Genomic DNA, 57,671 nt, shown 5'->3' with positions numbered 1-57,671 from the left:
TGGATGCGAAATTGCGGGTAGCAATGCGTATCGAGATCAAACGAATTCAGCGTCAATTAGGAATTACCACCGTTTTTGTTACTCACGATCAGGAAGAGTGTTTCTCAATTTCTGACAAGGTAGCAATTATGAATGGCGGAGTCATCGAGCAATACGATACACCAGAAAACATTTATCGTTTGCCAAAAACACAATTTGTCGCACATTTCATCGGATTTGAAAACTTTTTTGAAGTAACGAAGAATACGGATGGCACTTACACAACTGTGGATGGATCAGTCGTTTCCAGTACGTTGCCCCATGGTACTGCGGAAAAAGCTACGGCGACAATTCGTCCAGAGGATATTGAAATTACAGCTGATGGCCCGATTAAAGGGAAAGTCAACGTGCGTACCTTCTTAGGCAAGAGCCATCAATACGAAGTAGAGTCATCATTAGGCAAGCTGCTGGTAAACGGCAGCGACCAACAAGTGTTTCAAACAGGGGACAGCATTTCATTGAGTTTCCCTGCTGAAAAATTAGTGATTTTAGAAAAATAAAAGGAGCTAACAGGATGAAGAAGAAATTTTTATTGGGCATGGTGGCAGTAACAAGTTTGGCTTTGGCAGCGTGCGGCAACAGTGCGGCCAACAATGGTGGAGGCAGTACTGGAAGTTCAGATGACAACAGCGCAAGTACCGGCAGCAAATCATTAGTTGTTTCAACTTTTGGTTTAAGTGAAGATATCGTGAAGAAAGATATCATGGATCCATTCTCAAAAGCAAATGACGCAAAGGTTACTTTGGAAGTCGGCAACAGTGCAGATCGTTTTACTAAATTGAAAAACAATCCTAACTCAGGCGTTGACGTGATTGAATTGGCACAAAACAATTCAACTGAAGGTAATCAAGATGATATGTTTTTAGAAATTACTGAAGCAGATGTTCCTAATTTGGCTAATTTAACAGATGGTGCCAAAGAAGTATTCGAAAGCGGCGCTGGCGTACCAATCGCGGTAAACAGTATCGGTATCGTTTATGACAAAGAAAAAGTCGGAAAAGAAATCACTAGCTGGGACGATCTTTGGAGTGAAGATTTGAAAGGTAAAATCTCTGTTCCTGACATCACTGTAACTGCAGGTCCGTTGATGCTTTACGTAGCAAGCGATCATGCCGGCAAGGACATTGCCTCTGATAATGGCGAAGCAGCTTTCGAAGCAATGGAAGAATTGAAACCAAATGTCGTGAAAACTTATTCTAAATCATCTGACTTGGCAAACATGTTCCAATCAGGTGAAATCGAAGTAGCCGTAGTAGCTGACTTTGCAGTAGACATTATCAAAGGCGCGGCTGAAAATGTTGAATACGTGGTTCCAGAATCTGGTACTTACGCAAACTACAATACAGTGAACGTTCCAAAAGAAACTAAAAACAAAGACTTGGCCTTAGCCTTCGTGAACCACCGTATCAGCGAAGAATCACAAAAAGCTAAAGCTCTATCATTAAACGAAGGTCCAACTAACAAAGATGTTGAGTTGACTGAAGAAGAAGCAGAAAACAAAACGTACGGTGCAATTGCTGACCGTGCCGAAGCTGTTGACTTCAAGATGATCAACGAAAATCTTCCAACTTGGATCGACCAATGGAACCGGACAATGAATAACTAAATATTCCGAAAAAACAGTTGTGCAGCTTGCAACTGTTTTTTTCTTGGCCTAGTTGCACAAATTCGCTTTGGCAAGCTGGAAGCGTTTTGCTAAAATGAAAGATAATGAAGGGGTTAGGGAAGGAGTGCGGAGATTGATGAAAGACGAGATTCTAACATTTTCAGACAGAGCAGCTTTTCGAACTTGGTTAACTGAAAATGGCACCAAGAGTGAGGGTGTTTGGCTGCTATTCGGTAAAAAAGGTGGACCCAGAACACTTTCAGCCAATGATGCTTTGGAAGAGGCGTTATGCTATGGCTGGATCGATGGACAGATGAAGAAGCTGGATGAACATTCTTACAAGAAATATTTTGCCAGCCGCCGTGCCAAGAGCAATTGGTCGGAGAAGAACAAAAAACTGGTAGAAAAATTGGAGCAGCAAGGAATTATGACCGACTTTGGTCGAAGCAAGATTAAGGAAGCTAAAGAGAATGGTCAGTGGGACAAACCGAAAGCCCCAACTATTACTGAAGAAGATATTGCTATGGTTTCGGCTTTACTGAAAGGAACTGAACCAGCATTTACTAACTTTGAGGCCATGTCGCTTTCCGTGAGAAAAACTTATACGCGAGCCTATCTGGATGCCAAGACCGATGCTGGTCGAGAAAAAAGGCTGGCATGGATGATTGAACGACTGAATCAAAACTTAAAACCAATGTAGAAAAATAGTTTGAAAATGTAGACTTAGTTGAAAAGATAGAGGCTAACTTTTCAATTAAGTCTTTTTGGCTAAATGCTGATAAAAGGCCAAGTTCTCTTTGGCAAGCCTGTTTTGGTTTGTTAAAATGAAGGATAGAAAACGAAGGATTAGAGGTATCAATCATGCAAGTAGATAAGATCATAAAAAATGCACAGGTGTTTCAAACACCGACACGAAGTTTTGTTAAACAGAACGTCGCAATTAAAGGAGACAAGTTTTATTACATCAGCTCTGAGGAGTTGAAGCAGCTTTCTAGTGAGACGATTATTGATGCAGAAAATCAGTATATGATTCCGGGACTGCTGGATATTCATATGCACATTGAAAGCTCCATGACTACACCAACTATTTTTTCAGAGTCCGTTTTACGTTATGGTGTGACGACAGTTGTGGCGGATGCTCATGAGATGGCGAATGTATTTGGTCTTGAAGGCTTGAAGCATTTTATGGCCGCGAAGACTAAACTGGATATTTTTCATGCGATTCCTTCTTCCGTTCCATCCACTACGCCGGAATTGGAAACAACGGGTGGCGTGATCGGTTTGCCGGAGGTTAAGGAATTACTGCAAGATCCGCGGGTGATTTGCTTAGGAGAAGCCATGAACTTTAAAGGCATTGCTTATGAGCCGGATTCATTGATTGCGGAAATTATTGCTTTGTGCAAAAAAGAGCGGCCAACTATGCCGCTGGAAGGGCATATTCCGAAGATTTATGATCAGGAATTAGCGGATTTCTTGTATAGCGGAATCACGTCGGACCATACCCATCAATTTCCTGAGCATTTATTGGATAAAATCCAAGCAGGCTTGTTTATTCAGTTTCAAAATAAATCGATTACGCCGGAAAATATGGCAGTGATTAACGAGCATCAATTGTACGATTTTGCCTGCATTATTACCGATGATGTGATGGCTGATGATTTGCTGGAAGGTCATTTGAATGAAAATCTGAAAAAGGCTGTGGCTAATGGGTTGCCGATGGAACAGGCAATATACATGACGACCTACACACCAGCCCGGCGTATGAGCTTGAACGATCGCGGCATGATCGCACCAGGGCGCGTAGCAGATTTCATTTTACTAGATGATTTGGCAGATTTTACGATTGCGTCTGTCTATAAATCAGGAGAAAAAGTGTTCCAAAAGGGCGACAGCTTCCATCATCCGGAAGTTGTAGAAGCATTTCCATCAGACTATCAAAAGAGTGTCCGCTGTCGTTCGTTAACGAAGGAAGATCTTCAGCTGAAGGTTCAAACCGAGAAAGAACAGGTTCGCTGCAACGTCATTCAAAAGCAAGTGGTTGGCACCTTTACTCAACCGATTGTTAAGGAAATTCCGGTAGTAAACGGCGTTCTTGATTTGGATGCGGCGGATTGCAGTTTGTTATTAGTAATGGAGCGTTATGGTATTAATGGAAACGTGGCTTATGCGTTGATGGATCAGCCAATTAAGGCTAAAGGAGCGATTGCTACGACATGGGCCCACGATCACCATAATTTAATGGTGATGGGGAATGATGAAGCATCGATTTTAGCTGCGCAACATATGCTGTTGGAAATGCAGGGTGGCTATGTTGTTGTAGAAGACGGTGAGGTAACGGCGACTTGTCCGCTGCCGATTGGTGGTATTTTATCGCAAGCACCTGTCATCGAATTAGGCAATGATCTGAAAAAAGTTCGGGCAGCGATGCAAGCTTTAGGCTATGAAAACATGAACGAAATTATGTCTTTCTCTACCTTATCATTGCCGGTTTCACCCGCGATTAAAGTGACCGATAAAGGCATGATGGATACGAAAAATCAAACTTTTTATCCGTTGGTTTTCCCAGAGGATGGAGTTCTGTTAAATGAAGCAGCTGATTAAAAATGTCCATATCCTGACGATGGATTCCGATTGGATAGAGTATAAGGATGGTTATCTTTTAATAGAAGAAAACCGCATCAGTCAGATGGGTGAGATGTCCGATTCATTGCCTTCAGCCGACAAAATTATCGACGGCAAGCAGGGGATTTTGCTTCCGGGAATGATAAATACTCATACCCATACTGGCATGATTCCTTTTCGCTCGTTGGGCGATGATGTGCCAGATCGTTTGAGGCGCTTTCTGTTTCCGTTAGAGCAGGTAATGACGCCTGAGTTAGTACGAGCTTCAGCCGAGTATGCGATGGCGGAGATGCTGCTGAGCGGAGTAACAGCTTTTTGCGATATGTATTATTTTGAAGATGAAGTGGCACAGGCTGCGGAAGCGATGAAGGTTCGTGCTTTGTTAGGGGAAACAATTATCGATATGGCTACCTGTGATGCCGAAAATGCAGCGGAAGCTTTAGCTTACTGTGAGAGCTTCATTCAAAAGTGGCAGAATCACGAAATGATTACCCCAGTGATCGCACCGCATGCACCAAACACTAATGATCAAAAGACGTTGGAAGCCATTGTTGCTTTAAGCCGCAAATACGATGCACCGATTACCATGCACGTTTCGGAAATGACTTACGAGATGGAAGAGTTTGCTGAGCAATATAATCAAACCCCGGTAGCGTTCTTGGAGGAATTGGGTTACTTTGATCAAGAATTCATTATGGCTCATTGTATTTTTATGACGGAAGAAGATATGCAGCTGACACAAAAATATCGGGACAACGTGCGGATTGCTCACTGTATTGGAGCAAATACCAAATCGGCAAAAGGTGTAGCGCCGGTTCGCGGGATGCTGGAACATCAATTGACTGTGGGTCTTGGCACGGACGGACCCAGCAGCGGCAACACATTGGATTTGTTTACCCAGATGCGGATGTTCGCGAACTTCCATAAAACACACTTGGCGGATCGCGGTGCTTTTCCGGCGCGGGAAATTGTTCGTTTGGCGACAGTTGGCGGTGCCAAAACCTTAGGGTTGTTTGATCAAGTTGGTTCATTGGAGATTGGCAAAAAAGCTGATATTATAATAGTAGAAACTAACTCAGCGAACATGTTCCCAATTTTTGATCCTTATTCGGCATTGGTTTATTCTGCCAATGCCAGCAATATTTCAGATGTTTGGGTGAATGGGCAACAGCTAGTAAAGGAAAAGCAATTAGTGCAGGCCGATGTTCAACAAATCAGAGAGACACTTTATCAGCAGATGGATCGCTTCGTTGTGGAAGCTAAACGCAGAGCAGCCGAAATTTAAATGAGGAGGATTATATGGTGGAGCATAAGATTTTTAGTATGAGTGTAGCCAGTGTTTATCCGCATTATGTCACGAAGGCAGAGAAAAAGCAGCGCACACAAGCTGAAGTGGATGAAATTTTCCGCTGGCTGACTGGTTATGGTCAAGAAGATTTAGAAGATCAGTTGGCAAAAAAGGTCGATTTCAGAACATTTTTTGCTGAAGCCCCAGCCATGAATCCTAATCGAAAATTGATTAAAGGTGTCATCTGCGGTGTGCGGGTGGAAGAAATTGAAGAGCCGCTGATGCAGGAAATCCGTTACTTGGATAAGCTGATTGACGAATTGGCTAAGGGAAAGAAAATGGAGAAGATTTTGCGGAAGTAATAGATATAGAAGCGATCCTGTTGAGTTAGGATCGTTTTTTTCGCTATACAGGTTAACTAATTTTGATTAAAAGCCAGGCAATGCCAAATATCGCCACGCATTCAATAATGAATTCTAGCCAGCTATCTTCTTTTTTTAGGAAGGTACCACCGAACTGGTTTTCTTTAGGCAGCATATCTCTTAAAAAAATATTACTCAATAATAAGCCAAAAGTAACGATGTAAAAACCTAGTCCCCACTTAGGTGTAGAAAGCAGGAAGTATAGATACGCAATCAGCAGAGAATCTCCCACAAGTTTAATTCGTCGTATTTCTTTTAGTGTCATTGTCTCCCCACACTCCTTGTTCATTTATTCACTTTTAGTATAGCAGTGTTGCAAAATTAAAAAAAGATCTTCATATATAGCAAAATCTCAAAACTGATATAATTAGAGTATAAAGAAGGTGAGAAAGATGGTTGATGAAACACGTACTAGTGGTGGATTGGATGCAGCAACGCTGAAGTTATTGGCAATTGTAGGTATGACCTTGGATCATATTGCGATTGTCTTTGCTCCACAGCTTTCGTTAGGAGTAAGAACACTTTTTTATGCTTGCGGGGGAATAACATTTCCCATCATGGCGTATTTATTAGTTGAAGGATACAAGCATACGTCGAATGTGAAACGCTATGGGTTGCGGCTGCTGGTATTTGCAATTATTTCTTATGTGCCTTTTGCTTGGGCGATGGGTACTTTCGTATTTAATGTTTTGTTTACACTGCTTTTAGGACTAATTACACTGTATCTATATGATCATATGAATAATCGCATCTTGTTCTGGTTTGTCTTTGTAGGCTTAACCCTATTTTCTGTAGTTATGGATTGGGGTTTAGTGGGTGTGCCGATGGTCTTAATGTATTACATTGTCAGAGGAAACTGGGCTCGCTATATTGTGCCGTTATTGCCGTCGGTCATCTTAATGACGCTGATGTTCTTGGTTTCTGGTGGAGAGCTGACTGTTGCGATTGTGCATTCATTGCCGCAATTGGCGTTTGCCTATGTTGGTGGAGGTCTGAGCGCAATTTTGTTAAAAAATTACAACGGGCTGCGGGGGCGTTCGATGAAGTATCTATTTTATGGCTACTACCCCGCTCATCTGTTAATATTGGCTATAATTCGCGATTTTATTTTATAAGGTGTGTAAAAGCTGTCAGCGATTGGCAGTTTTTTTGTAAGAATTCATGTCTGTCAGGACGATTTCTTATTCATTAAGAAAAGGTCTGAAAATGTAAAGGATTTCTTCTTTTGTGGTTGACATATGAATATGTGATCATATATAATAAGTTATGAGGAAGTATTCATATGTTGATAGGAAGAAGGGACGAACCATGGAAAAGACTTATCGGTTGGATGGCTTGGATTGTGCCCATTGTGCGGCGAAGATTGAGCATGCAGTACAGGGAATCAATGGAGTAAAACGGGCAAATGTCGATTTTATGACTACTAAGATGATTATTGAAGCGCCGGAAAAAGAAATGCCCCGGATTTGCGACGAAGCTGAGAAGGCTGTGCATCAATTTGAGCCGGAGGTTGCGTTGAAGGATCTAACAGCACCTAAAGAAGAAGAGAACCAGACTGGAAAAATTATTCAGATTCTTGTAGCGCTTATTGCTACAGTAGCTTTAGTACTGCTTGATCCAGCAATGCCTTGGAAATTTGCAGCTTACTTAGCCGTGTATCTATGGATTGGCTGGGATGTGTTGAAAACAGCGGCGACTAACATCTTAAAGGGTCAGGTTTTTGATGAGAACTTTTTGATGTCAGTGGCGACGATCGGTGCGTTAGCGATCGGTGAATATCCCGAAGCTGTCGGCGTCATGCTCTTTTACCAAGTGGGGGAATTCTTCCAGGATTATGCAGTGAATCGTTCAAGAAAATCTATCAGTGCCTTGTTGGAAATCCGTCCCGATTATGCCAACCAGCTGATTGATGGAAAAGTGGAAAAAGTTGCACCAGAACAAGTCAGAGTCGGAGATACCATCGTGGTGAATCCTGGCGAACGAGTTCCTTTAGATGGTGAAATTATCGATGGACAATCTTTTGTGGACACATCGGCTCTTACCGGAGAATCCGTTCCTAGAAAAGTAGTGGCTGGCGAAGAAATCTTAAGCGGCTTTGTGAACCAAAGCGGCCGCTTGACGGTGAAAACTACTACTACTTTTGGCCAATCCACAGTAAACAAAATTTTAGACTTAGTGGAAAATGCCAGCAGCAAAAAAGCACCAGCTGAGAACTTTATTACCAGCTTTGCTCGTTACTACACACCGATCGTAGTTGGACTGGCTGTATTGTTGGCAGTAGTACCGCCGATGGTATTAAACGAGCCTTTCCAAATGTGGATCTATCGGGCGTTGACCTTCTTAGTTATTTCATGTCCATGTGCGTTAGTGATTTCAGTACCATTGAGCTTCTTTGGTGGTATCGGTGGAGCAAGTAAGGCTGGCATTTTGATCAAAGGCAGTAATTACATTGAACGCTTAGCAACAATTGAAACAGTCGTTTTTGATAAAACCGGAACGCTGACTAAAGGTGTTTTTGCTATTCAAAAAATGGAAACAACCATGGATCAGGAGAAATTTCTGCAGGGTGTGGCTAGTGTTGAACAAAATTCCAGCCATCCAATTGCGCAATCGATTTTAAAAGCTAATCAAGCGCCTTTGTTGCCAGTGTCTTCGTTGGAAGAACGGGCTGGCTATGGAATCGATGCGATAGTGGATGGTCAACAATGTTTAGTGGGAAATGCTAAGCTGCTGAATCAAGCTGGTGTGGCATTTGAACCAGTCAATGAAATCGGCACTGTGATTTATGTGGCGATCGATCAACAATACGTGGGTTACTTACTGATTGCTGACGAGTTGAAAGCAGGCGTATCAGAAACAATGGCTGAGTTGAAGCAAGCTGGCATCAAACAAACAGTGATGCTAACCGGTGATAATCGGAATATCGCTGAAGCGATTGGCAGCGAAATTGGAATCGATAAAGTTTACAGCGAATTGTTACCTGCTGATAAAGTAGAGCAGTTAGAAAAACTATTGGATCAAAAAGTGGCCTTCGTAGGTGACGGCATGAACGATGCACCAGTTCTTGCAAGAGCTGATTTAGGAATTGCTATGGGTGGTTTAGGCAGTGATGCTGCGATTGAGGCGGCGGATGTCGTGATTATGGATGATCAGCCAGCGAAAATTCCGACGGCGATCAAAATTGCCCGCAAAACGATGCGAATTGTTAAACAAAATATCGTGTTCGCCATCGGTATTAAAGTATTTGTCCTGCTGCTAGGTGCGTTAGGTATTGCTTCAATGGGCGCTGCTGTCTTTGCTGATGTAGGTGTGACAGTACTAGCTGTATTGAATGCGATGCGGTGTTTGAAATAGAGAATTAAATAATTAGAGGACTAGACAGTCAAACGAGGCTAAATTCGTTTGGCTGTCTTTTTTCTGCAAAAAAGTTCGGAAAAGTGCGGGGTTATTGCTTGACCTTTTCCAATTACAACTGTAAACTGTATTTGTAATTACAAATGTAATCGGAAAGGAGGAGCGAGATGTCTGTTACGTTAGAACCAGTAAAGATCAGTGATTCCGAGTGGGAAATCATGCGCGTTGTTTGGACGCTGCAAGCTGCCACTGCACAGGAAATTGTGGACGTATTAAGTGAAAGCAAGGACTGGAAGCCGGCTACCATCAAAACGCTGCTGGGACGTTTAGTAAAAAAAGAAGCTTTACGTACGGAGCAGGAAGGTAAGAAATACATTTATCATCCCAATGTTAGCGAAGCCGAAACGGTACAAAGTGCGACTGAAAATTTGTTTTCTCATATTTGTGCCAAACGAATTGGACATACGATTGGCGAGCTGATTGAGCAAGCGGACTTAACGAACGAGGATATTGCTTTTATTCAACAGCAGTTAGCCGAGAAACAACCCGTAGCGACTATCGAATGCAACTGTATCCCTGGTCAGTGCGAATGCAAGCACCACGCCAGCTAAGGATATAAATAAAACATACAAAAATGGAGGAATGGATACTATGAAACAAAAATTTGCAATCAACGGAATGAGCTGTAATCACTGCGTAGCAACAGTCGAAAAGGCGGTTAATGAATTACCAGGGATTCAAAAGGTAAAAGTTAATCTGAAGAAAAATGAAGGCGTCGTGAAATTCGACGAAGCACAAGTGGATGCTAAACAAATCGCGGAAAAAGTTACCGCTGCAGGTTTTGATACTGAGGTGGTTTAATTGTCAGAAGCGACGGTTGAAACTTATGTAATCACAGGCATGACCTGTGCGAATTGCTCGGCTCGGGTGGAAAAAGAGCTGAAGGAAACACCTGGTGTGGTGGAAGCTACCGTAAATTTGGCGACTGAAAAGGCCACGGTTCAGTTTGGCGACAGCTTAACCTCAGAAGCGATTATCCAACGTGTGGAAAACATCGGCTACGGCGCCATCATTTTTGATGACGAGCACAAGCAAAAAATCGCCGAAGAAAAAGCTAATTATCTGAAAAAGATGAAGCGGGACTTGATTGTCAGTGCTGTGCTGACAGCTCCCTTGATGATCGCTATGGTTGCGATGCTGTTAGGCAGTCATGCTGGCTGGGTGCATTTCTTCCATCTTCCTTGGGTGCAGCTGCTATTAGTCACACCCGTTCAATTTGGGGTTGGGTGGCGCTTTTACCAAGGAGCTTACCATGCGTTAAAAACAAAAGCTCCTAACATGGATGTATTAGTTGCGATGGGTACATCGGCGGCGTACGCCTTGAGTGTTTACAACGGCTTTTTCAATCCAAATAATTCCGATCTTTATTTTGAAAGCAGCGGGATGATTATCACCTTGATCTTATTAGGGAAGTATTTGGAGCAAAAAGCGAAAACCAAAACCAGCGAAGCAATCAAGCAGCTGATGGCCTTGCAGGCAAAAACGGCAGCTGTTTTGCGGGATGGTCAGGAAGTGACGATTCCGATTGAAGACGTGCTGGTAGACGATATTGTATTAGTGCGTCCAGGTGAACAAATTCCAGTGGATGGCCTAATTATTTCCGGTCAGACCACGATTGATGAAAGTATGCTGACAGGGGAAAGTTTGCCGATTGATAAAAAAGTTGAGGATTCGGTTTTCGGCGGAACTATGAACACTACCGGGACTATTCAATTAAAAGCGACTCAGGTAGGCAGTATGACAGTGCTTTCCCGTATTATTCGTATGGTAGAGGAAGCCCAAGGACAAAAGGCACCGATTCAGCAAATTGCCGATCGGATCTCTAAGGTCTTTGTGCCGACTGTTTTAGGAGTGGCATTGCTGACGTTAATCGCAACTGGGTTACTAACAGGTGATTGGCAGCAGGCGATTGTTCACAGCGTTTCAGTATTAGTGATTGCCTGTCCTTGTGCTCTAGGTCTAGCGACTCCAACTGCTATTATGGTGGGAACAGGTTTAGGGGCTAAACACGGAATCTTAATCAAAGGCGGCGGTGCGCTGGAAAAAATCGCCCATTTGACGACGATTATTTTGGATAAAACTGGGACGATCACTGAAGGAAAACCAGTTGTTACTGAATTTGAAAGCAAGACGCCAGAAGCCTTAGCAATTTTAACCAGCTTGGAAAACCAATCAGAGCATCCACTGGCTAAAGCGATCGTAGCCTATGGCAAGCAAGAAACCAACCTTTTACCCGTCAGCGAGTTCGAAAGTTTGACAGGTTTGGGAATAGTTGGTGAAATAAATAGTGAAGAGTATTTTGTCGGTTCAAAACGAGGAATTACCGCCCGCGGATTTTCATTGGCGGAGTGGGAAAAGATGCTGGATTTAGAAGCAGAAGGCAAAACAGTCATGTTCTTAGCTGACAGCCAACAGGTCTTAGCCGGAATTGCGGTAAGTGACCAAATCAAAGCTTCCTCTAAGCAGGCAATTCAAGAATTGAAGAATCACGGTATCAAAGTCAAGATGGTTACCGGCGACAATCAACGAGCAGCTGGTTTTATTGGTCAGCAGGTTGGTTTGACCCCTGAAGAAATCGTCGCAGAAGTTCTGCCGGAAAATAAAGCAGAAGTGGTCCAAGAACTTCATCAAACCAATGAATTAGTTGGTATGGTAGGTGATGGAATCAACGATGCTCCCGCACTGGCATTGGCCGATATCGGCATTGCTATGGGCAGCGGTACGGATATTGCTATGGAAACAGCTGATGTGACCTTGATGAATAGTGATTTGTCTTCTATTAATCAAAGCATTCAATTATCTAAGCTGACGTTGAAAAAGATTAAACAAAATCTTTTCTGGGCGTTTTTATATAATGTAATTGGTATCCCTTTTGCAGCATTAGGATTTTTGAATCCGATTATTGCCGGGGCGGCCATGGCCTTTAGTTCGGTCAGTGTTTTGATTAATTCCTTGAGTTTGAACCGGAAGAAAATTTAAAGCTGGAGGGATTTGCAATGAAACAAGAGTCAGAGGAACAACAAATGCACCATGAACATCATGAGCATCATGAAATGAACCATTCAATGGAGGACATGGATCATATGGATCACATGCATATGGACCATGGCGATCACGGCGATATGGGAGGGATGGATCATTCGATGCACATGGGGAATTTCAAGCAGAAGTTCTGGATTTCTCTTGTTTTAGCGATCCCGATTATTTTGTTGTCGCCGATGATGGGCATTAATTTGCCCTTCCAATTCACCTTCCCAGGTTCGGATTGGGTAGTCCTGATTTTAGCGACGATTTTATTTTTCTACGGTGGGCAACCCTTCTTTTCAGGTGCTAAAAGTGAATTGAAGGACAAGAGCCCAGCCATGATGACACTGATTACAATGGGGATTGGCGTGGCCTATATTTACAGCTTATATTCCTTTGTGATCAACCGCGTCAATCCTGAGGCTCATGTAATGGATTTTTTCTGGGAGTTAGCTACCTTAATTGTCATCATGCTGCTTGGTCATTGGATCGAAATGAATGCAGTGTCTAATGCCAGCAGTGCTTTGCAGAAATTGGCAGAGCTATTGCCGGATGAAGTAAACTTGCTGCAGACAGATGGCAGCACCAAAGAAGTTAAGCTGCAAGAAGTTAAAACCGGCGATCACCTGTTGGTACGAGCAGGCGATAAGATGCCAACAGATGGAAACATCATTAAAGGCTCCACTACTGTTGATGAATCAGCAGTAACTGGTGAATCCAAAGGTGTCAGCAAAAATGTCGGCGATAAGGTCATCGGTGGATCGGTCAACGGTAATGGCACAGTTGAAGTAGAAGTGACGGGTACTGGTGAAGACGGCTATTTAGCGAAAGTTATGAAAATGGTACGTCAGGCTCAAAGTGAGAAATCCAAACTGGAATCTTTATCAGATAAAGTTGCGAAATGGCTCTTTTATGTAGCATTAGCCGCTGGGATTATTAGTTTTGTCGTTTGGTTAATCGTAGCCGATTTACCTGAAGCCTTAAATCGGATGGTGACGGTCTTCATTATCGCCTGTCCCCATGCGTTGGGTTTGGCTATTCCATTGGTGATTGCTCGTTCGACTTCTTTAGCTGCCCGCAATGGTTTGCTGTTGAAAAATCGTCAAGCTTTGGAACAAGCCAATGAAATGGACTATATTTTCTTGGATAAAACCGGTACTTTGACCAAAGGTGAATTCACCGTTACAGGTGTAGAAGTACTAGATGCTTCATTAGATAAAGAAACAGCCTTGAAATACATTGGCGCCCTAGAAGCGCAAACCAACCACCCGTTGGCAATCGGTGTGATGAATTATTTGAAGAAAGAACGTATTACGCCGGCCCAAGCCAACGATGTAAAAGCCATTAACGGGGTGGGTGTTGAAGGAACGGTTGAGGATAAAAAGGTTCTTTTAGCCAACCAAAAGGAAATTGAAAGACGTGGCTTAAGTATTGATGAAAATCAATTAACCCGTTATCAACAACAAGGCAACACGATTTCTTTCCTATTAATAAACGATCAATTGGCGGCCTTCTTTGCGATGGGAGATACCATTAAAGATGATGCCAAAAGCTTTATTGCTGATTTGAAGGCCAAAAATATTCAACCTGTGATGCTGACTGGGGACAATAAAGAAGCGGCGAAGGCTGTGGCAAATTACCTGGGTATGGATGAATTCTACGGCGAATTATTACCGGATGACAAAGAAAAAATCATCAAATCTTATCTGGAAAAAGGTAAGAAGGTCATGATGGTGGGGGATGGAATCAACGATGCTCCATCATTAGCACGCGCTACGATAGGAATGGCAATCGGTGCTGGAACTGATATAGCGATCGATTCAGCCGATGTGGTTCTGACCAACGACAATTTAGGAGATATTTTAAAATTTATTCAATTGGCTAAGAAGACCCGCAGTAAAATGATTCAAAACTTATGGTGGGGAGCCGGCTACAATATTGTGGCTATCCCATTAGCAGCAGGTATTTTGGCTCCGGTTGGGATCATATTAAGCCCAGCAGTAGGTGCGGTTTTGATGTCATTGAGTACCGTAATTGTTGCAATAAATGCTTTATTATTAGACGTCTGAAATTTTTCAGACGTTTTATTTTTTTTGTTTATAAAATTTAAAGTAAGTTCAATCGAGGGACCCTCTTATTTATGCTATGGTTATTTCAAGAGGTGAAAACATGTTTTGGAGAAGCATAACTGAAAAACAGACTAGCCTTTATTTAGGTATTATCGCTTTGTTGAAAAAACGCGCGTATTCACTAGAGGAGCTGGCCAGTGAAGTAGGCATCAATGAAAAAACGATGCGTAGACATTTGAAAAAACTCGGGAAAAAATACCAGTTGGACATCGAGGTGAAAAAACAGTTAGCTGTATGGAAGAATCCGAAAGAATACCGGATTTGTTATCAGCAGATTCTTCAGGACAGCGATCAATTTACTGTTTTCTGCAAGGCTTTGTGGCAAGAGCCATTTGGTAATAATTTTTACATTGTTAAGCAGCTTAATCGATCCTTAGTTCCTTTTAATTTATGTCTTCATACTAGAGAGCAGCTGATTACAGGTTCGACGGCATTACTGGTGCTGCTGCAGGTGAGATATATTCAAGAGTTTATGGAAGGATATACGAAGGAGAAGTTCATGAACTATTGGCAGCAGTTGAAGCTTCCTCCTGATATACAAATAGAAGCAGAAAAGTGGTTGGAAATCATACCGGATCGCTCAGCGCTGACCGAGTTTATTATCAAATGGCAACTTCCCCCTCGACTTGGCTGTATAGTGTATTTCGAATACCATATGATAGACAAGGATCGGCGAAGGCTATTTTATGAAAAGCATAAAAAGCAAACAACTGAATTTTATATTACTGCTGGTCGAATTACGGCTATTTTGATGGACTCGTTGAAATTAGAACCGCAATCTGCTGAAGTACTAAGGGAACGTTTTTTTTATCTGTTTTTAGATTTATGGTTGGGTGTTCCAGCGGCTTATTTCGGCAATAAACGATCTCACGTGAGAAACTTTGAGGAGTTGCTTTTGGCCTGTAGGAGAATTAAAGTGGAGATACCGTCTTTATGTAATTGTCCAGTTGAGGAATTGGCTTCAGCTTTGTATTCTGTTTTAAAAAGAGTGTATCCGTTTTCTGTTGCGAAACCGACTTTTTCTTTAGGTCTCAAAATTGATGGTTCTTATGAAGAAGTCAATCAGCTTTGTTACCAGCTGAATCAAACGATTAAATTAAGTCATCCGGTGGCCTTTTTCCCTGCAATGGATGAAAATCAGACTAATTTTGATCTAATGATTGTCGAAGGAACGCCACCTATTGTCGAACCGGAGAAGAGAACGATCTATATTGAAGACTTTGCCTTTGAAGACTTGATTGACTTAGCTGCTTATTATTTTATAAGTTAAAACAGTGAGACTGTCTTTACAAATCCCTAATATGCTATAATTGATAGAACGAGGCTGAAGGGAAGAGAGACATGGAATTGAAGAAGTTAGATGTTCCCACATCTTCCATCACGGAAGTAAAGAAATCACCGATGGACGTTTTTGCGCAGGCGCGTAAAGCTGGAACCGGCGTGTATGTCTTTAACCGCGAAAAAATTGCGGGCGTGATGCTGACTAAAGAACAATACGAAGAACTATTAGAAGAATTAACCGAATTGCGTGATAAACAATACCAGCCAGTTGAACGTGAACTGCCGGTACCAGAAGAGCTTGAAGAACTTGCGGATGCTTTGCGGTCTTCCATAGCTAAAGGAGCAACCGTTTCTGCCCGGCATTTGGATGAACGGATGGTTGCGATGGGCTTTATCACTAAAAAAACCGGCTTTGGCGGTGTGACCGAACTATTGCGGGAGCTTGGTGAAACAGGAAAAATCATTTATCAGCTGAGACGTCGGGAGAACAACAAGATCATTTATGCTGAAATTACGGCTGAGGTAGACGAGCTGCCCCGTGGTACAGATAAGCTAATGATTCGCAAAGTGAATTTAATTGAACGATAAGCAGTCTTAGAAGCACTTGAAGGTAATTTTCTTCAGGTGCTTTTTTTATTTAAAGAGAGTATAAGTTATTCACCATTAGAAAGCTTATTAAACCAATTCTAAGGGTATCCGGTTTCACAAATTAGCTTTGTCGGCAATGAGCGAAAAATTCCCTTCATCTGTTCCTAAGCGATTCCTTATTTGTCTCTGAACGCACGTTCGGTTATAATGAAGAGGTAAAGGCAGGTGATCTGTGATGGCAGAGCTGTATTTTCCCTTAAAAAATGATACTTCCAGAAAAATTATACATATTGATATGGACGCTTTTTTTGCTTCGGTGGAAGAGCGAGATGATCCGGAACTGGCGAAGCATCCGTTAGTTATTGCTCGACACCCCTCAGACACAGGCGGCAAAGGGGTCGTAACAACTGCCAATTACAAGGCCCGCCAATATGGAATCCATTCAGCCATGAGTGCGCAAAAGGCGTATGAGCTGTGTCCTCAGGCAGTCTTTAAACCAGGAAATCACGAAAAATATAATGCCGTTTCTAAAGAAGTGCGGGAGATCTTCCATCGTTATACCGATGTCATCGAGCCGGTTTCGATTGATGAGGCTTATTTAGATGTTACGGTAAATAAAAAAGGGATTCGTTCAGCGATCAAGGTAGCTCGGATGATTCAACGAGATATTTGGGATGCAGTGCAGTTGACTTGTTCGGCTGGCGTCAGCTATAACAAGTTTTTAGCTAAGTTGGCTTCTGATAACCATAAACCGCGGGGGATAACGGTAATTTCACCAGAAGAAGCTGTAGATTTCTTGAAACAGCTGCCGATTGAAAAGTTTCATGGAGTTGGAAAGAAAACCGTACCGAAGATGAATGAGATGGGAATTTTTACTGGTGCTGATTTATATGAAAAAAGTGAAATGTTCTTGATTCAGGAATTTGGCAAGATGGGTTATTCCTTGTATCGGAAGGTTCGCGGGATTCATGATTCATCCGTTTCGGTTACTCGTGAACGGAAGTCGGTGGGAAAAGAGCATACTTATGGTCGAGCGCTGACGACAGAAGAAGAAGTGCTGGCCCAACTGCGTCAATTAGCAGAAAAGGTCGAGGGTGCTTTGCGAAGAGTTCAACGACATGGAAAAACGGTCGTGGTCAAAATTCGCTACACAGATTATACTACCGTAACCAAGCGGGTAACATTGCCTTATTACATAGTGAAAAAAGAAGAGCTGTTTTCTCAGGCCCGTTTGATTTGGGAAGATGTGGGCGGGATTGAAAAAGGCATCCGGCTGTTGGGAATTACCTTGACCAACTTAGACCCGATGGCTTATGAAAACATTGTGTTGCCTTTATGGGAAGACCGAACTTACTAACAGCAATCAGAACGAAGGTAAAGGTGTGGTTATGGCGAAATATATTGCCCTTTTACGAGGAATCAACATAGGTGGTAGAAACAAAATTCCAATGCCGCAATTAAAAGAGTTGTTCGAAGAGCTGGACTTTTTTGAGGTAGTGACTTATATCAACAGTGGGAATGTGGTTTTCAGCAGTGAAAATCAGGACGTAAACGAACTGATCAAAATTTGCGAAGCCGCCATCGTGGAGAAATTCGCACTGAACATTCCAGTTGCTATTATTCCTGCCGAAGAACTAGCAGAAGCCATGAAGCATGCACCAGAGTGGTGGGATCAAGACAAGGAGACCATTCACTATGCAATTTTTGTCCTTCCATCAGTTAGCGTAGAAGAAGTGTACAAAGCAGTTGGGGAAATAAAGCCAGAGTATGAACAGGTGACGCATCATGGTCGGGTGATTTTCTGGTCAGCGCCTGCCAAAACCTTTTCAAAAGCCCGCTGGTCAAAAATCGCCAGTTCATCGGTCAATAATCATGTAACGATTCGCAATGCGAACACTACAAACAAATTATTGCTGTTGTCACAATAAACAAACCGGCCGCAAGCTTACGGCCGGTTGTTTGTATTCACTGATTAAATCAGCTTGTCTCGTTTTACTTGCTCAAAGGCTTTGTCTGAATCGTTGAGTCTTTCCCAAATTACGACTTCTCCTTTAGCAAGGGATTGTTTTACGTCGATGATGCGTTGGTTGGAGCTGCCGCGAAATTGCAGCATTAGATTTTTCTTGTTAATGTCAAAACGTCCATCAACTAAAATATCGATTTTACTCAACATTTCTAATTTATCCTCACTGTCCAACAGCAATTCCTCAAAGGTATAGCCGCTCCATGACCAAATATCCTTCGTATCCCCAAACTCAGCATGCAGCCGGTCAATCAGTTGCAGACAAACTTGCGTATTTAAGAAAGGTTCTCCGCCTAGTAAGGTAACTCCCTGAACATAATCGTGGGCGGTATCTTTGATAATTTGTTCTTCCAATTCTTGAGTGTAGGTTTTGCCATAGTGGAAGTTTTGCGCCGCTACATTAAAGCAGCCTTCGCAGGCAAATGGGCAGCCGCTAACATACAGACTGTTGCGCACGCCTTCGCCATCGACAAAATTGAAGGCTTTGTAATCGGCAATATAGTGTTGGCTTAATTCACTAGCCAGCCATTCTTTGGGCTGTGGATTTCGCAATCGTTTCACCTGATTTCTTTAAAGAAACAGGGATAAGAAAACTCATCCCTGTTTGGTTTATTCGTATTTGATCTGTTACCGATGTCTAGCTTTGTGCAGCCTTGATTATTTCATATGTTTAACGCGTGAAGAGATTTCTTTATGACGACCGTGTACCATTGGGCGTTGTTGCGGGTTGCCTAGGTAACCACAAGTACGTTTCACGACATCACACGATTTTGGATCATGATTGCCGCATTGTGGACATTCAAAGCCGCGTTTGGTTGGTTTGAAGTCTCCTTCAAAGCCGCATTCGTAACAGCTGTCGATTGGCGTGTTAGTGCCAAGGTAACCGATACGGTCATAGCCATAATCCCAAACAGCTTCTAAAGCGGTTGGATTTTGCTGCAGCACAGGGTATTCACAATAATGAATGAATCCGCCTGAGCAGTATTTAGGATAATCTTTTTCAAAGTCCAGTTTTTCAAACGGTGTTGGATTCTTGCGGACATCATAATGGAAGCTATTGGTATAGTATTCCTTATCCGTAATGTTTTCCACAATACCAAAGCGTTCTAAATCCAGACGGCAGAAGCGGTCAGTCAAGCTTTCGCTTGGTGTAGAGTACACGCTGAAGTGGTAGCCGTATTCGTTGCCCCATGCATCAGTATGCTGCTTCAAGTCTTTCAAGATATCCAAGGTAAATTCTTTAGCTTTTGGATCGTTCTCCCAGTCGCCGCCGAAGAAGGCAGCAGCCGCTTCATACAAACCAATGTAGCCTAAAGAAATTGTCGCACGTTTATTCTTGAACAATTCGTTGACAGAATCGTTGCGTTTCAAACGTTTGCCGAATGCACCGTATTGATAAAGGATCGGCGCGTTGGCTGGAGTTGCTTCTTTACAGCGTTCAACGCGGAAGACTAAAGCATCCTTAGCTGTTTGCAGACGTTCTTCCAACAGACTCCAGAACTTGTTGCGGTCGCCAGCCGCTTCCATCGCAATCCGAGGCAGGTTCAAAGTTACAACTCCTAAGTTCATGCGGCCAACATTGATTTCGTTTCCGTCTTCGTCTTTCCAGCCTTGCAAGAAAGAACGGCAACCCATTGGCACTTTAAAGCTGCCAGTCAGCTCAACTAATTTATCGTAGTTCAAAATATCTGGGTACATGCGTTTTGTCGCACATTCCAAAGCTAATTGCTTCACATCGTAGTTCGGATCAGTAGTTTCCAAGTTCACGCCGCGGCGCAAAGTGAAAATCAATTTGGGGAAAATCGCAGTGCGTTTTTCAATTCCCAGACCGTTGATGCGGATTTGCAGAATCGCTTTTTGGATTTCACGTTCAAACCAGTCGGTTCCTAGGCCAAAACCAAGTGAAGTAAATGGTGTTTGACCGTTAGAAGTGAACAGGGTATTGATTTCATATTCCAAGCTTTGCATCGCATCGTAAATATCTTTGCGAGTTTTTTGTTTAGCGTATGCCTCGCGACGTTCTGGATTTTCAATCCATTCTTCAGCATCCTTCATGTGCTTTTTGAAATTCAAGCGGGCAAAAGGCGCCAATAATTCGTCTACCCGGTCAGCTGAACAGCCGCCGTATTGACTAGAAGCTACATTGGCAATAATCTGTGAGATTTGCGCGGTAGCAGTTTGAATTGATTTAGGACTTTCCACATCGGCATTCCCGATTTTAAATCCGTTGTTCAACATACCCTTGAAGTCAATCAAGCAGCAGTTAGTCATCGGTGTGTACGGATGGTAATCCAAATCGTGGTAATGAATGTCGCCTTTTTGGTGAGCATTCGCCACGTGAGGCGGCAACATCTTCAAACCAATGGATTTACCAACGATACCAGCCGTCAAATCTCGCTGGGTATTGAAGACATCACTGTCTTTGTTGGCATTTTCGTTAACTACCGATTGATCCTTGTTGATCAATTTGCCGATGGTAAAGTTAATGTCTGTTGCTTTGCTGCGGGCAAAGTCCCGTTGCGTCCGGTAGTTAATGTATTCCTCTGCTAATTCATATTCATTGCTTTCCAGTAAAATGTGCTCTACAATGTTTTGAATTTCGTAGATTTTTACATTATCTGTAAACCGTTGAGCAAGCTCTGCGTCTATACGTTCGACAATTGATTGGATACGTCCGTGAGCTAAAGGATCAATTGTGCCATGAATTTTTGTCTCTGCTTTGATCAATGCATCATAGATTTTTTGATCATCGAAGGCCACATGGCGGCCGTCGCGTTTGATGACTCTCATTTCCTTGAGAGTAGGTTGAACATCGCTGACTAAGGTGTCATTGGTTCGCATTTCCATCATATCAACCACTCCATTCCTGTTAGTTTCAACTATCTAATCATATAGTATTTTACGCCAGGTTGCAACGATATATAGTGGCGAAAAAGCCCAAAAATAGAAAAAGCACACTATATATAGTGTGCTTTGATATGAAAAAGTTCAATGAAAACTACAGGCCATCGTCTTTGTTTTTGTGAAAAATAACGCAAAAAAAATTTGACCAATTTTTGACCAGATGACAAATTTGTCAGGTAATCATTAGTCGTCGGTCACCTTATTTCGCCTTAGATATGATACCATAAAACGGAAGGATAAAACAGAAAAGATATGAGGAAATATCCAAATAATTTGTCAAAGGAAGTGGAAGGCTGATACTGACAGGCTTTGTCGGTTTTAAGCTTAATTAATATGAAGAGAATGATTGATGTGCAGCACCTAAGTAAAAGCTATGGGGCTCGAACAAACAAAGTCAACGTACTAAGTGATCTAAATTTTTCCATTGAGGAAGGAGAATTCGTTGGCATCATGGGACCAAGTGGTGCAGGGAAGACAACCTTGATGAATATCTTATCCACTATCTTATTACCCACAATGGGAACGGTGAAAATTGATGGTCAAGACATCACTCAGATGAAGGACAGTCAAATGACTGATTTCCGGCGAGGAAAACTGGGCTTTATTTTTCAGGAGTTTAATTTGATCAATAGCTTGAGTGTGGCGGATAATATTTTGCTGCCTCTTACAGTAGAGAAAATGTCCTATGAGCAGATGCAGCACCGTTTGATCCATTATGCGCGCATTTTGGATATCGAAGGGATTTTGTCCCGCTATCCGGAAGAAATTTCGGTGGGACAACGTCAACGGACTGCGGCAGCGCGAGCTTTGATTACCCAGCCGAAAATAATCTTTGCTGATGAACCAACCGGCTCGCTGGATTCTAAATCGTCGGCAGATTTTTTACACTATTTAGCTGAGATTAATTTGCATGAGGATACCACTATTTTGATGGTTACCCACGATCCGTATACGGCCAGCTACTGTAATCGGGTATTGTTCATTAAAGATGGCCGTTTCTTTTCGGAAATTGTGCGCCGTTCTTCACGCCAGGCCTTCTTTGAAAAAGTCATCGATATGCAAGCAACAATTGGCGGAGGGGGGAAAACGAATGCTGATCAGATTGGCCTGGAAGAGCTTTAAGAAACAGGCTAGAGGGTATTTGCTGTTTTTCTTTAGTATGGTCTTTGCAGTAATGGTTTTTTATTCCTTTGCCACTATGACTAACGAACAGTTACTGCAGCGCAGTGCCGATACGACTCGCAATGTGATATCGATGCTGGCATTAGGCAATATGATGATTGTCTTTATTTTGATCTTCTTCATGTTGAGTGCCAGTCGGTTTCTGATTGAGAATCGGCGCGAGGATATTGCGATCTTTCATTTGTACGGCTTGAAGTACTATCAAATCTGTTTGCTGTTCATTTTTGAGCTGCTGTTTATTGGCCTGCTTTCATTTATCAGCGGGATTTTACTGGGGATTTTGTTTTCCCGCCTCTTCAGCATGGTGCTGTTAAAGGCGATGGATCTTTCTTTACAGGTAAAGTTCTTCTTTTCAACTAGTGCTGTTACGGGAACCGGCTTGGTTTTATTAGTTATGCTTGGACTGGTCTCTTTTCAAACATTCTGGTTGGTTTCCAGTTATAAATTATCCGCTAAACGGAAGGAAAAAGAGTCCCGCCGTCGGATTTCTCAACTGGCTGGCTGGCAAAAAGGTTTGGCTGTATTAGGTGTTGTTCTATTGCTAATTGGTTGGTCCTCGGCGGTGTTCTATCTGAGCATCGTGCGAGCTTTGATTGAGCGGGCTGGTTTCATTGGGGCTAATTTTTATACCATGATTGGTATCTTTTCCATGTGTGTAGTGGGAACCTATTTGTTTTATGGCTTTACCTTGCGTTGGTACTATGGTCGGAAAACAAAAAGCGGCTATCAAAACCTGCGTTTACTTTCTCGCAGTGATAGTCTGTTTCGTTCTTATCGTGAGCGCAATTTCTTAGGATCAGTGACAATTCTGCTGGGACTGGCCTTAACCTTTTTAGGAGCTACCGCTGCCATGGTTTCGATTCAGATGAATGGCGTAACTGAGCAGGCTCCTGTTTCCTTAATGATGGATCACGAAGCCTTTGAAAAAATCCAGCCAACCCTCGATCAAGAGGTAAATTATGAGCATCAAACCCTGACGTTTAAAACAGTTGGAGGACTACAGCAGCTGGAATTTCCTGGCGAAGGGGTGGAGGAGCGGCCAGAGCCAATTGATTTAATTGCTCTATCGACTTATCAAAGGTTTCGCAAGCTAAGTCCCAATCTGGCTCCAGTAAGCTTGAATAGTCCAACGTCTGCTGTAATGCTGACGCCTTTTCAAACGGTCTTTAAAGATTATTGGCATTATAGTCGGGATGTTCATTTGGTGGATAGGGATTTGACTGTTCAACAGTTGGAAACGAACTATCTAGGTGATTCGACGCTGCGTTATGCCCGAAACTTGTTAGTGGTGACTGACGATACCTTTGAAAATACCCAAGGAATCACCTATCAAATTGACGCAATTGAAGTAGCGGATCAACAAGAAGACATTTTGAATCAGTTAGTAGCAAAGAATGTTGAGGCTGATTGGATTGCGCCAATTACGGCTGACTTGAATTGGCGGAATCAGCAGTTGACCGGTGAGGTTTTCGAAGGGGACTTTGGCAAAGAAAACCCTGATACGTATACTTCTTACCGCAGCAACTACACCTCTTATCAGGAGGCTTATCGGGCCAATCGCAGCAGTTCTGGCTTGTCGCTGTTTGTCTTTACCTTTGTGGTGATGACCTTTATTATCATCACGGCCAGTACCGTCAGCCTGCGCCAGTTGTCAGATACTAGTGAACAAAAGGAGCGTTACCGGTTGTTAAACCGTTTAGGGATTCCTCAAAAAAGTTTGGAGCAGCTAGTCTATCGGGAAAATCAAATGCTGTTCTTCCCGCCAGTACTTTTAGGAATGATCCATAGCTTCTTTGCTATCTACGTTCTTTCACAGGTAGTGGAAAGTGCTAATTACTGGTTTGTTTACCTGTTTTTCGGGATTTTGTTTATTGTTTACAGTATTTTCTTCTATTTAACGTATCGCTATCAGAAGAAATTGTTACTATAGTAAAAACGCAGGTTGGGATAACCCCAGCCTGCGTTTTCATATTTTTTGAAATTAAACGATTGTTCCTCCGCCATCAATGACAATAAATTGTCCAGTTGTATAGCTGGCACCGTCACTAGAGAAGTAAATAATTGTACCGTTCAATTCACCCTGTTTACCAGGACGGCACATTGGATTGGTACCATTGTACAAGGTCAAGAAGTCATCTGATTTAAACAAAGTATTTTCAGTCATTTCTGACTCGAACAAACCAGGTCCAATGGCATTAACGGTAATATTGTATTTACCATAAGAAGCAGCCATTCCTTTAGTCAATCCCAAGACAGCCGCTTTGCTGGCATTATAGGAATGACGAATGAAGACATCCGCCTTGTCAGCAATAACAGCATTAATTGAGGCAACGTTTACGATTCGGCCGTATTTGTTATCCATCATATGAGGGATTACATATTTGCTAACTAAGAAAATACCTTTGACGTTGACGTCCATTGATTTGTCGAAGTCTTCAACAGATAATTGGTGTACGCCGCCGCCAACTGCGATTCCGGCATTGTTTAGCAAAATGTCCAAGTGTCCAAAATGATCAAATGCTTGTTGAATACCTGCTTTAACGCTTTCTTCATCGGTTACATCCATTTTAATCGCTAAAACGTCGCGACCCATTTCTTTGATCTCTCCAGCAACTTCTTCTAGACGTTCCAGTCTTCTTGCTAGTAGGACAACATCTGCCCCTGCCTCGGCATACGCGATGGCAGCATCGCGGCCCAAACCACTGCTGGCACCAGTAACGACTGCAACTTTTCCTGTTAAATCAAACATGTATCCATCCCCAATCTATTATTTTACTAACAACTGTTAGGATCAACAATTGTCCTTATGAAAAGGGTACCAAAGATTTTTGCTTGTTGCAATGCCATCAGCAAATTAAAGTTATTTAACTGTGATAAGCCTCTGGTAAAACGAAGCATTTCTGGTCTTCCAGCTGATGTCCAATTGCCAGCAGTAAATCTTCTCGTCCTTTGGAGGCCATGAATTGAATCCCCAGCGGCAGACCTTCAGTCGTCAAATGGGTAGGCAGGCTGATCCCAGGTTGGCCGGTTAAGTTGGCCAGTTGAGTAAAGGGAGTAAGAGCTAAGCTTTTCTCGAACATATCATAAACAACTTTCTCTAACTGAGATTCATTTAGATTTTCAGCATTTGTCAAAGCTGCTCGAATGACGTCGCTTTGCAAGTCTTCGTCAATTCTTGGTGCCGAAAAGGCAGTAGTTGGCATTAAGAATAAATCATATTCTGTAAACAACTGTTCCATAGCGGCTGCAGCGCGATCCCATTGGTTTAGGGTCTGTACGTATTTTTTTACGGGAACCTTTTCGCCATATTGATAAATTCCCCAAGTCATTAATTCCATATCATCTATAGTTAGTGATCGATCCAGTTGCTGTTGTATCCCGTCAAACATAGCTGAGGTTTCGGCGGCATTCATTAAATAGTAACTTTGAATCAGCTGCTGTCCATTGACAGGCCAAGCAATTTCTGTGACCTCGTGACCTAAGGCGGTTAGCTGCTGCAAGCTGCTTTCCACAGCTTTTATTGCTTCGTCTGATACTGGAGTACCAATCGGTGAATCTGTCAGATACGCAATTTTTAATGATTTTGGAATTGCGTGCTGCTGCCATTCATCTCTTGGAGGATGATACGGAGCTGCTTTGTCATTTCCCCGTAAAGCATAGAATAATTTTTCCGTATCCCGCATAGAAACAGTCAAGGCAAAATCAATGGAGGCTCCTTGCCAGCCGCGCCAGCCTCCTGGACCTGTCGGCATCGCTCCTCGAGTGGGCTTTAGGCCGATCAAGCCGCAAAAGGAAGCAGGAATCCGAATCGATCCGCCGCCATCACTAGCCCCAGCAATGGGAAATAGTCCGCTGGCTACAGCCGCTGCTGCACCGCCGCTGGAACCACCAGGTGAATAAGCGGTGTTCCAAGGATTTTTTGCCGGACCATAAAGGCTTGGATCCGTAATATTTTTAAAGCCGAATTCCGGTGCATTGGTTTGACCAGCGGATATAAAGCCTAAGTCCTCTAATTTTGTTACGAAGTTGGAAGTTTTGCCAGCTGACGAGTCAGCGAATAATCGTGAGCCGCTAGTGGATTTCCAGCCAGTTTTATCTTGTCCGCTTAACATTTTTAGAGGAATCGGAATTCCAGCAAAGGGTCGGTTTTCGTCTATTGCAAAGTTATTGGCCTGTTGCTTCAATTCATCAATGGGCCATTCTATTAAAGCATTGAGAGCTGGATTCATTTGTGCTACTTGCTGATCCAGTTGGGCTAAATACTCCGGCAAGCTGATCTTTTTCTTTTTGATTTGGTCACTCCAATAAGTGGCGTCCTTCATATACTTCCTCCTGATAATTAAGATATAAAAAGTCATTAGTGTTGCGTAGCTGTTGTCAGAATAATCTGAAAACTATTTCTTGCTAAAATTTCCAAAAAGTCGAATGCTTACGAGCGGATAACTATTTTCCAAAAATTTTTAATCATTATTTGTCTAACTGTACTCAGTTGGCAGTGCGACAATCAACGTTTGATTCTCGTTAATCTGATCGGAGACGTTCAAACCATTTTTCAACCGGTTCAAACATCAAATAATGAAACGATCTTTTTAGTTGAAAGAGCGTCATTTTCAAATTCAACTCAATCTTGATTAAGTAGGTCAAAAGAGTAACAAGCCGGAAGCGCTCGGTGACGTGGTTGACACCACTGCCAAGAATCACTTGCTGGTCACTGATGATTCGACCATCATGGGTTTTAGTTTTCGCAACTTCGATTTGCTTAAGAATAGCGATCTTCGTGTTGGATTTTATTATTGTCACAAAAAAGTAGCCATCTTCATGCAATCGATCCAGTAATTTGTAATCAAAGTAGCCTCGATCAACGACGTAGGTTGTTTCGGCCTTGTCCACCAACAATTCAAATTGATGGTGGTCTGGTTCGATCGCGTTAGTAATCGTAAAACTTTCTGGGTATTGATTATTTTTGTCCAGATAGCAGAGATTTAAGTGCAACTTAATTCCAGCTTTCGTTTTGCGAAATTTCGCCCACGGAAACCATGTTTTGTTCAAAGGAATGGTTGTCGAATCAATGATTTGAAGGCTTGTCGTCTTTACACTTGGCTTCAAGTTAGAAACTTTCTGAACTAAACTAGTAAAGATTTCCATCAAGACTTCTTGACTCAGCTCCTTGGCCTTTCGGGAAAGGGAACTGTGGCAAAATTCATCAACGCCGACTTCTTGGCACAGTCGTTTGTTCATAAAAGCACGACCAATCTCGCGATAACTGGGCAGTTCTTTGTATACGGCATGAGGCAGAACTTTTATAGTTGTTCGGAAATCCAGTTTTTCACTGTAATAATCGAAGTTTTGAATGGTTCTCTTAGCTTCTTTAGATAAATTTTCGAGATTTATCTAAGAAACCCATTTCTGAAATGACGTTTTTGAGTTATACTTATCCATGATTGGGTCCTTTTTATTGGTCTTGGATAAGTCATCCTTGATTATTATAAAGGACTTTTTTGTGCATGAACAGCCATAACTCAAGCGTTTAAACAGTTAGAAAATCTTTGCAACACTAGTGTGTTTACATAGAGTAAGCTTAAAAACAGCGGTCTAAGGCTGGTTAATAAAAAGTTGGATCCATCAGGTTGTAAAGTCAGCTGGCCTAAGTATTGGCAACAATAAGTTTCAAAGTAATTTATAAGAAGCAAGGAGCTTTGATAAATGAGTGAAAATGGAGTTAAAAATAGCAGCAATGAGGAATTGATTGCCTTAATCCAGCAGAAAGCTGCTGAATTAGGCCGATCGCCCGCACATAAGGATGTTGAGCTGGCCACAGCTGCAACAGCCATTAGGCGCTTTGGCAGCTGGAACAACTTTCTTGTCAGTGCTGGTCTGGAAGCCAAGAACCGCGGAAATTCTCCGATGAGTGATGAAGAAGCAATCCGATTGGTTCAAGCTAAAGCCGCCGAGTTGGGACGAACACCTAAACGGATTGAGTTTACTCAGTCTAGAGCGGTGATAAAAAAATATGGCGGTTGGGAAAACTTTCTGCTGGCTGCAGGGCTAGAACCACCAGAAATGAAAAAATACAAACAAATTAGCGATAAACAATTAATCGAGTTGGTGCAAGCCCGAGCGGCCGAATTAGGTCGAACACCCAAGAAATATGAGTTTGTTCAGGGGCCGACAGCCGCGAACAGATATGGTGGTTGGTCGGACTTTTTGCGAGCAGCAAATCTAGAACCAGCCAAAATGAAGAAACACAGAAAACACCAAAGACACAAAACACCAAAAAAACAATTCAGTGATGAACAGCTAATCGAGTTGGTGCAAGCTCGAGCTGCTGAATTAGGGCGAACCCCTAAAAGATATGAATTTGCTCAGGGGTCAACGGCCACGAACAGATTTGGCAGCTGGCAAAGTTTTTTAGATAGCGCAGGTCTGGAAATCGGGAAGTCTAGAGAGAAACAGAAAGCACCGAGTGATAACCAGCTGATGGAATTGGTTCAAGCACAAGCCGCTGAATTGGACAGGCCCCCTCACAAACACGAATTTGCTTATAATAAGCCGGCCTGTGATCGGTTTGGAGGGTGGGAATTTTTTTTGTATCGCGCGGGTTTAAAAAATACGAAGCCTAAAAAGTTCCAGAAGATGATCAGCGACGATCAGCTGATGGAAAAGGCTCGTACCCAAGCGGCAGAATTGGGGCGTCCTCCGAAGAAAAAAGAGTTTAAACACGGAGCCCTAGCAGTCAACAGATACGGCAGCTGGGTCGAGTTTTTACTAGCTGCTGGGTTGAAACCCGAAAAATTTATTCAAATCAGCAATGAGCGACTGGTTGAATTGATTCGAGCTGAAACAGTAGAATTGGGTCGAGTGCCGAAGAGGGAAGAAAGTCCCTTTTGTAAAATAGCGATTAACCGCTATGGAGGGTGGTACAATTTCTTGAAGGCGGTGGAACAGATGCCAGCCTCAAGGGAAAAAAATATTCTTAAAATCAGTAATAGCCAGATGCTTCAATTAATCAAAGCCCAAGCGGTGGAATTGAATCGCACACCAACCATTATTGAGTTCGAGTATGCAGAACTAGCGAAGGATAAATTTCGCAGCTGGGAAAGGTTTTTAAAAAGTGCGGGTTTAGAGCCGATAGAACCACCGGAAGAAAATCCGAAAATAAAAGTCAAAATCAGCAACGAACAATTGATTGAGCGTGTTCAAGCCCAAGCGGCCGAGCTGGGTCGGACCCCGACAATAAGAGAGTTCGAACATGCACCAGTAGCAATCAAACGATTTGGAGTCTGGAGTGCTTTTTTAAAAAGTGCCGGACTAGAACTTTTGAAGCCTGGCAGATCCGGTTATAAAATCACTAACGAGCAATTGATTGAAAGGGTTCAAGCCCGAGCAGCCGAGTTGGGTCGGACCCCGACAATAAGAGAGTTTCAATATGGTGTGTTAGCAACCGGCCGATTTGGAACTTGGGGCACTTTTTTAAAAAGTGCCGGACTGGCCCCTGTAAAGCCAGTGAGCCCAGGACCAAAAATCAGCAATGAGGAGTTGACTGAGATGGTTCAAGCCCAAGCAGCCGAGTTAGGTCGGACACCAAAAAGAAATGAATTCAAGCATGGTCGATTAGTAACCAGCCGATTTGGAACCTGGAGCGCCTTTTTGCAAGGCGTAGGACTAGAACCTGTAAAGCCGATGAAGCCAAGATTAAAAATCAGCAATGAACAGTTGCTTGACTTGGTTAAGGAAAGAGCCCTTGAATTAGGTCGAACACCCAAAAAATATGAATTCAAGCATGGTATGTTAGCAACCAGCCGATTCGGAACATGGGCTGATTTTTTAAAAAGTGCAGCTCTAGAGCCAGTAAAGCCAGTGAAATCGGGTTATAAAATCAGCAACGAGCAGCTGCTTGAATTGGTTAAGGAGAGAACCGTTCAAATAGGTCGAAGCCCTAGCGCAAAAGAGTTCCGGTATGGTACGTTAGTCATCGGCCGTTTTGGTAGTTGGGACGCCTTTCTACTGGAAGCGGGACTGGAGCCTACCAAACGTGAGCCGCTAAAAGCACAACTTAATGACGAAGAGTTGATTGCAGCAATCAAGCAACGAGCTATTGAACTAGAGAGAATACCGAAAGTAAAGGATTTTGAGCGCGCGAGCTTGGCTTGCTACCGCTTCGGGACCTGGAATGCCTTCTTAAGAAAAGCTGGATTAATTTAAAAAAGCCGAATTTAAGAGAACCGACAAAGCCATGAGTGAATTTTTTGTAGAGGAGTATGTTTCTGCTTTTGGTTAAGAAGATGATAGGGTAGCTGAACCAGCCAGTTTAGTAAAGTCACTCACTCATTAACTGATCCGCTACCGGAGTTTATTTTTCTTTCATAAAAATTAGGAATCAGGATGGATAGCGACCGCCAATTGTAAGGCTTTTAGTGTCGCAGCTGCCTGATTCCTATTTTAGTTTATTGATACTCTTGATAATAAAAAATCGCCAGCTGGGTGCGATCCCGGACTTCTAATTTTTCCAGCAGCTGACTGATATAATTTCGCACAGTGCCTTCACTTAAGAATAGCGCTTCGGCGATCTCTTTATTGTTCTTGCCGTGAGCCACCTCTAACAAAATAGCTTCCTCTCGATCCGACAGCTGATAATCGTGAACTTTCTTTGTTGGACCATTTTGTAAAATTTCTGTCAGCTTGCCGACAATCTCAGTACCAAATACGGATTGTCCGCTGTTCACTGCTTTGATAGCCGGGACGATCGCGGACAGGTTTTGCTTGATTAAGTAGCCTTTGACCCCTAAGTCCAAGGCTTCGCGAATGTATTCGTCATCAGAAAAGGTGGTTAATAGTAAGATGGCAGCATCAGGAACCTGCTGCAGGATTTCTTTGGCAGCTTGGATACCAGTACTTTCCCCCATTCGGATGTCGGTCAGCAAAACGTCTGGTCGTTCTTTCAAAAACAAGACCACCGCTTCTGGAGCTGAATGACCAGTGCCAACGACGGTAATTTCTCCGCTGGCTTCTAAAATAGTTTTCAGTGATTCTGTGACTAAGTAGTCATCGTCAACTACTGCTACTCGTATCATCGGGTGCCTCCTTTGGTAAAATAATGTTGATTTGGAATCCTTGGTCAGAAGGATGGACATGGAGCTGCCCATTAATTTTCTGGACTCGTTGGCGCATGCCAGCTAATCCTATACCGCTGGAAATTTCAGGATTCTCAGGTGTAAACTTGCCGTTGTCGAGAATTTTCAAGCGGTGAAAAGCTGGTAATTCGTCGAAAATCAGCTGTACTTGGGTGGCTTGGCTGTGTTTCATGACATTCGACAAAGATTCTTTGATGATCGCCAGAACAACTTTTTCCTGCTCTTTTTCAAGTGTACTGGGAATTGTTCCTTCTATAATAACTGGACAAAAGCGGAAATTCGCCAACAATAGCTGTATGGACTTTTCCAGGTTTAAAGAATCGCTGTGCAGGTTATGAACACTTTGGCGGATGCTGTCCATACCGGTATGAATGGTTTCCTTCAACTGGACCAACAATTTCTGCATAGTCGAATCCTGATTAATTGCTTCTAATGCCCCCAGCTGAATGATGGCACTGGAAAGCAAGTGCCCGACATTGTCATGGATGTCGCGGGCGATCCGGTTACGCTCCTCCGCCACCTCTAAATCGACAAATGTTTCCTGCGTTCGCATTAATTCCTCATTTTGTTCCTTCAACAGTTCTTGTTTTTCCCAGCTGTCGTCTTTCAGCTGCAGCAATTCATCACTTAAACTAAGGTATTTTCGTTCTTTCAAACATAAAAACAATGAAAAAGCAGCTAAGCAGACTAAGATCAGGCGTGTAAATAAGGCCAAGGCGGGTTGAAATAAAATGATCAGTAGACTAAAAGGTACCAGCCAATCATGTTTTTTTGCTTCCCGCCAAATAATTCGTAGACTGGCCGGCTGGAAAAAAAGCATATTGGGCCACAAAATTCCTATGACAATCAGACCAGCAAAGGTCAGCCAAGTCCCAAAAGCGGCTGACAGTAAGCGGGCCGGTGCTAGAAACAGGATCGCTATTAATATATACCAGACATATTCTGGCTGAAAGGTTTCACTGAATAATAAGAATGCTCCAATAAGAAAAAAGAAGAGGTATTCTAGCCAATACATGTATTTCGTCATGTGTACCTCCTGATAATGTGACATTTGTCATGTTGGGTTTAGCAGATCCTCACTATTTCTTCTGCTTCTTTTCCATTATAGTCAATGTAATAAGAAAAAGAAAAGGAGTTTTTACTCATGATGATCGAAATTGAAAACTTAGTGAAACGCTACGGCGACTTGACTGCCATTAACCATTTAAATTTACAAGTAAGAGAAGGGGAAATTTTAGGACTGTTAGGACCTAACGGCAGCGGCAAGTCCACCACGATTAATTGCATACTGTCCCTGCTTTCTTATGATCGCGGCAGCATCAAAATTTTCGGTGAAGACATGAGCCCAGAAAAATACAACATTAAACAAAAAATTGGCGTAGTACCCCAGGAAATTGCGGTGTTTGAAGAATTAAGAGTCAGAGACAACATTGATTATTATTGCGGCTTATATGTAAATGATAAGAAAACCCGCAATCAATATGTTGATGAAGTGATCTCGTTAGTCGGCCTGGAAGAATTTTGCCGCTTCTTTCCTAAACAGCTAAGCGGCGGGTTGAAACGACGCTTGAATATTGCTTGCGGCATCGTTCATAAGCCAGATTTGATTTTTCTGGATGAGCCGACAGTGGCGGTGGACCCGCAAAGTCGTAACAAGATTTTGGAAAGCATCAAGGAATTGAATCGTCAGGGTGCGACAATTGTTTACACCACTCATTATATGGAAGAAGTAGAAATTCTCTGCAACCAAATCGTGATTATCGATCAGGGACAGGTGATTGCTGAAGGAACTAAGGAACAGCTGAAGAACATGGTTCGCACCAACGAAAAGGTGATATTGGAGGTTCCGGAAATTTCTCAAGCCCAACTAAAAGCAATCAGCGAGCTGCCAGGAGTTCTCGATATCAGCTATGATGAGCTGCATCTAGTTTTACGGACGAAGGAATTGAAGGAAAGTATGCTGCCGTTGTTAAGCTATTTGGAACAGGAAAGTATTCCTTTTGCTAACTTACAAACAGAAGAAGCGACATTGAATGATGTGTTTTTGGAAATAACCGGCAAAGAGCTGAGAGATTAGGAGGAAAGCTGTATGTTTTTACGATTAGTGATTTACCGCATAAAAGTATTGCTGCAAAATCGCACCTTGCTTTTCTGGACCTTTGCGTTTCCGGTTGTTCTAGGCTTGTTGTTCAATCTGGCATTCAGCGGATTAGATGATTTAGGCAGCTTGGAAACAACGGAAGTCGGAATTGTTTCGACGGATGAACAAAAAACTGACAGGTTTGTTGAAGTGCTGGCGTCGATTGAAAATGATGGCGAACCGGTTTATCGGGAAAAACGTTTGACCAAGCAGGAAGCGATCGCTCAGCTAGCCGATGATAAGATTGCCGGGTACTATGAGATTACCCCTGAGGATATATCCCTGTCAGTCAGCCAAAACGGGATTCCGCAAACTGTCTTAAAAGAGTTCTTAAATCAATATATCCAGCGAACAGCTGAATTTGAAGCCTTACTTGCTTCCGGCAGTGTCCAGCCGCAGGATTTATCCGAAGATACCTTCAGCGATACAGAATTTGTTACCGAAAGTCACGAATCCAGCAATTATAGTATCAAATCTTTTTACTTCTTTACCTTAGTGGCGATGGCCATTATGTATGGCTTCATGTGGGGCTTAAGAAATGCTAATGACCAGCAGGCCAATCAGTCCTCTAATGGGATTCGTCTATGCATCATGCCGAAAAACAAATTGATGGTGGCAACGGCTAATCTTTTAGCCAGCTTCCTGTTGTTCTACTTGCAAAGCATGCTGATTTTAGCGGTTTTCCGCTTTGTTTATCAAGTTGATTTTGGCGATCGTTGGCTGCATATCTTCCTTGTTTATGCGGTTGCTTCAGTTGCGACCCTTTCCTTTGGTACTTTAGTGGGGAATGTCTTTGCAAAATGGAATTTTCAGCAAAAGATTTCCCTTGGGGTAGGGGTTTCCATGGCCATGAGCTTTTTCGCTGGCATGATGGGAACTCAAACTCTGAAGCACTGGATTAATGTAAATCTTCCATTATTAGGACGAATCAATCTAGTTAATTTGATCAGTGATAGTTTATATCAATTGTTCTATTATCAATCCTTGAAGCCCTTTTATCAAAATATGGTTTGGTTAACTGGTTTTGCGGTAGTCTTCATGTTATTGAGTTATTACTATGAAAGGAAGGTTCAATATGACCACCTATAAGGCAATTATTGAAATCGTAAAACGAAACAAGACAACTTTGATGATGGGGATCTTAATTACGGGAATTATTACGATCTTTTATTCCGGTCAAATGACGGAAAATGATACGGACTTGGCAGGAGCGAAAATTGTTATCTTCGATCAGGATGATTCAGCTGTTAGCCGCAGCTTAACCGAGCAACTGACAACTCAGCACGAGCGAGTGATGCTAGAAGATAATTCGCAAAAAGGGGTGGATGATGCTCTATACTTTGATGAAGCGGAATATGTCTTGACGATTCCAACAAACTTCGGTGCGGATTTAGCTGCTGGAAAAACGGTAATGGTGGATAGTCAAACCAAACCAGGTACGTTTTCAAAAACCTTGGTGAATACGACAATTAACCACTTTTTGAACACTTACCAGACTTTCCAAAAAGAACTGACAGGCACTAATCAGCAGGAAGTGTTGAACTTGACTAAAGATACCTTAAGTCAAGAAGGTACTGTTCATTTTGACGCAACCTATCATCAAAAACGAGTTCAAATGTTTACGGCGAGTATTTACAACTTGTTAGCCTATGGGTTGTTCATGACAATTTTCAGTGGTTATGCGGTAATAAACTTAGCTTTTAATCGTAAAGAAATCCGTGATCGCAACAGCTGTTCACCAGTCTCACGCCGCAAACTGTCCCGAAAGATTTCTGTAGGGAGTTTAGTTTACTCTATCGCTTGTCTGGCTATCTTTTTGGCTTTCGTTTTTGTTGCTTCTAAAAGCACGATGGAAGCAGCAACAGGCTACTTCTTGCTAAATGCGGTGATTTTCTTTTCGACGATGGTCAGTTTCTCTATATTGGTTGCCAGCCTGTTAAAGAGCAGTGAAGCGATTAACGGCATTAGTAATGTTTACATTATGGGCAGCTGCTTCATCTGCGGCGTATTTGTTCAAGGGGATATTTTACCGGATGTGGTGAACAAGATTGCAGCCTTTTTCCCGACGTACTGGTTTGTACAAAACAATGAATTGATCGGAAATAGTACTAACTTTAATCAAGCATTTAGAGAGACCTTTATCCAGCATTCGCTGATTCTTTTAGCTTTTAGTGCAGTATTCTTAGTGATTCACTTAATTACTATGAGAGAAAAAGGCGGTTTGCGTTTTTCTGGAAAGAAAGCGAACGTTGCGGTGGAGCAATAAAAAACTGACGAGTCAAACTCGTCAGTAAATAAGTCATATGAAAGGGCCTTGCGGGGTCCTTTTTTAGTACATCTCAAAAATTCGCGGCAATACTTGGTCAATCCGGGCCTGTTCGTCGTCTGATAAGATTTTGCCGTCTTTGCGCCAAACTGAGATGGTGCGCTTATCTTTTTCCAACGCATAGTTGTTGGCGACATATTTTGCTTGAGGATTGCCGGTCAATTGTCGAATAAAAATATTACGTAGTTCACTTAGTGACAGATCATTTTCTCCCTGCAACAAAAAAGGGGATTCGTAGCGATAGACTCGTTGATCGTTAGAGATGATTCCGCGCATAATTTACCTTCTCTCTATTTTTCCTTATTTTACCAATAAATAGCCCAATATAATACACTCTTTTTGCAAGATAATCTTAATCTTCTTGATAATAATGTTGAACCTCGCCGAAAAATACGGGTAATAAATCGTTTAAAGTCCCCGCTAAGGTATGTGTTTGTAATTCTGACTTGTTTACCCAGAAAAGATTCGCCTCTGTATTAGGCTCCTCAGTGGTATAAGCTGTATATAAAAAGGCCAGCTCACGGGATCTGGTGCTTAAGTGATTCCATTCAGCAACGCCTTTTAAAAAAGGCGTAACTGCCAATCCGGTTTCTTCTTTAATTTCGCGAATCGCAGCCTGCAGACTTCCTTCGTTTTCTTCCACATGTCCGCCGGGAAATGTCCAGCCGGGCCAGTCGGATTTTTGCCGGTCTTGTACTAAAATTTGTCCTTTTTGATTTTCAATCATCACCATCATGGTTAATTCTACGGATAACAAACGTGCCATTTTCTTCACCTCGCGTATATTATACCAATAAAAACCTTCTAGACTACGCAAAGTTTTTTTACAATGGTATACTGGAAAGTGTGAAAACAAGGCCACATTTTCATTGGGAAATTGATTGGCAGTTATAAGGAGGATGCAACGTGGAACAAAAAGAAGAGCAGCTATTAATTGATTTAACTTCAGCCCGCGGTATTGCCGGTAATGAAGACGAGGTAAGAGAAGTATTCAAATCCTATGCTAAGGATTTTGCGGATGATATCTTTTTTGACGGTTTAGGCAGTGTCATTGCCAAACATGGTGCTGGTGGGGGACCGAAAGTTTTCATTTCTGGACACTTGGATGAAGTCGGCTTCATGGTAACTAAAATCACTGAGAAAGGATTTTTGGAATTCCAAACCATCGGTGGCTGGTGGAATCAAGTCATGCTGGCGCAGCAGGTGGAAATTAAAACAATGGACGGTAAGCTGATCCATGGCGTGATTGGTTCAAAACCACCTCATGTATTAACGCCGGAAGCTCGTAAGAAACCTTTTGAAATCAAAGACATGTTCATTGATATCGGCGCATCTAGCGAAGAAGAAGCTAAAGGCTGGGGCATTCGACCCGGAGACATGGTGACTCCTTACATTGAATACCAACGTATGAATGATACTAAATTCTTATTAGCGAAGGCTTGGGATAATCGTATCGGAACGGCTGTTTCTTTGCGAGTGTTGGAAAATCTTTCAAAACGGGAGCACCACAATGTTCTGTTTGCCGGCAGCGACGTACAAGAAGAAGTGGGATTGCGGGGAGCTAGAACCAGCTCGCACTTAGTAAACCCGGATGTCGCTTTTGCATTAGACACTGGAACGGCTGGTGACACACCAGGTATGACACCTAAAGAGGCGGATTCTGTTTTAGGCAAAGGTCCGCAGGTGTTGATTTACGATGCCTCTATGGTACCTCATAAGCGCTTATTGAATTTTGTCATCAAAGTAGCGGAAGAATTGGAGATTCCATTCCAATACACGGTTATTGCAGGCGGTGGGACTGACGCAGGGCAAATGCACTTGACTCGGGATGGCGTGCCATCATTGGCAATCACTGTTCCAGTTCGTTACTTGCATTCTCATACAACCATTATTCATGAGGATGACTACTTGAATACGGTTCGTTTAGTTACCGAAGTAGTTGCCCGTTTAGATCATGATGCGCTAGCTGAAATCAAAGATTACTAAACTATTTATTCAGTCTAGAAGAATGGTACACGTACGAAAATCAAACTAATTTTTCTGTAGGAAAAATGAATACCTTAAAAAGAGTTAGGTGCCAGTTCTTCTTTACGCAGTTTAACTTAGTGAGCAAGCTGTACAAGATACTATGCAAAATAAGGATTATCCAGACTAGAAGAATGGTACACGTACGAAAATCGGACTAATATTTCTGTAGGAAAAATGAATACCTTAAAAAGAGTTAGGTGCCAGTTCTTCTTTACGCAGTTTAACTTAGTGAGCAAGCTGTACAAGAAGCTATACAAACCAAGGAACAACCTGTCTAGAAGAATGGTACACGTACGAGAATCAAACTAATTTTTCAGTAAGAAAAATTAATACCTTAAAAGAGTTAGGTGCCAGTTCTTCTTTACGCAGTTTTACTTAGTGAGCAAGCTGTACAAGAAGCTATACAAACCAAGGAACAACCTGTCTAGAAGAATGGTACACGTACGAGAATCAAACTAATTTTTCAGTAAGAAAAATTAATACCTTAATACGAGTTAGGAGCAAAATAATGGAAAAAATGAGAGTTAGTGAATATCGAAAAATTGCCAAAGAGCGGTTGCGGGGTCAGTGGGGGTTGAATGCGGGAATCTTCTTTTTAAGTTCCTTACTGACAATGGCGGTCAATCGCGTCACTGGTGTGGTAAACAGCGGCAGTATCCAAACCATCATGTCATTTGTCATTACCACCTTTGTATTGTTTGGCTTCACCTATGCCATGTATTACGTCGGTTTGTTTGTCACCCGTGGCGGACGTGCGGATATTGCCCAGTTGTTTGTGGTATTTCAAGGGAAATACTATGTTCCTCTGCTGATCATCAATGTGATTGGTTCAATCATTCAGTATGTTTTAGGACTAGTAATCTTCATTCCTCTGCTGCTTCAAGGAGGATTAGGTTTTTATATTAGTTTAGTTTTAGGAACCGGTGCAGTAAATTATTCCATGGTTGATCGCTTCGCCAGTGCCGGCTTTGTATTGTTGTTTTTAATCACAGTCATTCTGTACGCGATTGTCAGTAGCATTGTGTCGGGACTATTCCGTTTTGCGGCGTACTTGAAATTTGATTATCCGGAATTAAGCGCGATGGATTGCATCAAGAAGGCGTGGGACTTAATCAAAGATCGTTGGGGCCAATACATTTTACTGCAGCTTTCATTTATCGGCTGGTATCTTTTAGGGATTCTGCTTTTTGTTATCCCAGTTCTTTGGGCAGTGGCTTATGCAAATGTAGCGAATGCGGCCTTTTATGACCAAGCATTGCAAGAAAAAATTGATGTGAAGGGGACGATTTAATGAAATTAACCGTCTTAGGCTGTTTAGGAGCCTACCCATACGGCGGACAAGGTACCACCAGTTATCTGCTGCAAAGCGGCGATTTCAATTTGTTGCTGGATGCCGGCAGTTCGACGTTAGTAGAATTGGAAAAAGAACTTGATCCATTAGACTTAGATGCGGTTATTTTGACCCATTATCATCACGATCATATTGCTGATTTAGGTGTGCTGCAATACTACTGGCAGCTCTATCCTACTCAGACGCCAAAACCAATTTTGCCGATTTATGGACATATGGAAGATGACTTTCATTTCAACGATTTGACGATGGAAGGTGTAACAGAAGGACGAGCATACTTTGAAGCAGAAGCGTTGAAGATTGGGCCGTTTACTGTTACCTTTATGAAAACCATCCATCCGGTACCGTGTTTTGCAATGCGTTTTGTAGAAGATGCAACTGGTAAGGTTTTTGTCTTTACTGGGGATTCCGGTTATTTGGAAAGTTTCAACGAATTTGCTAAGGATGCGGATCTATTTTTAGCAGATACGTATTTGTTTAACGGCAATGAACGGCATAAAGCTCATTTCACTGCGCAGGAATCGGGTACCTTTGCCAAGAATGCTGATGTGAAGAAGCTGGTGCTGACTCATTTGCCGCAACAAGGTGATTTAGAAGAATTGCGCCAACAAGCGCAAGCAGCCAGCGGAGAGATTCCAGTGGAGCTGGCGGCACCTCATAAACAATTTATTATTTAGGAGATGATTCAATGATTTATGTGCCAAACGATCAAGAACGTGACCCACGAGTAAACTTAGCGATTGAAACCTATCTATTGCGGAACATGCCGTTGGATGAACCGATTTTATTGTTTTATATTAATGAGCCGTCCATCATCATCGGTCGTAACCAAAATACGATTCAAGAAATTAATAAAGAGTATGTGGAAGAGCACAACATTAAAGTGGTTCGTCGTTTAAGCGGCGGCGGTGCGGTATATCACGATACTGGGAATTTAAACTTCAGCTTTATCATGCCAGATGACGGCAATTCCTTCCGTGATTTCAAAAAGCTGACAGAGCCGATTGTGGAAGCTTTGCATAAGTTAGGTGTTGAAGGTGCTGAATTAAAAGGTCGGAACGACTTGGTGATTGAGGATAAGAAATTCTCAGGCAACGCCATGTACTCAACCAATGGCCGCATGTTTGCCCACGGCACCTTGATGTTTGACAGTGACGTGGATGAAGTGGTGAATGCATTGGAGGTTCGCAAAGATAAGATCGAATCAAAAGGCATCAAATCAATCCGTTCACGGGTAACCAACATTAAACCATTCTTGCCTGAAGACAAGCAGGATATGACCACGGAAGAATTCCGTCAAGCGATCTTGCTGCAAATTTTTGGCGTGGACAGTGTTGATCAAGTGAAAACTCATGAGCTGAATGAAGAAGATTGGAAAGCCATTAATCAAATTTCTGATGAATATTACCGCAACTGGGACTGGAACTATGGTCGTTCCCCAGAATTTAACTTGGAACGCCGCCAACGTTTTGCGATTGGCTCAATTGAAGTTCGTTTAAATGTTGCAGATGGAGAAATCAAGGAAGCGAAAATCTTTGGAGATTTCTTCGGACTTGGGGAAATCAAAGACGTGGAAGATCAATTAGTCGGTACTAAGTACGAAAAAGCTGCGTTGGAAGCAGTTGTTGATCAAATTGATCTAACGCATTACTTTGGCAATGTAACCAAGGAAGAGTTTTTGAGTTTGATTTATTAATACAAAAAGGAGCAGCAAACCAGATCAAACTGGGCTTGCGGCTCCTTTTTAGTAAGCTAATCGGATAATCAGCTGATGCTCCGACCGTTGGTAATGGCCTTTTTTATCTTCAACTGAAGTTCGTAAATGCTGCCGATAAAAGTTTAGATTTGAAGGGTTGATTTCATTGAGCTTTATGTCGGAATCCAACAGACTTTCAATAATTAACTCGTTTTTTTCTTGACGAATCGTAAGCACGGCGTCACAGCCAAGAGATTGTTTGGTGGCTAATAATTTCTCGCAAACTTGAATCAATAAATGGAAATAATCTTGCTCTAAAAGCTGCGATGGATCTTGTAAAGAAAATTCGCACTTCAAATTTCCTTGATGATCCGCAAAAGCTTTCTGATAATGAGCCTGCAGCTGGGCCAGCACTAAACCGATGGGCAAAGTGCGGATTTGGTTCTCAGCATAAATCTTTCGACTAAAGTAAGTATAAAGCTGAGCAAATTTTTCTTCGAAACAAGCCGCACACAGGACCGCCATCCGTTCTTCATTGGCCTGTCTTTTCAAAATCACTTGAATCTCCCAAAAATGATAACCCAAAATTAAAACGGCCAGACCGGTAAAGACAATCAACGGCCAGTTAACGATTAAATTGGCCGCGCCAATAAACAGCTGAAGATAAAAGAAGCAGTGAATAATCGCTCCTGTAACTATCCCTGGTGCACAAATAATGTAAAAGGGATTATCGTCAGCTGCTTCTAATAAAGAGACTAACGAGGTGTACAAAGTCAGAAAGACGTTTAATCCGCTGACAATCTGTAAAACATCCGGCAGCGGCATTTGTTTTGTCACCAGGCTAATAATAGTAAAGCCTAAAAGCGTGTACTGACTGGCAATGACTGGGAAATAACCCTTGCGATACTTTGAAGTGCGCAGCCAATAATAGGTAGTTAATATTAGCGGAATAAACTGTGCACTGACACTATACAGCCATGATAGAGTCACTGGCGAAAGGGTCCAAACAAGGGGAACTGTGCTGACTAGAACCTGCAAGCCAGCTAATAATGCAAAGACACATAACAGGACTAGCGGTGCTCTCTTTTTGTTTTCTTGTTTAACCAGCAGGACTATTCCGCCGATGCTGACACTTAGACAAATGAATAAAAGCAGCAGCTGCGGATAAGCATTGAGTAAAAAGAAGGATTTTACCTTTGCCGTTTCTCCTAAAAATACTCGCGCAGGCAGACCAGTATAGTATTGATAAGGACTGGACGTAATTACGCGCAAAGTTTTGCGCCGATAATCTGCCGGCAGGCGAATCCGGGTAAATAATAGTCCAGGATTATCTTGGTCAGCAGTTTCCTTGTATTGATATAGCGGCTGATCATCCAGCAGAATAGTCACCCATTGATGATTGGCCTGTACAATTAGTTCAGGCTGTTGAAAAGTCTGAAACAGGGATTGCTGCATAATCAAGGCTTCGTTCTGATCCACAAACTCAATTCTGCGAGTATTTGGTCCGGTGACTCGTTGATCGGAGTGGTTCTCAACAAAGAACATCCAATTTTCGGTTAGTTCGATAACATCTGTTTTTTTAACGTCTTTTTGCGCTTGGTAAACAGCCCAGATAGTCGTTAATAAAATAACTACTATTATGGTAATGGAAATCGCTGGGAATAATTCAGCAGCTAAACGTTTTTTACAACGCATTTTCCTCGTTTTAAGGGACATAAAATAATGCCTCATCTTTCAGTGGTATTTTTTTCATTTACAACAATAGTATCACACCAGTAACCTTAGGGGAATACAAATAAGTAAGAGAATAAAGATAACTAATTTTGTGACTGCTGTGATAAATGTGATATGATATTTACGAGAGTGTTTGATTGAGAGGATGAGGGGGAGATCAGATGAATTACTACAAAAAATAACTGTGGTATCCGGTGTGGCAATCGTCTGTCTTTTTTTGTTGGCAACTGTAATTATTGTTATGCCTCACTTGTTGGATCTCACACCTTATGTTGTGGAGGATAATAAGATGGCCCCTGCTTATCGCAAAGGCGGTCTCCTATTTGTCCAGCGAAACGATGAGCAGGCCGCAGTGGGGGAAGCGATCACTTTTTATACAAATCAAGGCCGCAACATTAAGACCCGTCGAATAGTTGCCATAGATGATCGAATTCATGGCTATGCTGTAAAGGGCGATAATGTAAAACAACTGGAGATGGGCTTGGTTCATTTTCGTAATCTTATCGGTAAACCGGCCTTTTATTTACCATTCATTGGTTTCTTATTCAATACTCGTTTCATGCACGTGATAAAAGTGATTCTGTTTTGCCTAGCAATTTTATTGACCTTTTTGACAGTTTTGTATCAGAAGAAGTATCAAGTAAAATGCCACCGATTGTTGGAAGAGCAGGTGGAGTCACAAAAAGAAGAATTTCACTAGCTGGATTTGAGGCAGTGAAGTTCTTCTTTTTAGTTTAGGTGAAATTGTAATACTGATTTTAGCGCTTTTTTTGTGACGGTAAGTTTTTAGGGGATTTCTGTTCTTCTTTGACTTAATCAAATCGACCAACCTGTATGAATGGTAGATTAATAAATGATGGGAAAAAGATTTGAATTATCGGGTTTGTGTGCTATTCTCATAAATAAGAATTATTCAAAAGGAGAGCCCAATGAAAATTAAAGACTATTACCAACAGACTAAACCCGTTGTATCCTTCGAGTTTTTTCCGCCGAAGAAAGAAGCGGCGATTGATACGATTTATCAAACCTTAGAGGAGTTAAAAGGGATTAAACCAGACTTCATCAGTGTGACTTATGGAGCTGCTGGATCAAGAGCCGACAATAAAACCTTGGAGCTGGCTTCCATGATTAAAAAGGAGTACGGGATCGAGCCGTTGCACCATTTGTCCTGTATTGCTAATACGAATGAAGAAATCCAACAGCTGTTAGCTGATATCAAAGCCGGCGGTGTGGAGAATGTTTTGGCGCTGCGGGGCGATTTGCCGGCGGATAGTGAGACTTGTTCCTCCGACTTTTTATATGCCAAAGATCTAATTGCTTCTATTAAAGAAAATACCGATTTTTCGGTGGGAGCGGCTTGTTATCCGGAAGGTCATATTGACCAGTTGGCTGGCGTGGAAAATATTGAGCATTTGAAGGCCAAAGAAGATGCCGGCGCAGACTTCTTTATTTCCCAGCTGTTCTTTGAAAATGATGTCTTTTATCGTTTGATGGAGGATGCTCGGAACGGTCAGGTGTCTGCACCGATTTCGGCTGGGGTGATGCCGATTTTGAGCCGTGGTCAGGTGGAGAAAATGATCTTCATGTGCGGGACTTCGTTGCCTTCGGAGCTGATTAAAATCATCCATAAATATGAACATTCAATTGAAGACCTGCGGAAAGCCGGCTTGGAATATTCGCTGAAACAAATTGAGGACTTGTTGGATCATGGGGTGGACGGTGTGCATGTGTATGCCATGAATCGTCCGGTTGTTGCGAAAGAAGCGATGTCCTTATTGCGGGGATCGTAATGGTAGAACTGGATAAAAAGGAAATTCTGCGCTATCTTGGGTATCGCCGCAAGCAGGAGCTGACTGCAGCGGTGGACCAGGAAATTGAAGAGTTAATGGCGGAGGTTCAAGTAATTGCCAAGCCCCGCTACACTTTTCGAATTTTTGAGTGTCGGCCTAATGAAGTGGCGAAGACAATCGAAGTGATTGGGACGGATTTGGTTTTTGAGGGGAAATCGATTTACAATCATTTGAAGTATGCCAAAAAGGTAGCTTTGTTGGCTGCGACTTTGGGGATTGATGTGGAGCGAAAGATTCGCCAGTACTCACTGACTGAGATGAGTAAGAGTTTGATATTGGATTCTTGCTGTACTGAATATATTGAAAAAATTTGTGATGTGGTGGAGTGCGAGATTGAAGACGCGATTGAAGCGGAGAACTTGACCATGAATCGGCGCTTTAGTCCGGGGTACGGGGATTTGGCGCTGGATATTCAGCCGGATTTTTTAGCGGTGCTGGAAGCTGATCGGCGAATTGGTTTGAATTTGTCAGAGAGTCTGTTAATGATTCCGCGAAAATCAGTGACGGCGATTATTGGTTTGTTTGATGATCCTAAGTTGGCGCGGCCGCGTAGAAAGAAAATCAGCTGCAGTGATTGTTCCATGAAGGAAACCTGCAGCTATCGCAGATAAGTGGAGGGATTTATGAAGATTTTAGAGGCTTTAAAGAAAAAACAACTGCTTTTTGATGGTGCGATGGGCACGATGCTGCAAAAAAAGGGGCTGCCGGTGGGCTTAGAGCCGGAATATTTTAACTTAACGCATCCTGAGATCGTAACCGAAATCCATCAGGCCTATGTAGCGGCCGGGGCGGATATTATTACTACCAACACTTTTCAGGCAAACCGGACTAAGCTGGAACAAGATAAATTGCCAGAAATTATTAATGCGGCGATTCAGTTGGCAAAAGCAGCTAAGCCGAAATTTGTGGCTTATGATATGGGTCCGATCGGACAATTAATGGCACCGATGGGCACCTTGAGCTTTGATCTGGCCTATGAGATGTTTGCGGAACAGGTGATCGTGGCGGAAAAGGCCGGGGCAGATGTCGTTGTTTTAGAAACCATGTCGGATTTATTGGAAACGAAAGCGGCGGTACTGGCGGTGAAGGAAAATACGAAGCTGCCGATTTTTTGTACCATGACTTTTCAAGAGGATGGTCGGACGTTTGTAGGGACTGATCCGCTGACGGCAGTATTGACGTTGCAATCATTGGGGATTGATGCGGTTGGAGTGAACTGTTCGTTAGGGCCAGTAGAACTTTCACCAGTAGTGGAAACAATTTTGCGCTATGCTAAAATTCCGGTGATGGTGCAAGCCAATGCAGGCCTGCCTGAAATGGAAGATGGTCAGACGGTTTATCGCATTTCGGTAGCGGAATATGGGGAAGCGGTTGAGACTTTAGTGAAAAAAGGTGTTCAGATTGTGGGCGGCTGCTGCGGAACTACGCCTGAGTTTATCAAAGAGTTACGGGGGATTATTGATCGCACACCTGTAGTTGAGCGTCAGCCGGAGATTGTTACAGCGGTAACTTCTGGCAGTCAGGCGGTTATTTTGAACGACCGACTGAGCCTCATCGGGGAACGAATCAATCCTACTGGGAAGAAGCGTTTGAAGGAAGCATTGCGCAACAATGAGTTGAGTTATCTGTTGAAGGAAGCATTGAAGCAGGTAGAGGCTGGCGCGGATATTTTAGATGTAAATGTGGGCTTGCCAGAAATCGATGAGAGTCACATGATGCAGCAGGCTGTCCAAGAAATTCAGGGGATTGTGACGGTTCCTCTGCAAATCGACAGCTCCAATATTGCTGCGATTGAAACTGGGGCGCGTTACTATAATGGCAAGCCTTTGATCAACTCGGTGAATGGTAAAGCCGAAAGCATGGCGGAGATTTTTCCGATTGTCAAAAAATATGGCGGGGTTGTTTTAGGTTTGACCTTAGATGAGACTGGGATTCCAGAAACAGCTGAGGCGAGATTGGCGATTGCTGAAAAGATTGTGCAGACGGCGGCGGAATATGGCATTCCTAAAGAAGATGTCATGATCGATCCGCTGGTACTGACGGCTTCGGCCCAACAAGAGCAGGTTCAAGTGACGCTGGAGACTTTGCGTTTGTTGCGGGATGGGTTGGGTGTGCTGACGGTGGCTGGATTAAGCAACGTATCTTTTGGCTTGCCAAATCGGGAATTAATGAATAGTACGTTTCTAGCATCGGCAGTAGCGTCAGGTCTGACGACGCCGATTGTAAATCCGTTGTCAGAAGTGTTGATGAATACCGTTCGCGCACTGAAGGTGATTTACAACCAAGATCATGATGCAGCAGAATATATTGAGAAAAGCCAAGCAATGAATGTGGTTGCTGAGGCAAAACCTGCTAAAAAGCAGGAGGTAAGTGATGCTTCTGATTTAAAAACTTTGATTCTTAAAGGCCAAAAGGAAGATACTCCGGCCTTAACTAAGCAGTTGCTGGAAACCAAAACACCTTTAGAGATCGTCAACGAATTCTTCATTCCGGCCTTAGATGAAGTGGGCGGGAAATTTGAACGGGGCGAGCTGTTCTTGCCACAGTTGATTCAATCAGCTGAAGCGGTTCAGCGTTCGCAGGAAGTGTTGAAGAGTTATTTTGATGCTCATGGTCAGGAAAGTCAGTCTCACGGGAAGATTTTACTGGCAACGGTTGAAGGTGATATCCATGACATCGGCAAAAATATCGTGAAGATGGTTTTGGAGAACTATGGCTTTGATGTGATTGATCTAGGTAAAGACGTGCCGATCGAAACAGTAGTGGAACGGATTCGTGAAGGTAACATTCAGTTAGTTGGCTTGAGTGCCTTGATGACTACCACTGTTCAGAACATGAAGGCGACGATTCAAGCGGTGAAGGATGCCGGCTTGGATGCTTCGTTTATGGTGGGCGGCGCTGTGTTAAATGAGGAGTATCGGGAGTTTGTCGGTGCGGATTATTATGCCAAGGATGCACTGGAAAGTGTAGCGATTGCTAAGAAGTTTTTTGGTGTGGAATAATAGGAATTAAATAGTAGAACGGGCATCTTGAAACGGTGAAGTCTTTAGGGGCGGAGCTGTTTTGAGGTGTCTTTTTGCTGTCTAGATATTTCTGCGGGAAATTTCCCGCCTGTTTGACACTTATACCAAGAAAAACAGGCGTTTCCCAGAAAGGCTTCAAACTATTGTTTCGGGCAGTTTTTGGCTCTATACTTCAACTTGTAAACGATCACAAAAAACAAAAATCGCTTAACTAAAAAGCGGATTTAAAAAAGGGAGATAAATAATATGGGACTAGTATTAGCAAGAATCGATCAACGTTTAATTCACGGAATTGTCGTAACACAGTGGGCTGGGGCAACTAAGGCAAAACGGTTAATGGTCGTTGACGACGAAGTCTGCAAAGATGAAGTGCAAAAGGCAGCGATGCGAATGAGCAAGCCAGCTGGTACCGGCATGTCAATTATCGATGTTGAGACAGCGATTATTAATTTTAACCAAGGCAAGTATGACAGTCACAACGTCTTCATGATTGTACGGGAACCGGAAACGCTGATTCGCTTAGCTGAAGGCGGTGTCAAAATTCCGAAAGTTAATATTGGGATCATTTTTGATGGCGAAGGCAAAGAAACAGTGAAAAAGATGGTTTCGGTGGATCAAAAAGAAATTGATGACTTGAAAAAATTAGAAGCAATGGGAATTCCGGTAACCTTCCACTTTGTCCCAGGCGATCAAGAAGAAAGTTTAGCAACATACATTAAATAGTAAGGGGACAATCTGATGGAAATTATTCAAGGAATATTAATCATAGCACTATCTGTTTGGATGGTTTGGGACCAGCAAGGTCTGGTGGTAACAACGTGGTTTCCGATTATGGTGGCGTTGTTTGCAGGAATTATTATGGGAGATATGACAACAGCGATGGTTATCGGCGGAACCTTTCAGTTGATGGCGTTGGGTGTGGCAAATATCGGTGGTTCATCGGTGCCTAACTGGGGACTAGCTGCTTTAGTCGGTATCTATGTGGCGATTCGCACCACCAATAATATTGAAGAAGCCAAAGCTGTTGCTTTAGCAGTCGGTGTTCCAGTGGGAATGCTTGGAATTCAATTGGATGTTTTGGCAAAAATCTTGAACACTTATGTGACTCATGCGGCGCAAAGTGCAGCGAATAAAATGAACTTTAAAAAGATGAATCGGATTTTATGGTTAGGGCCAGTCATTTTTGGTTTATCAACCGCAGTACCTACGGCTTTGTGTGTAATTTTCGGAGATCGTATTGTCAATTTGATTTTGAATTTTGTACCAGAATGGTTTACGGATGGCTTGTCTATTGCCGGCGGTATGCTGCCGGTTGTCGGGATTGCTCTGCTGCTGCAAGTAATGCCAGTTAAAAAATATCTAACGATGTTATTAATCGGTTTCGTTTTGGCGGCTTACCTGAACTTACCGATCTTAGGTGTGTCAATTATCGGTTTCGCCTTGGCGTATTACTTCTTTACAACTGAAATGAAAAAGGGTACCCCAGGTGTGGCAACTGAAGTCGGCACCGTTGACGAAGGAGATGACTTTGATGAATAATCCCGAAACAAAACTAACTAAAAAAGATATTAATCAAGCAGCTTTCCGCTATATGTTTATGGCTTGCAACATTTTCAACTATGAAAATCAGCAGGGACCAGCCGTTGTTTATGGACTGGAAAAAGCGTTGCGCAAAATTCATCCGAATGATGAGGATTATGTGGCTTCCTTAAACAATCAGTTTAAATATTTCAACACAACTACATGGATGGCGAACTTGTTATTAGGTGCCAGCTTAGCTATGGAAGAAAAAGACGGCGTGGATTCTTTAGAAGCAGTCCAAAACTTTAAAACCGGGATGATGGGACCCTTAGCTGGAGTGGGCGATACGTTGGTTTGGGTTCTGTATCCAACTATCATGGGTTCAATTGCGGCTTATATGGGACTGGAAGGCAATCCGACTGGGGCGATTATCTGGTTACTGCTGAATATTTTCTTCTTGTTCTTCCGCTTCAAATTGTTCTCCATTGGCTACACTTCGGGAATTAAATTAGTGACGGTGTTGGGAGAAAAGATATCGGTCTTTACCGAAGCGGCTTCAGTCATGGGTTTGACCGTAGTGGGTGCCTTGATTCCATCGGTTGTTAAAATCAATGTCGGGTTAGTCTTTCAATCTGGGAAAGTCGAATTACCGATTCAATCTGAAATTTTAGACAGCATTATGCCAGCGCTGCTTCCGGCACTACTAACGATTGCGGTTTATAAATTAATTGCATCTAAAAAAATGACCGTGATCCAAATTATCTTTGCCGTAATTATCTTAGCTTTAGTTTTGTCATTCTTTGGTGTTTTGAGCGTTTAATAAAAATATAGGTACTTGTATTTTGAAAAAAGGGAGCAGCTTATGCGAAAAATTATTTTAGCCAGCCACCACAACTTGGCTGTAGGAATGAAAGATACTTTGGAATATATTATGCCGACTGTGGGAGAAGTTACCACAATTGCGGCGTACACCACAAACACACCGGTCAACGAAGAAATCGATGCTGCGTTAGCAGATGTTTCGGAAGCGGATGAAGCAATTATTTTCACCGACTTGATGGGAGGTTCGGTCAATCAAAACTTTACCAAATATTTAGCCCAGCCCAATATTCATCTGATTGCTGGGATGAATTTGCCGGTAATTATGTCTTGCTTGCTTCCATTAGGGGATGCGGCTATCGATCCGGAACAATTAAGGGGCGCTATTCAAGAGGGCCAGCAGCAGGTCGTTTATGTGAATGATTATTTAGCTGAACAAACAATGGATGAGGATGATGAATAATGACAGCTGAATGGTGGAAAAATAGTGTCGTCTATCAAGTGTATCCTCAAAGCTTTAAAGACAGCAACAATGATGGTATTGGTGACTTCCAAGGGATTATTGAAAAGCTGCCGTATCTAGCTAAGCTAGGTATTGATGTGATTTGGTTGAATCCGATTTTTGATTCGCCTTTGGTTGATAATGGGTACGACATCGCTGACTATGAAAAGATTCTGCCCCAGTATGGCACGATGGAGGATTTTAAGGAGTTATTGGACCAAGCACATCAGTTAAATATTCGGATTATCTTAGACTTGGTGGTTAATCATACCAGCGATTTGCATAAATGGTTTTTGGCCTCTAAAGAAGATCAGGAGAATCCTTATGCTGATTATTACATCTGGAAAGATCCTAAACCAGACGGGTCTGCTCCCAATAATTGGGGTTCAACCTTTGGCGGGCCGGCTTGGGAATATGTGGAAAGCCGCAATCAGTATTATCTTCACTGCTTTGCCAAGGAACAGCCTGATTTAAACTGGGAAAACGAAACGGTTCGTCAGGAAATCTATAACATGATGCGCAAGTGGTTTGAGCTGGGGATCGATGGGTTCCGCATGGACGTAATTAGTTTGATTAGCAAAGATCCGGCATATCCGGATGCACCAGGTACCTTGGCTTATACGAAATCCTATTATGCCGGTGCTTCAAATGGCCCGCGGGTGCATGAATTTCTTCACGAAATGAATCAAGAAGTTTTAAGCCATTACGATGTGATGACCGTGGGGGAGACTCCCAATACCAACAGCACTCAAGCGCAGCTTTATACTTTTCCTGAGCGAGAAGAATTAAATATGGTTTTCCATTTTGACCATATGCATTTGGACTATGGCAAGTTTGGCAAATTTTCAGATATTCGCTTCAAATTGAGTGATTTGCGCAACACCTTGACGGAATGGCAGAATCAATTAGCTCATGGGTGGAATTCTTTATATTGGAGCAACCATGATCAGCCGCGGGCAGTCACCCGTTTTGGCGATGATGGTGAGTATCGGGAAGTATCCGCAAAAATGTTGGGGACGCTTTTGCATATGATGAAGGGGACACCTTTTATTTTCCAAGGGGAAGAATTGGGGATGAAAAATGTACCTTTTACCGACATTTCCGAGTATCAAGATATTGAGACCAACTATTTTTATCAAGAAATGACCGCAGCAGGTGAGGCGCCGGAAGATATAAACAGAGCCGTCTATTTGAAGTCTCGGGACAATGCGCGGACACCAATGCCTTGGAATGGGGAAGCCAATAGCGGGTTTTCTGAGGCCAAGCCATGGATTGCTTATTCACCAGATAATCGCAGGATTAATGTGGAATCGACATTAGCTGATCCCAATTCGATCTTTTATCACTATCAAAAATTGATTGCCCTGCGGAAGGAGTATCCGATTATTCAATTGGGAGAGTACCAATTAATAAATGAAGAGGATTCGGCGGTTTACAGTTATCTGCGAACTTATCAAGATGAAACCTTATTAGTTCTTTGTTCCTTTAGTAAAGACAAGGTGAATGTCCGTGTGCCGCAGGAGTTGTTGGAAAAAGAATCAGCCTTGCTGATTAGTAATTATTCAGACACAGCAACTCAGCTGATTGCCGAGATGCCGCTGCGACCTTATGAAGCAGTTGTTTACCATTTAACCTAGCTTTTGTCAGCCTGTGAGAATCTCCTTGATTTCTCGCAGGTTTTTTTCTAGTATTAAAGAAGAGAGGGGCTGGTGCTGATGAATTTCGACCAACATATTAAAGTGAATTATGAGGCGCTGTCAGAAAATGAACAGGAAATGATTTACTATATCCGCAACCATCGCCAAGAGGTAATCAAGCTTTCGATTGTTGAATTAGGGGATCTCTTATTGTCTTCCAAAAGCTCGGTTCTGCGTTTAGCCAAGAAATTAGGGTTTCGCGGATTTTCCGACATGAAGTATTCCATTGAGGAGTCCCTGATGCAAAGTACCATTGCTCCCACCGATTTAGTTGCTTCGTTAAAAAAAGAAATCGATCAGACGTTTCAATACGCGGAACAAACGAATTTCCAACCTTTGTTAGATAAAATTAAACAGGCAAACCAGCTGCATCTGTATGCCACTGGCTTTACCCAAAACAATTACACGAAGGATTTTTCCAATGATTTGTTTTTATCTGGCCGACCGAACTTTTTGATTTCCGGTGAAACCAATTTTGAAATGATCAGTCACACGTTGACCGCAGAAGATTTAGTGATTGTGACCTCGTTGGGCGGCGACACACCTGCGATTAAGAATACGATTCGAAATTTAGAAATGAACAAGGTTCCCATTTGCAGCATAACTTCATTTGGGAAAAGCTTTCTGAGCGAGGCTGCCGATTTTCAACTGTATTATGAAATTACAGATCTGCCAAGTCCGGTGGTTAGCGGGGGTAGTTCAATGGTGGGCTTGAATATCATTTTGGCTATTTTAGCTCGTAAGTATCGGGAATTTGTTTTGTTTGATGAGTAAGAGAGTTAGGTAAATAAACTAAAAAGCACCGGAGAAGGAGTTTTAATTTCCTTCCACCGGTGTTTGTTTTGTTAAAGTAACGAATTTAAATTCTGTCTAAACCGCAGTCCAACCGCCATCAATAGCAATGGTTTGTCCTGTTGTATATGAAGAATTTTCAGAAGCAAATAGTAATAATTGTCCTAGAAGCTCTTCGATTTTTCCAGCACGTCCGATTGGTGTACGGAATTGTAATAATTGTTCCACTGATTCATCGACCACCATCATTTCGCTTGGGAACATACCTGGTGCGATGGCGTTGACGGTAATGTTGTATTGCGCCCATTCTTGAGCCAGACTGCGAGTGAAGTTTGGTACGGCGCCTTTTGTTGAATTGTAGGCTAAGTTCGGCATTTGCATGCCGGCGATGATACCAAACATAGAACCGGTGTTGATAATCCGACCGTATTTATTTTCGATCATATTTTTGCCGACTTCGCGAGCCATTAGGAAGTAGCCGGTTAAGCTGACATCCACTACTTGTTGCCAATCGGCTAAGGTTAAGTCAACGGATGGTGTCACTTGAATCGATCCTGCGTTATTGACTAAGATATCGATTTTGCCAAAATGATCCACTACTTTTTGAACAGCTTCAACTACGCCTGCTTCGTCAGTAACATCTAAACGAACGGGCAGACATTCTCCACCTGCGGCTTCAATTTCATTTTTTACTTCTTCTAAACGTTCAAGTCGACGAGCCATAACAGCTACTTTTGCTCCGTTTTCTGCTAAAGCTTTCGCATATTCGCGGCCTAACCCTGAAGATGCACCTGTAACAACAGCAACCCGCCCAGTTAAATCCAAATAATTTTTCAAAAAAATCTCCTCCTTACTAGTTTTACCATTTTAGTATATCAAAATGAAAGCCTTTTCTCAATTGTGAAAATGAACACATTCACTACAAATAGGTTTTAAAATTCTTTATGCAATCTGAATTGATAAACCTACAGGAAAGAAGCGTTTGGAAAACGGGGGGTGAACTTTTGAGTAAACGAAAAAATCTGTTAGCAGACTTAAAAGTCCGTTAACAGATTCTTAACTCGTATAATGTTTTGACGTGCCAGGAGGGACTGCCATGACAAACTGGCGTTTGTGGCTCGAATGCTGTTAGAGCTTTGCAAAAACTCCTAGTGACTGAACGATTACATTGGTCTTAAAACGTTCACGGCGCTTCAGCAGCGAATGGGGATGGGGAAATCAGTTCAGTTTCAGATTGCGTCAAAGAGATGCAGCGATGCTTAAACGAGAATAAGATATAATCAAAAATAGCCCTGGCTGATAGCCGGGGCTTCACTCTATAAATTAAGCAATTCTTTTTTCTTCGCGTCGAATTCTTCCTGGGTCAAGATCCCCATATCCACTAACTCTTTCAATTCCTTTAATTCCGCAACGACACTTTGCATAGGCTTGGCCGGCTCAGATATTTCCTTCGGCGCAGCTGCTAAGGGTTCAGATGGTGTTTCTCCAGGATCGTAAGTTTGTAAGGAAAGCAGATTGTTGTAGTCTTTGGTATCAGCGTTTATCGTTAATGTGATTCTACGATTGTCAGAGATCCGCAAGAGATTTACCTTTGCAAGAGACTTCACTTCAATTTCTTGGGTAGTTTCGCTGGTCTTACTATCGTGTTTTGTTTTCTTCAAACCCTTCTTTTTCTTCTTTTCTTTGCCTTTCGAGCCGGCATATGCACCAACTACTGTACCAACACCAGGTAACAATACTGTTCCAAGTACAGCGCCTGCAGCAACGCGACCAGATTTACCTTTTTTAACTGTGTCCGTTTCTGAGTCTGTAGTAGAACCGCCAGAAGTGTGGCTGTCAAATACTGTCTTGTAAGTCGGGCCATTAAAATCTGTGGACAGTAGATAATAGAATTCAGGGTTTTTCGGGTTAAGTACGAGCCGGTTATCATTCAATTGCATAATAGTAGTTCGACCAGATACAGCAGCAGGGGCGCTGCCGGAAACAATATCGACATTTACTTTCATGTAGACACCAGTGTTTTTGATATCCTCCTTTTTCGCGCGGAAGGCATCAAACTCGGATTCTAAATCTCTCCCCATTTCAGCATACCTATTATTGATTTCTTCAAGTGCAATTTTCTTTGAATTAAGTAAGTTCAACCCCAGATCTTTCTTAATGATTGTGTGGCAGTCAACACACGTCTTTTTACCGTCCATAAGTTTTACAGTATTGAGCATATTCAGAGGGGTTTCACAGTACCAACAAATAGTTTCTCCCTTCACTTAAATCACTCCTTTTTTTAATTATTGTATCATTAATAGAATAATTAAAAAAAGGGAAAACTAAAATTTGAGCATCAGTCGTAATTGATTTTATCGTGGGAAATGAGCATTGGTATATCTTTCTTCTTCCTTCAATAGAAGATACGCAATTATTTCGTTTCTTTTTCTCAAAATTAGACAAAAAAAGAGAGCCTTATCAGCTCCCACGAAATGTTTTTTTGAAATACTGCCTAACCCGCTTTGTAGCAACGTTTTTAGTCTGTTTTTGTACCACGAAACCTTGAATTCCACAAGAATTCCACAAGTTTTTCGTTAATGAATGTATGCTCAAATCCGCTTTATATCAATGTTTCTTAATTTCTTGTTACTTGATGTATATCATGATCCGTTAAAAATACGTGCCAGGAGGGATTCGAACCCACGACCGCTCGCTTAGAAGGCGAGTGCTCTATCCAGCTGAGCTACTAGCACAAGTAGTTTAGCAACACTAGCTATTATAGAAAAACTACTTTGGAATGTCAATCTTTATTTAGTTATTTTATTTGACGAAGTGCTATTTAGGGACCAATTGGACGGCATTTTCTTCTGTAATCAGCTTGTGACAGCTCTTGGAATTGCCGTAGGAATAGTCTTCGCGCCAAGAGAACAGCACCGTCACTGGTTTGTTTTCCCTCAGAGTGCAAACGATAATATTTTTTAAGTAGTGCCCAAAAAAATTGCCGGAACTATTCGTCCTTAGTAATCAGAGCCACGCCGTCACCTAACGGCAGCAGGGAAGAGGTCAGGTCTGGTGCTTTGGTGACAGCTTCCAAAAATTTGTTCAAATTGCGGTAGATGGCACGATTTTTTCTTGGTGTTTCTTCAATTGGATGGAACAGGGTGCCGGCTTGGAAAATATCGTCCACCATTAAAATGCCGCCGGGCTTCAATAAGCGCAGGCATTCTGGTAAAAAGGTGATGTATTTCGATTTGGCACTGTCCATGAAAATGAAGTCGTAAGGGCCTTCTAAGGTTTGCAGCAGGTCAGCTGCTTCGCCTTCTAGTAAAGTTACGCGATCAGTTAGACCCATTTTTTCAAAGGTTGCTTTGGCCTTTTCGATCATCACTGGGAAGCGATCAATAGTAGTGATGTGGGCAACTTCACCTAGGGTTTCGGCCATTAAGCTAGCTGAAAACCCGATGGCGGTACCGATTTCCAACACGTTTTTAGCTTTTACTTGTTTTAATAGAAATTGCAAAAAGACCACGGTTTCGTGGGGGATGACAGGGACGCCTTGTTCGTGGGCATAGGCCTCCAGTTCACCGAGTTTTCCAGTTAGTTGTTTTTGTTCAGTTCGCATATAATCTAGAACATCTTGATTCACAATTGGGCGGTGCATCATTTCGTTACGCATGTTGTTCCCTCTCTTTCAATAATAAGCCGAGCTGTTGCCAGTCTTCGGCGATGGTTTCGGTTAGTGAGCGATTGTAAAAAATCGCCGCCGGGTGATACAAGGGATAGACCAGGTATCCTTTTTGAGAAAATTGATAGCCGTTTTGTTCCGGGTTCATTTCAAGGACCGGACCTTGGTAAAGTTGTCCGTGGGCCTCGGTGATATGCCGTTTAGAACCCAACAATCGCTGTAAGCCGATATTGCCTAAGGTGGCGATAAGCGACGGTTCGATCACAGACAGTTCGTAGTCAAAAATCGGCGTGTGAGCTAGAATTTCCTTTTTCGTTGGTGTGCGATTGGGATAAACGGTTTCCGGCTGCTGCGTTTTGCGATTGATCCGATGCACGACTTTAAATGGACGACTGCGAACAGCGCTGGTAATATAAGTGTTTTCCCGGGTCAAACCAACGGATGCCATGGCGCGTATCAACTCTTTGCCGGCAGCGCCGCTAAATGGGATGTGATTTTCCACTTCGTTGCGACCAGGAGCTTCCCCCAGCAGCATTAATTTCGGCTGCCTCGGACCTTGACCGGCCACGAAGCCTTCCAGCTGCATTCCTTTTGAACGAATTTGCACCAGCTGCACCAATTTTTCCGGATATTCCATCTATTTCACCTCGCCTTTCTATAGTAAAGAATAACCTAGCCCCGCGTCAATAATTTAATCATTGACTTGGCAGTATTTTTTTAGTAAACTAAGAATGTTGTAATTGTGGACTCCACAGCTACAACCGCGCAGAGCAAGTCTTAAGTACGCAAGTCACTTGTGATGGCGAGTCTAAGTATAAAATATAAGGAGGTGCCACAAGCATGTACGCAATCATCAAAACAGGCGGCAAACA

General features: G+C 42.5%; 52 protein-coding genes, 1 tRNA gene and 1 other annotated feature (2 of these 54 only partly in view). Of the genes, 37 read left to right on the top strand and 16 right to left on the bottom strand.

Translation table 11 applies throughout. The features are described from left to right. From JZO70_RS02900 to JZO70_RS02875, 6 genes are all read left to right on the top strand, one after another. Positions 1-539 carry the 3' portion of an ATP-binding cassette domain-containing protein gene (locus JZO70_RS02900; RefSeq protein WP_207672036.1) on the top strand. It extends 493 nt beyond the left edge of the window, so only the last 539 of its 1,032 coding nucleotides appear in the window; its start codon lies beyond the left edge, outside the window; the stop codon is at positions 537-539. 14 nt (positions 540-553) lie between these two features. Then, positions 554-1,645, top strand: coding sequence for an ABC transporter substrate-binding protein (locus JZO70_RS02895; RefSeq protein ID WP_207672035.1), 1,092 nt, complete (start codon positions 554-556; stop codon positions 1,643-1,645). A 136-nt stretch (positions 1,646-1,781) separates the two neighbouring features. After that, positions 1,782-2,345 (top strand): YdeI/OmpD-associated family protein, encoded by a 564-nt coding sequence (locus tag JZO70_RS02890; protein WP_207672034.1) that lies wholly within the window; start codon positions 1,782-1,784, stop codon positions 2,343-2,345. A gap of 161 nt (positions 2,346-2,506) precedes the next feature. Continuing rightward, positions 2,507-4,246, top strand: a complete 1,740-nt coding sequence (locus tag JZO70_RS02885) for an adenine deaminase C-terminal domain-containing protein (protein WP_207672033.1) — start codon at positions 2,507-2,509, stop codon at positions 4,244-4,246. Then, positions 4,230-5,552, top strand: a complete 1,323-nt coding sequence (locus JZO70_RS02880) for an amidohydrolase (protein WP_207672032.1) — start codon at positions 4,230-4,232, stop codon at positions 5,550-5,552. Before JZO70_RS02885 ends, JZO70_RS02880 begins: the two co-directional genes overlap by 17 nt. Before the next feature lie 14 nt (positions 5,553-5,566). Continuing rightward, a complete protein-coding gene (locus JZO70_RS02875; protein ID WP_207672031.1) occupies positions 5,567-5,917 on the top strand; it encodes a DUF2200 domain-containing protein in 351 nt (116 codons plus the stop codon). Between the two features lie 52 nt (positions 5,918-5,969). On the opposite strand, the gene JZO70_RS02870 is transcribed toward JZO70_RS02875, so the two are convergent. Next, on the bottom strand, positions 5,970-6,242 hold the full coding sequence (locus JZO70_RS02870; RefSeq protein WP_207672030.1) for a hypothetical protein: 273 nt from the start codon (positions 6,240-6,242) through the stop codon (positions 5,970-5,972). Between the two features lie 127 nt (positions 6,243-6,369). Between JZO70_RS02870 and JZO70_RS02865 the strand changes: the two genes are divergently transcribed. From JZO70_RS02865 to JZO70_RS02825, 10 genes are all read left to right on the top strand, one after another. After that, entirely contained in the window at positions 6,370-7,092 is a 723-nt protein-coding gene (locus JZO70_RS02865) for a TraX family protein (protein ID WP_207672029.1), read from the top strand. A 193-nt stretch (positions 7,093-7,285) separates the two neighbouring features. Then, positions 7,286-9,331: a heavy metal translocating P-type ATPase gene (locus JZO70_RS02860; protein ID WP_207672028.1), complete on the top strand. Its 2,046-nt coding sequence runs from the start codon at positions 7,286-7,288 to the stop codon at positions 9,329-9,331. 167 nt (positions 9,332-9,498) lie between these two features. Next, positions 9,499-9,942 (top strand): CopY/TcrY family copper transport repressor, encoded by a 444-nt coding sequence (locus JZO70_RS02855; RefSeq protein ID WP_207672027.1) that lies wholly within the window; start codon positions 9,499-9,501, stop codon positions 9,940-9,942. A gap of 40 nt (positions 9,943-9,982) precedes the next feature. Then, positions 9,983-10,192, top strand: a complete 210-nt coding sequence (copZ, locus tag JZO70_RS22330; RefSeq protein ID WP_242703731.1) for a copper chaperone CopZ — start codon at positions 9,983-9,985, stop codon at positions 10,190-10,192. Positions 10,193-10,231: 39 nt separating this feature from the next. Next, positions 10,232-12,370: a heavy metal translocating P-type ATPase gene (locus JZO70_RS02850; RefSeq protein ID WP_242703754.1), complete on the top strand. Its 2,139-nt coding sequence runs from the start codon at positions 10,232-10,234 to the stop codon at positions 12,368-12,370. 17 nt (positions 12,371-12,387) lie between these two features. Next, positions 12,388-14,484, top strand: a complete 2,097-nt coding sequence (locus tag JZO70_RS02845) for a heavy metal translocating P-type ATPase (RefSeq protein WP_278252579.1) — start codon at positions 12,388-12,390, stop codon at positions 14,482-14,484. A gap of 100 nt (positions 14,485-14,584) precedes the next feature. Beyond that, the gene (locus JZO70_RS02840) at positions 14,585-15,814 is read left to right on the top strand and encodes a winged helix-turn-helix domain-containing protein (protein ID WP_207672026.1); all 1,230 of its coding nucleotides are present in this window, start codon (positions 14,585-14,587) and stop codon (positions 15,812-15,814) included. A 71-nt stretch (positions 15,815-15,885) separates the two neighbouring features. Then, positions 15,886-16,413: a type II toxin-antitoxin system Phd/YefM family antitoxin gene (locus tag JZO70_RS02835; RefSeq protein WP_207672025.1), complete on the top strand. Its 528-nt coding sequence runs from the start codon at positions 15,886-15,888 to the stop codon at positions 16,411-16,413. Positions 16,414-16,648: 235 nt separating this feature from the next. Then, entirely contained in the window at positions 16,649-17,770 is a 1,122-nt protein-coding gene (gene dinB / locus JZO70_RS02830) for a DNA polymerase IV (protein ID WP_207672024.1), read from the top strand. 31 nt (positions 17,771-17,801) lie between these two features. Then, positions 17,802-18,341: a DUF1697 domain-containing protein gene (locus tag JZO70_RS02825; RefSeq protein ID WP_207672023.1), complete on the top strand. Its 540-nt coding sequence runs from the start codon at positions 17,802-17,804 to the stop codon at positions 18,339-18,341. A gap of 44 nt (positions 18,342-18,385) precedes the next feature. Here JZO70_RS02825 and nrdG read toward each other — a convergent pair whose 3' ends face one another. Next, positions 18,386-18,988, bottom strand: coding sequence for an anaerobic ribonucleoside-triphosphate reductase activating protein (gene nrdG / locus JZO70_RS02820; protein ID WP_207672022.1), 603 nt, complete (start codon positions 18,986-18,988; stop codon positions 18,386-18,388). Between the two features lie 105 nt (positions 18,989-19,093). Then, the gene (gene nrdD / locus JZO70_RS02815; RefSeq protein WP_207672021.1) at positions 19,094-21,286 is read right to left on the bottom strand and encodes an anaerobic ribonucleoside-triphosphate reductase; all 2,193 of its coding nucleotides are present in this window, start codon (positions 21,284-21,286) and stop codon (positions 19,094-19,096) included. 387 nt (positions 21,287-21,673) lie between these two features. On the opposite strand from nrdD, the gene JZO70_RS02810 reads away from it, so the two are divergent. Both JZO70_RS02810 and JZO70_RS02805 read left to right on the top strand, forming a co-directional pair. Further along, positions 21,674-22,462, top strand: coding sequence for an ABC transporter ATP-binding protein (locus JZO70_RS02810; RefSeq protein ID WP_207672020.1), 789 nt, complete (start codon positions 21,674-21,676; stop codon positions 22,460-22,462). Continuing rightward, positions 22,431-24,452 carry an FtsX-like permease family protein gene (locus JZO70_RS02805; RefSeq protein ID WP_207672019.1) on the top strand — a complete coding sequence of 674 codons (2,022 nt, stop codon included), beginning with the start codon at positions 22,431-22,433 and terminating at the stop codon, positions 24,450-24,452. The genes JZO70_RS02810 and JZO70_RS02805 overlap by 32 nt, the downstream gene beginning before the upstream one ends. Before the next feature lie 51 nt (positions 24,453-24,503). Here the strand turns inward: JZO70_RS02805 and JZO70_RS02800 are convergent, their stop codons facing one another. The 3 genes from JZO70_RS02800 to JZO70_RS02790 all read right to left on the bottom strand — a co-directional run bounded on the left by JZO70_RS02800 (position 24,504) and on the right by JZO70_RS02790 (position 27,760). Then, on the bottom strand, positions 24,504-25,271 hold the full coding sequence (locus tag JZO70_RS02800; protein WP_207672018.1) for an SDR family NAD(P)-dependent oxidoreductase: 768 nt from the start codon (positions 25,269-25,271) through the stop codon (positions 24,504-24,506). Positions 25,272-25,386: 115 nt separating this feature from the next. Beyond that, positions 25,387-26,844, bottom strand: a complete 1,458-nt coding sequence (locus JZO70_RS02795) for an amidase (protein ID WP_207672017.1) — start codon at positions 26,842-26,844, stop codon at positions 25,387-25,389. A gap of 199 nt (positions 26,845-27,043) precedes the next feature. Further along, positions 27,044-27,760 carry a transposase gene (locus tag JZO70_RS02790; RefSeq protein ID WP_242703730.1) on the bottom strand — a complete coding sequence of 239 codons (717 nt, stop codon included), beginning with the start codon at positions 27,758-27,760 and terminating at the stop codon, positions 27,044-27,046. A gap of 465 nt (positions 27,761-28,225) precedes the next feature. Between JZO70_RS02790 and JZO70_RS02785 the strand changes: the two genes are divergently transcribed. Then, positions 28,226-30,724 carry a homing endonuclease associated repeat-containing protein gene (locus JZO70_RS02785; protein ID WP_207672016.1) on the top strand — a complete coding sequence of 833 codons (2,499 nt, stop codon included), beginning with the start codon at positions 28,226-28,228 and terminating at the stop codon, positions 30,722-30,724. A gap of 242 nt (positions 30,725-30,966) precedes the next feature. On the opposite strand, the gene JZO70_RS02780 is transcribed toward JZO70_RS02785, so the two are convergent. Both JZO70_RS02780 and JZO70_RS02775 read right to left on the bottom strand, forming a co-directional pair. Beyond that, positions 30,967-31,593, bottom strand: a complete 627-nt coding sequence (locus tag JZO70_RS02780) for a response regulator transcription factor (RefSeq protein ID WP_207672015.1) — start codon at positions 31,591-31,593, stop codon at positions 30,967-30,969. Then, positions 31,571-32,680, bottom strand: a complete 1,110-nt coding sequence (locus JZO70_RS02775; protein WP_207672014.1) for a sensor histidine kinase — start codon at positions 32,678-32,680, stop codon at positions 31,571-31,573. The genes JZO70_RS02780 and JZO70_RS02775 overlap by 23 nt, the downstream gene beginning before the upstream one ends. 117 nt (positions 32,681-32,797) lie before the next feature. On the opposite strand from JZO70_RS02775, the gene JZO70_RS02770 reads away from it, so the two are divergent. Genes JZO70_RS02770 through JZO70_RS02760 form a run of 3 tightly spaced genes read left to right on the top strand, consistent with a single transcriptional unit; the run spans position 32,798 to position 36,059 of the window. Continuing rightward, positions 32,798-33,730, top strand: a complete 933-nt coding sequence (locus JZO70_RS02770) for an ABC transporter ATP-binding protein (protein WP_207672013.1) — start codon at positions 32,798-32,800, stop codon at positions 33,728-33,730. A gap of 12 nt (positions 33,731-33,742) precedes the next feature. Beyond that, positions 33,743-34,882 carry an ABC transporter permease gene (locus JZO70_RS02765; protein ID WP_207672012.1) on the top strand — a complete coding sequence of 380 codons (1,140 nt, stop codon included), beginning with the start codon at positions 33,743-33,745 and terminating at the stop codon, positions 34,880-34,882. Further along, complete coding sequence (locus tag JZO70_RS02760; RefSeq protein ID WP_207672011.1) at positions 34,869-36,059, top strand: ABC transporter permease; 1,191 nt, start codon at positions 34,869-34,871, stop codon at positions 36,057-36,059. The genes JZO70_RS02765 and JZO70_RS02760 overlap by 14 nt, the downstream gene beginning before the upstream one ends. A 63-nt stretch (positions 36,060-36,122) precedes the next feature. Here the strand turns inward: JZO70_RS02760 and JZO70_RS02755 are convergent, their stop codons facing one another. Further along, on the bottom strand, positions 36,123-36,395 hold the full coding sequence (locus JZO70_RS02755) for a hypothetical protein (RefSeq protein WP_207672010.1): 273 nt from the start codon (positions 36,393-36,395) through the stop codon (positions 36,123-36,125). Between the two features lie 76 nt (positions 36,396-36,471). Beyond that, entirely contained in the window at positions 36,472-36,885 is a 414-nt protein-coding gene (locus JZO70_RS02750; RefSeq protein ID WP_207672009.1) for an 8-oxo-dGTP diphosphatase, read from the bottom strand. Positions 36,886-37,025: 140 nt separating this feature from the next. Between JZO70_RS02750 and JZO70_RS02745 the strand changes: the two genes are divergently transcribed. The 4 genes from JZO70_RS02745 (at position 37,026) to lplA (ending at position 41,194) form a co-directional block, all read left to right on the top strand. Then, the gene (locus JZO70_RS02745; RefSeq protein ID WP_207672008.1) at positions 37,026-38,105 is read left to right on the top strand and encodes a M42 family metallopeptidase; all 1,080 of its coding nucleotides are present in this window, start codon (positions 37,026-37,028) and stop codon (positions 38,103-38,105) included. Positions 38,106-38,655: 550 nt separating this feature from the next. After that, the gene (locus JZO70_RS02740; protein WP_207672007.1) at positions 38,656-39,438 is read left to right on the top strand and encodes a DUF975 family protein; all 783 of its coding nucleotides are present in this window, start codon (positions 38,656-38,658) and stop codon (positions 39,436-39,438) included. Continuing rightward, positions 39,438-40,175: an MBL fold metallo-hydrolase gene (locus JZO70_RS02735; protein ID WP_207672006.1), complete on the top strand. Its 738-nt coding sequence runs from the start codon at positions 39,438-39,440 to the stop codon at positions 40,173-40,175. Before JZO70_RS02740 ends, JZO70_RS02735 begins: the two co-directional genes overlap by 1 nt. A gap of 11 nt (positions 40,176-40,186) precedes the next feature. Continuing rightward, positions 40,187-41,194, top strand: a complete 1,008-nt coding sequence (gene lplA, locus JZO70_RS02730; RefSeq protein WP_207672005.1) for a lipoate--protein ligase — start codon at positions 40,187-40,189, stop codon at positions 41,192-41,194. 48 nt (positions 41,195-41,242) lie between these two features. Here lplA and JZO70_RS02725 read toward each other — a convergent pair whose 3' ends face one another. Continuing rightward, positions 41,243-42,910 (bottom strand): MFS transporter, encoded by a 1,668-nt coding sequence (locus tag JZO70_RS02725; RefSeq protein WP_207672004.1) that lies wholly within the window; start codon positions 42,908-42,910, stop codon positions 41,243-41,245. Between the two features lie 307 nt (positions 42,911-43,217). Here JZO70_RS02725 and JZO70_RS02720 point away from each other — a divergent pair, with 307 nt between their 5' ends. From JZO70_RS02720 to JZO70_RS02675, 10 genes are all read left to right on the top strand, one after another. After that, a complete protein-coding gene (locus JZO70_RS02720) occupies positions 43,218-43,628 on the top strand; it encodes a S24/S26 family peptidase (RefSeq protein WP_242703729.1) in 411 nt (136 codons plus the stop codon). Positions 43,629-43,857: 229 nt separating this feature from the next. After that, a complete protein-coding gene (locus tag JZO70_RS02715; protein WP_207672002.1) occupies positions 43,858-44,718 on the top strand; it encodes a methylenetetrahydrofolate reductase in 861 nt (286 codons plus the stop codon). After that, positions 44,718-45,389 carry a vitamin B12 dependent-methionine synthase activation domain-containing protein gene (locus tag JZO70_RS02710; protein ID WP_207672001.1) on the top strand — a complete coding sequence of 224 codons (672 nt, stop codon included), beginning with the start codon at positions 44,718-44,720 and terminating at the stop codon, positions 45,387-45,389. Before JZO70_RS02715 ends, JZO70_RS02710 begins: the two co-directional genes overlap by 1 nt. A gap of 12 nt (positions 45,390-45,401) precedes the next feature. Next, complete coding sequence (locus JZO70_RS02705) at positions 45,402-47,780, top strand: homocysteine S-methyltransferase family protein (RefSeq protein WP_207672000.1); 2,379 nt, start codon at positions 45,402-45,404, stop codon at positions 47,778-47,780. 267 nt (positions 47,781-48,047) lie between these two features. Then, positions 48,048-48,524 carry a PTS sugar transporter subunit IIB gene (locus JZO70_RS02700; RefSeq protein WP_207671999.1) on the top strand — a complete coding sequence of 159 codons (477 nt, stop codon included), beginning with the start codon at positions 48,048-48,050 and terminating at the stop codon, positions 48,522-48,524. Between the two features lie 15 nt (positions 48,525-48,539). Then, complete coding sequence (locus JZO70_RS02695; protein WP_207671998.1) at positions 48,540-49,340, top strand: PTS mannose/fructose/sorbose/N-acetylgalactosamine transporter subunit IIC; 801 nt, start codon at positions 48,540-48,542, stop codon at positions 49,338-49,340. Further along, positions 49,333-50,142, top strand: a complete 810-nt coding sequence (locus JZO70_RS02690) for a PTS system mannose/fructose/sorbose family transporter subunit IID (protein WP_207671997.1) — start codon at positions 49,333-49,335, stop codon at positions 50,140-50,142. Before JZO70_RS02695 ends, JZO70_RS02690 begins: the two co-directional genes overlap by 8 nt. A gap of 42 nt (positions 50,143-50,184) precedes the next feature. Further along, positions 50,185-50,604, top strand: coding sequence for a PTS sugar transporter subunit IIA (locus JZO70_RS02685; protein WP_207671996.1), 420 nt, complete (start codon positions 50,185-50,187; stop codon positions 50,602-50,604). Beyond that, complete coding sequence (locus JZO70_RS02680; RefSeq protein ID WP_207671995.1) at positions 50,604-52,280, top strand: glycoside hydrolase family 13 protein; 1,677 nt, start codon at positions 50,604-50,606, stop codon at positions 52,278-52,280. Before JZO70_RS02685 ends, JZO70_RS02680 begins: the two co-directional genes overlap by 1 nt. 78 nt (positions 52,281-52,358) lie before the next feature. Beyond that, positions 52,359-53,114, top strand: coding sequence for a MurR/RpiR family transcriptional regulator (locus JZO70_RS02675; protein ID WP_207671994.1), 756 nt, complete (start codon positions 52,359-52,361; stop codon positions 53,112-53,114). Between the two features lie 96 nt (positions 53,115-53,210). On the opposite strand, the gene JZO70_RS02670 is transcribed toward JZO70_RS02675, so the two are convergent. From JZO70_RS02670 to JZO70_RS02650, 5 genes are all read right to left on the bottom strand, one after another. Further along, positions 53,211-53,969: an SDR family NAD(P)-dependent oxidoreductase gene (locus JZO70_RS02670; RefSeq protein WP_207671993.1), complete on the bottom strand. Its 759-nt coding sequence runs from the start codon at positions 53,967-53,969 to the stop codon at positions 53,211-53,213. Positions 53,970-54,448: 479 nt separating this feature from the next. Then, a complete protein-coding gene (locus tag JZO70_RS02665) occupies positions 54,449-55,396 on the bottom strand; it encodes an SHOCT domain-containing protein (RefSeq protein WP_347565075.1) in 948 nt (315 codons plus the stop codon). 397 nt (positions 55,397-55,793) lie between these two features. Further along, positions 55,794-55,867 (bottom strand) — tRNA-Arg (locus JZO70_RS02660). Positions 55,868-56,121: 254 nt separating this feature from the next. Continuing rightward, positions 56,122-56,790, bottom strand: coding sequence for an O-methyltransferase (locus tag JZO70_RS02655; protein ID WP_207671992.1), 669 nt, complete (start codon positions 56,788-56,790; stop codon positions 56,122-56,124). Then, a complete protein-coding gene (locus tag JZO70_RS02650; RefSeq protein WP_207671991.1) occupies positions 56,783-57,436 on the bottom strand; it encodes a uracil-DNA glycosylase in 654 nt (217 codons plus the stop codon). The genes JZO70_RS02655 and JZO70_RS02650 overlap by 8 nt, the downstream gene beginning before the upstream one ends. A 112-nt stretch (positions 57,437-57,548) precedes the next feature. Next, positions 57,549-57,619: a sequence feature (ribosomal protein L21 leader region), on the top strand. Positions 57,620-57,639: 20 nt separating this feature from the next. Between JZO70_RS02650 and rplU the strand changes: the two genes are divergently transcribed. Then, positions 57,640-57,671, top strand: partial view of a 50S ribosomal protein L21 gene (gene rplU, locus JZO70_RS02645; protein ID WP_207671990.1) — the 5' end (the start) only. The gene runs 277 nt beyond the window's last position; only the first 32 of its 309 coding nucleotides appear in the window; its start codon is at positions 57,640-57,642; its stop codon lies off the right edge, out of view.

Source organism: Candidatus Enterococcus moelleringii (assembly GCF_017377575.1).
In the GTDB taxonomy this organism is placed as follows: domain Bacteria; phylum Bacillota; class Bacilli; order Lactobacillales; family Enterococcaceae; genus Enterococcus_A; species Enterococcus_A moelleringii.
Note: the sequence above shows the minus strand (reverse complement) of the source record. Positions and strands in the feature narration are given on the sequence as shown.

What these genes read in the sequence shown, in the direction of transcription:
- JZO70_RS02895 (WP_207672035.1), top strand. Translation starts at nt 554, where the DNA reads ATGAAGAAGAAATTTTTATTGGGCATGGTGGCAGTAACAAGTTTGGCT.
- JZO70_RS02890 (WP_207672034.1), top strand. Translation starts at nt 1,782, where the DNA reads ATGAAAGACGAGATTCTAACATTTTCAGACAGAGCAGCTTTTCGAACT.
- JZO70_RS02885 (WP_207672033.1), top strand. Translation starts at nt 2,507, where the DNA reads ATGCAAGTAGATAAGATCATAAAAAATGCACAGGTGTTTCAAACACCG.
- JZO70_RS02880 (WP_207672032.1), top strand. Translation starts at nt 4,230, where the DNA reads ATGAAGCAGCTGATTAAAAATGTCCATATCCTGACGATGGATTCCGAT.
- JZO70_RS02875 (WP_207672031.1), top strand. Translation starts at nt 5,567, where the DNA reads ATGGTGGAGCATAAGATTTTTAGTATGAGTGTAGCCAGTGTTTATCCG.
- JZO70_RS02870 (WP_207672030.1), bottom strand. Translation starts at nt 6,242, where the DNA reads ATGACACTAAAAGAAATACGACGAATTAAACTTGTGGGAGATTCTCTG.
- JZO70_RS02865 (WP_207672029.1), top strand. Translation starts at nt 6,370, where the DNA reads ATGGTTGATGAAACACGTACTAGTGGTGGATTGGATGCAGCAACGCTG.
- JZO70_RS02860 (WP_207672028.1), top strand. Translation starts at nt 7,286, where the DNA reads ATGGAAAAGACTTATCGGTTGGATGGCTTGGATTGTGCCCATTGTGCG.
- JZO70_RS02855 (WP_207672027.1), top strand. Translation starts at nt 9,499, where the DNA reads ATGTCTGTTACGTTAGAACCAGTAAAGATCAGTGATTCCGAGTGGGAA.
- copZ (WP_242703731.1), top strand. Translation starts at nt 9,983, where the DNA reads ATGAAACAAAAATTTGCAATCAACGGAATGAGCTGTAATCACTGCGTA.
- JZO70_RS02850 (WP_242703754.1), top strand. Translation starts at nt 10,232, where the DNA reads ATGACCTGTGCGAATTGCTCGGCTCGGGTGGAAAAAGAGCTGAAGGAA.
- JZO70_RS02845 (WP_278252579.1), top strand. Translation starts at nt 12,388, where the DNA reads ATGAAACAAGAGTCAGAGGAACAACAAATGCACCATGAACATCATGAG.
- JZO70_RS02840 (WP_207672026.1), top strand. Translation starts at nt 14,585, where the DNA reads ATGTTTTGGAGAAGCATAACTGAAAAACAGACTAGCCTTTATTTAGGT.
- JZO70_RS02835 (WP_207672025.1), top strand. Translation starts at nt 15,886, where the DNA reads ATGGAATTGAAGAAGTTAGATGTTCCCACATCTTCCATCACGGAAGTA.
- dinB (WP_207672024.1), top strand. Translation starts at nt 16,649, where the DNA reads ATGGCAGAGCTGTATTTTCCCTTAAAAAATGATACTTCCAGAAAAATT.
- JZO70_RS02825 (WP_207672023.1), top strand. Translation starts at nt 17,802, where the DNA reads ATGGCGAAATATATTGCCCTTTTACGAGGAATCAACATAGGTGGTAGA.
- nrdD (WP_207672021.1), bottom strand. Translation starts at nt 21,286, where the DNA reads ATGATGGAAATGCGAACCAATGACACCTTAGTCAGCGATGTTCAACCT.
- JZO70_RS02810 (WP_207672020.1), top strand. Translation starts at nt 21,674, where the DNA reads ATGAAGAGAATGATTGATGTGCAGCACCTAAGTAAAAGCTATGGGGCT.
- JZO70_RS02805 (WP_207672019.1), top strand. Translation starts at nt 22,431, where the DNA reads ATGCTGATCAGATTGGCCTGGAAGAGCTTTAAGAAACAGGCTAGAGGG.
- JZO70_RS02800 (WP_207672018.1), bottom strand. Translation starts at nt 25,271, where the DNA reads ATGTTTGATTTAACAGGAAAAGTTGCAGTCGTTACTGGTGCCAGCAGT.
- JZO70_RS02795 (WP_207672017.1), bottom strand. Translation starts at nt 26,844, where the DNA reads ATGAAGGACGCCACTTATTGGAGTGACCAAATCAAAAAGAAAAAGATC.
- JZO70_RS02790 (WP_242703730.1), bottom strand. Translation starts at nt 27,760, where the DNA reads ATGAACAAACGACTGTGCCAAGAAGTCGGCGTTGATGAATTTTGCCAC.
- JZO70_RS02785 (WP_207672016.1), top strand. Translation starts at nt 28,226, where the DNA reads ATGAGTGAAAATGGAGTTAAAAATAGCAGCAATGAGGAATTGATTGCC.
- JZO70_RS02780 (WP_207672015.1), bottom strand. Translation starts at nt 31,593, where the DNA reads ATGATACGAGTAGCAGTAGTTGACGATGACTACTTAGTCACAGAATCA.
- JZO70_RS02775 (WP_207672014.1), bottom strand. Translation starts at nt 32,680, where the DNA reads ATGACGAAATACATGTATTGGCTAGAATACCTCTTCTTTTTTCTTATT.
- JZO70_RS02770 (WP_207672013.1), top strand. Translation starts at nt 32,798, where the DNA reads ATGATGATCGAAATTGAAAACTTAGTGAAACGCTACGGCGACTTGACT.
- JZO70_RS02765 (WP_207672012.1), top strand. Translation starts at nt 33,743, where the DNA reads ATGTTTTTACGATTAGTGATTTACCGCATAAAAGTATTGCTGCAAAAT.
- JZO70_RS02760 (WP_207672011.1), top strand. Translation starts at nt 34,869, where the DNA reads ATGACCACCTATAAGGCAATTATTGAAATCGTAAAACGAAACAAGACA.
- JZO70_RS02755 (WP_207672010.1), bottom strand. Translation starts at nt 36,395, where the DNA reads ATGCGCGGAATCATCTCTAACGATCAACGAGTCTATCGCTACGAATCC.
- JZO70_RS02750 (WP_207672009.1), bottom strand. Translation starts at nt 36,885, where the DNA reads ATGGCACGTTTGTTATCCGTAGAATTAACCATGATGGTGATGATTGAA.
- JZO70_RS02740 (WP_207672007.1), top strand. Translation starts at nt 38,656, where the DNA reads ATGGAAAAAATGAGAGTTAGTGAATATCGAAAAATTGCCAAAGAGCGG.
- JZO70_RS02735 (WP_207672006.1), top strand. Translation starts at nt 39,438, where the DNA reads ATGAAATTAACCGTCTTAGGCTGTTTAGGAGCCTACCCATACGGCGGA.
- lplA (WP_207672005.1), top strand. Translation starts at nt 40,187, where the DNA reads ATGATTTATGTGCCAAACGATCAAGAACGTGACCCACGAGTAAACTTA.
- JZO70_RS02725 (WP_207672004.1), bottom strand. Translation starts at nt 42,910, where the DNA reads ATGTCCCTTAAAACGAGGAAAATGCGTTGTAAAAAACGTTTAGCTGCT.
- JZO70_RS02720 (WP_242703729.1), top strand. Translation starts at nt 43,218, where the DNA reads ATGGCCCCTGCTTATCGCAAAGGCGGTCTCCTATTTGTCCAGCGAAAC.
- JZO70_RS02715 (WP_207672002.1), top strand. Translation starts at nt 43,858, where the DNA reads ATGAAAATTAAAGACTATTACCAACAGACTAAACCCGTTGTATCCTTC.
- JZO70_RS02710 (WP_207672001.1), top strand. Translation starts at nt 44,718, where the DNA reads ATGGTAGAACTGGATAAAAAGGAAATTCTGCGCTATCTTGGGTATCGC.
- JZO70_RS02705 (WP_207672000.1), top strand. Translation starts at nt 45,402, where the DNA reads ATGAAGATTTTAGAGGCTTTAAAGAAAAAACAACTGCTTTTTGATGGT.
- JZO70_RS02700 (WP_207671999.1), top strand. Translation starts at nt 48,048, where the DNA reads ATGGGACTAGTATTAGCAAGAATCGATCAACGTTTAATTCACGGAATT.
- JZO70_RS02695 (WP_207671998.1), top strand. Translation starts at nt 48,540, where the DNA reads ATGGAAATTATTCAAGGAATATTAATCATAGCACTATCTGTTTGGATG.
- JZO70_RS02690 (WP_207671997.1), top strand. Translation starts at nt 49,333, where the DNA reads ATGAATAATCCCGAAACAAAACTAACTAAAAAAGATATTAATCAAGCA.
- JZO70_RS02685 (WP_207671996.1), top strand. Translation starts at nt 50,185, where the DNA reads ATGCGAAAAATTATTTTAGCCAGCCACCACAACTTGGCTGTAGGAATG.
- JZO70_RS02680 (WP_207671995.1), top strand. Translation starts at nt 50,604, where the DNA reads ATGACAGCTGAATGGTGGAAAAATAGTGTCGTCTATCAAGTGTATCCT.
- JZO70_RS02675 (WP_207671994.1), top strand. Translation starts at nt 52,359, where the DNA reads ATGAATTTCGACCAACATATTAAAGTGAATTATGAGGCGCTGTCAGAA.
- JZO70_RS02655 (WP_207671992.1), bottom strand. Translation starts at nt 56,790, where the DNA reads ATGCGTAACGAAATGATGCACCGCCCAATTGTGAATCAAGATGTTCTA.
- JZO70_RS02650 (WP_207671991.1), bottom strand. Translation starts at nt 57,436, where the DNA reads ATGGAATATCCGGAAAAATTGGTGCAGCTGGTGCAAATTCGTTCAAAA.